This window comes from Pseudomonas sp. SAS7, from assembly GCF_052112345.1.
GTDB lineage: Bacteria > Pseudomonadota > Gammaproteobacteria > Pseudomonadales > Pseudomonadaceae > Aquipseudomonas > Aquipseudomonas putida_Q.
The window spans coordinates 221,801-279,471 of sequence record NZ_JBEGGO010000009.1 but is presented as its reverse complement, the minus strand read 5'-3'; the positions used below and the strand labels follow the sequence as shown (position 1 = coordinate 279,471).

The window sequence follows — 57,671 nt, the reverse complement described above, 5'->3', positions numbered from 1 at the left end:
CTCAAGATTGTTGTATCAACACGTTGACCGGAAACTCCGCCAGCACGGTGCTCAACATCAACTCCTTGGAAGAGCTGACCGCCGCGCAGGGGAAAAGTCCCGTCGAGTTGGCAGGCGACAAGGCAAACGGCAGTACCAGCCGGGTGTCGTCCCAGTTCTGTGCCGGGATCAACGGTGTAGGGTTGCCACCGAGCAGGGTACTGGCCAGGCGTGGCGCAACGATGACGGCCCGCTCGCCGTCGCCCAACCGGGCAAAGGCGATCACCTTGTCAGCGTGTTTGCCCAGCACGGTCAGCGGCAGATAGGCGCCACGGCGGAACAGCTCGGCGTGGGCCTGGCGGCAGTCCAGCACCCGGGCGATCAAGGCCTGCTTGATGCGGCCATCGCGCCAGTGCGCCAGCAGCTCGGCTACCGGTGTGGCGTCGTCCAAGGTGCGACGCCTCAAAGCGTAGTCCACGGGGCGGCGGTTGTCCGGGTCGACCAGGCTGAAGTCCCAGTACTCGTTACCCTGGTACAGGTCGGGCACACCGGGTGTGGTCATGCGCAGCAGGGTCTGGACCAGGCTGTTGAGGGCGCCGGGGCAGGCCAGCAGTTGCGCGGCATCTGCCACGGATTTGCGCAGCTGCTGGTTTTCGCTGTCCAGCAGCAGGCCATCGATGTAGCGGGCACAGGCGCCTTCGTAGGCCTCGTTCGGCGCACTCCAGCTGCTACGCAACTTGGCTTCGCGCAGCGCCTTCTGCTGCCACTGGCGGATACGCTCGGCGTACTGGCGCAGGGCGTTGTCGTCGTGCAGGTCGAGGCCCAGCGGCCAACTGCCAAGCAGGGTTTGCAGCAGCATCAACTCGTCGCCGGGGCTGGGTGCCAGGCCATCGTCCAGCTGTGCGCGCAGCGGCGCTGCCAGTTCACGCCAATGTTCCACTCGGCTGGCCAGCCACGGTCCGCGTTCACTGAGCACGGCCAGGCGTGCACGGGTGTCTTCGCCGCGCTTGTGATCATGGGTGGCGGTGGCTAGCAGGTTGTCGGGGAAGTCGCGCAGGCGCCGCTGGGCTTCGTTATGGAAGTGCATGGGCGGGGCGCTGAAGTGCTCGGCCTCGAAGCCCACGTCGTTGCGCGACAGCAGCCGGGCGCTGCGGTAGAAGGCGGTGTCTTCCACGGCTTTGGCGGCGCTGGGCGCGGTCAGTTGCTGGAAGCGCACACAGGCGTGGCGCAGTTGCTTGCGGGCGCGGCCCGGTGGCAACTGCCGCCAGGCTTGCCCGCCCAGCCATTGTTCAAGGTGGTCCAGTAACGGCCAATCGGCTTCGCCGAGGTCGTGCCGGGCATTGGCCAGCGCCTGCTGGAAAAACCCTTCGTCTTCAGCGGGGCGCCCGCAGGCGTTGAAGTAGGTGCGGTACACCGGGTAATGCGCCACCAGCGCCTGCAACGCCCGGCGGATCGCGCCCAAGGTAAGGTCGCGGGTCATCAGGTCGTTGCGCGCAACCTGCAGCAGCGCCTGGGCCACCGATTCGCAGTCACCGGCGAGGCTGGCATTGAGCACAAGGTGACGCGCCTGACGCACTTCTTCAGGGAAGCCCGGCCGTTCGGTGACGTTCGCCCAAAGCTCGGTCAGCGGCGTTTCGCCGGCTGGGTCATGCTGCAGCAGCGAGACCTGGTTCATGAATTCGTAGCCGGTGGTGCCGTCGGTAAGCCAGTCGCGGTGCAGGTGCTCGCCGGCGCCGAGGATTTTTTCCACGTAGATCGGGAAGTGCTCCAGGGCCGCCTGCAAAGGCCGCTGCGCCAACAGGCCATCGACCCGACGGCGCAGCTTGCGGCAGTAACCACGCGGGTCGGCCAGGCCGTCGATATGGTCGATGCGCAGGCCGTCCACCAGGCCGCGTTCGATCAGCTCGAACAGCTTGGCGTGGGTGGCCTCGAACACCACGGCGCGCTCCACCCTCAGGCCACCCAGCTCGTTGATGTCGAAGAAGCGCCGCCAGTTGATGTCGTCGGCAGCGGTGCGCCAACTGGCCAGGCGGTAGGTCTGGCGCTCCAGCAGCAGGTGCAGGCGCTTGAGGCCATTTTCGGCGCGGCTGTCGAATGCCACCAGCGCCGATTCCAGGTCGGCACCTTCGCGCACCAGGCGTGCCAGTTCGGTGTGCAGCGGCAGGGCATCGACCAGCGGGGTGGTCGATTCGGCCAATGCCGTGAAGTGCTCGGCCAGCGTCTTGAGCGCCGGCTCCGGGCTGAGGGCGAGAATCCAGCCATAGTCCACCGGGCAAACCGGGAAGCGGTGATCGTAATGGGCGATTTGCAGCGTGCCGTGCTGCTTGTCGAATTCAAGCGGTATCTCGCCATTCTTCAGCGCTACGCCATAGTCGCTGCCAAGAAACGGCAGCAGCAGTTGCCCGGCCAGCAGCGGGTCGCTGGAGTGCCACTGGATGTCGAAGAACTCCGCATACGGGCTACGCCGGCCCCAAGCCAGCAGGCTTTGCCACCAGGGGTTGTCGGCACCGCCCACGGCCATGTGGTTGGACACGGTGTCGAGGATCAGCCCCATGCCATGCTGGCGCAGCGCGGCGACCAGCCGCTCCAGTGCTGCCTCGCCGCCCAGTTCGGGGTTGACGCAGGTTGGGTCGACCACATCGTAGCCGTGGCGCGAGCCAGCCCGGGCCTTGAGGATGGGCGAGGCATACAGGTGGCTGATGCCCAATTGGGCGAAGTACGGCACCAGCGGTACGGCGTGATCGAGGGTGAAGTCGCTGTGAAACTGCAGGCGCAGGGTCGCGGTCAGCGGCTTCATCGGTCACGCTCCCAAGCCTGTTCGCGGGCCTGGGCCAGCAACTCCAGGCGCCGCGCGGCATCCTCGTCATCGAGCAGTTCTGCCACCGGCCGGGTGAAGCGCCGCCGCCAGTTGGGGTGCCCGCTGGTGGTGCCCGGCAGGTTGGGCTGCTCGTCGCAGCCCAGCAGGTCTTCGAGCGGTATCAGCACCAAGGGCGCACGGGTATGGCCAACGAAGCGGATGGCCGCATCGATCACTGCGTCGTTGTCCTTAAGTTCTCCGTAGTTGGTCTCCAGGGTACGGCGCAGGCCGTCGTGTTCTATCTGGCGGCCCTGGCGCCAGTGCAGTTCGGTGGCAGTGTCGATCAGTTGCAAGCGGTGGCTCCAGTCGATGTCGCGGTTTTCCAGCCAGCCGGCCAGCGGCGCCAGGTCGTGGGTGCCGGTGGTGGCCAGGGCGTTGTCTGGCCAGTCCAGAATCGGCTTGAACTGGCCTGGCTGGGTTTGCTCGAACGGCAGCACGCGCATGCCCAGCACGGCCTTCTCGGCCAGTGTTTCGCGCAGGCCGTCGGGCACCGTGCCCAGGTCTTCTCCAAGGATGACCGCCTGGTGGCGCACCGACTCCAGCGCCAGCAGGCGCAACAGGTCGTCCACCGGGTAATTGAGGTAAGCGCCTTCGCTGGGCTTGGCCCCCTGCGGGATCAACCACAGCCGGCGCAGGCCCATCACATGGTCGATGCGCAGGCCGCCGGCATGGGCCAGGTTGGCTCGCAGCATCTCGATGAATGCGCGGTAGCCATTACGCCTGAGGCCCTCGGGCGAGAAGGCGCAAATGCCCCAATCCTGCCCGGCGCGGTTGAGGATGTCGGGCGGCGCGCCCACGTTCAGGCCGGCCAGCAGTTCATCCTGGCGGCTCCACGCTTGGCTGCCGGCACCGTCGGCACCCACCGCCAGGTCGGCGATCAGGCCCACTGCCATGCCGTTGCCGCGGGCCGCTTCCTGGGCACGTTGCAGGCCGCGTTCGGTCAGCCATTGGCAAAAGGCATGGAACTCGACCTTGGCCGGGTAGGCATTGGCGAACGCCTCCACCTCCGGGTGGTAGGGGTCGTGCCAGGCCTTGGGCCAGTTGCGCCAGTCGGCGCCCAAACCGCGATCCACAGCCTGTGCTTGCAACACCTCGAAGCGGCAGTGGTGCTCCAGCGCCTGGCCGCCGGCTGCGCGGAAGCTGTCGAAATCCGTGCGCAGCGGATGGTCGCCATGGCTGAACCCCTGGTACAGCGCCTCAAGCAGGCGCAGGCGGGCGCTGGCGGCGCGTGGCCAGTCGACCAAAGGGCGTTGCTCAAGTTCTTCCAGTTGTTGCTCCAGCCCGCAGGCTTCGATGGCCATGCGTACCTCCCGTTCGCCCAGCAGGGCGGCGGGGCTGGCGTACAGGGTGTTGAGCAGCAGGCGGCTGGAAGGTGAGTAGGGGCTGTAATGCTCCTGGTCGATGGCCGACAGTGCGTGGATCGGGCTGATGGCCAAGGCATCGGCACCGCGCTCGGCGGCCGAGCGGGCCAACTGCTCCAGCGCCAGGCAGTCGCCGTAGCCGCCGTCGCCTGGGCGGCGCAGGCTGTACAGTTGCACTGCCAGGCCCCAGCAGCGTGGTGGAGGCTGCACGTTGTCTGCAAGGCTGTGGCAGCGTGGCGGGGCCACGGCCACGGTGAAGCGGCGGCTGTCTATTTCCACCTGGTGATAACCAATGGGCAAGTCACCGGGTAGGCGTGCCTGCTCGTCCAGGGTGAGGGCAAGCGAAGTTTGGTCTTCCAGTAGGCAGTGGGCCACGCTGGCGGCACTGAAGTAGCGTGCCAGAGCCAGTGGCTGGCCTTGGTCGGCGGTCAGCAATGGTGGCAGGTGTTCGCTGTCTCCGGCGGCTTCCACCGCGCGCAGGCTGGCGGCAATGGCCGTGTCATCGCTGGCCGGGTGGCCAAGGCCTGCGAGCAGGTTGCGCAGCACCTCGTCGCTGACGCGCTGTGGCCGGGCATTGGCGTCGATCCAGTCGCGGCTCAACCCGACGCGGTTTGCCAAGCGGTGCAGGGCGGTTTCGCTCATGGGCGCTCCTGGTCAGGGGGAAGCAGGCTGACCACGCAGCTGTACGCGGCCAGTTGGCTATCAGGGTGTTGGGTGTCGCTGGTGTCGAACAGCCGGGTGGCGGCAGCGGGCAGCTCGACCGCCTGCGCAGTGGGCGCCAGGTTCAGGTCGATGCGCAGGGTATTGCCATTGCCCAGCCGCCAGCGAGCGGTCAGCGCTTTGTCGCCGTGCACCTCGGCGCCCAGTGAACGGCTGCCGGGCAGGTGCGGGATGACGTGGCGGCGGCGCAGGGCCAGCAGTTGCTGATAAAGGCCGTGCCAGCCGGCGATCACCTCCTTGTTTTGCGGGCGTGAAGACTCGAAGGTCTGCTGGGCGTTGGGGTCGGGAATGTGCTCGCGCTGTTCGGGGTCGGCGAACGCGGTGAAGTGGGCGAACTCACCACGGCGGCCTTCGCGCACCGCGTCGGCCAATTCGTCATGGAAGTCGGTAAAGAACAGGAACGGCCGACAACTGCCGTCGTCGTCGCCCATGAACAGCAGCGGAATCATGGGGGCCAACAGCAGCAGGCCGGTGGCCGCACGCAGGGCTGGCGGCGGGCACAGGCGGGTCAGGCGTTCGCCAAGCGCGCGGTTGCCGACCTGGTCGTGGTTCTGCAAGAACAACACAAAGGCGCTGGGCGCCAGGTGCCCGCTGGGTTCACCCCGGGGCGTGCCGTGGCGGTTTGCCTGGCCCTGGAACACGAAGCCTTCGCTAAGGCAGCGTGCCAGCTGGTCGATGGGGCGTTTTTGGTAGTCGGCGTAGTAGCCTTCGGTTTCGCCGGTCAGCAGCACATGCAGGGCATTGTGGCCGTCGTCGTTCCATTGGGCGTCGAAGCCTTGTTCCAGCAGGCCAGCCTGGTTGTGCTCGTTCTCCAGCACCAGCCACACATGCCGGCCCGGCTCTACGGCGGCACGCACCCGCTGGGCCAGTTCGATCAGGAAATCGGGCTGGTCGATGGCATGTACGGCATCCAGGCGCAGGCCGTCGCAGCGGTAGTCGCATAGCCACATCAACGCGTTCTGGATGAAGTATTCGCGCACCTGCGGGCGGCGGAAATCGATGGCCGCGCCCCATGGCGTCTGCCTGTCTTCGCGGAAGAACGGGCTGGCGTACTGGTGCAGGTAATTGCCGTCGGGGCCGAAGTGGTTGTACACCACATCCACCAGCACCATCAGCCCTTGGCCGTGGGCCTGGTCGACCAGTGCGCACAACTGCTCGGGGCTGCCATAGGTGTTTTGTGGCGCATAGGGCAGCACGCCGTCGTAGCCCCAGTTGCGCTCGCCGGGGAACTGCCCCAGCGGCATCAGCTCGACGGCACTGATGCCCAGCTCGGCCAGGCGCGGCAGCTGCCGGGCAACCCCGGGGTAGCCGTCGAGCACACCCACATGCAACTCCTGGATCACCGCTTCGTGCCAGGGCCGGCCTTGCCACGGATGTTGCCAGGGGTAACTGGCTACATCCACCACCTGGCTTGGCCCCTTTACGCCTTGGGGCTGGTAGCGCGAAGCCGGGTCCGCCACCTGGAGTTCGTCATCGATCCGGTAATGATAAAGGTCGCCAGCCTTGCACGGGGCAACGCCAGTGAACCAGCCATCCTCGTCGGGCAGCAGCGCAACGGGCGGCTGCTGCTCCAGTTCCACGCTCACGCTGCGCGCATCCGGCGCCCAGAGGGCGAAGCGCGCCGACGTGGCGTCCATCAAGTGTGCGCCATGCCTGTGCATCTTCTGACCCTCGCTCAGTAGTGGCTCAGTTGTGCCTGCTTGACCAGGTCCTCGTACAGGCGGGCGTAGGGTTCCACCGCCTGGCACCAGTTGAACGGCTGGGTCATCGACAGGCAGCGCATGGCGTTCAGTAGGTCTTTCTTGCCGTACACATAGAAGGCGCGGCTGAGCGCCTCGCGGTAGCTCTCCACCGTCGACTCGTTGAACAGGAAACCCGTGACGCCGCACTCGATGGTGTCGGCCAGGCCACCGGTATTCCGCGCTACCGGCAACGAGCCGAAGCGCTGTGCGTACATCTGGCTGAGGCCGCACGGCTCGTAGCGCGACGGCATCAGCAAGAAGTCGCTGCCGGCGAACATGCGCCGGGCGTCGGTTTCGTTGAAGCCGATGCGCACGCCGATGCGGCCCGGGTGGCGCAGCGCCAGCTCGCGCATGGCCTGTTCTTCTTCCGGCTCGCCACGGCCGATGATCGCAATCTGCCCGCCTTGTTCGACGATGTAGTCGGCCACGCCCAAGGTCAGGTCCAGGCCCTTCTGGTAGACCAGCCGTGATACCACGGCGAACAGCGGGCCGTCAGAATCCTCCAGACCGAACAGAGCGCGTACCTCCTGAGTGTTGCGCGCCTTGCCTTCCCAGTCGTTGATGCTGAAGTTGTGCTGCAGGTGCTTGTCGGTGGCCGAGTCCCAGCTTTCATCGATGCCGTTGGGGATGCCACCGAGCAGGCCTTGCTGGGCTTTGCTGGCGAGGAAACCGTCCAGGCCGCAGCCGAATTCCGGGGTGGTGATTTCCCGGGCATAGGTGGCGCTGACCGTGGTGATGTGGCTGGAATACGCCAAGCCCGCCTTGAGGAACGACAGCTTGCCGTAGAACTCCATGCCTTCCTGCTGCATGGCGTGGTCGGGAATCGCCAACTCCGGGCTGCAACCACGGCTGTACACACCCTGGTAGGCCAGGTTGTGGATGGTGAACAGGGTGGGCGTATTCAGCCCGCGCCAGTGCATGTAGGCCGGGGCCAGGCCGGCGGGCCAGTCATGTGCGTGCACAACTTCCGGTGTCCAGTGGATCTTGCCTTCGCCCGCAGCGATCTCGGCGGCAGCCAGGCCCAGGCGGGCAAAGCGGATGTGGTTGTCGGGCCAGTCTCGGCCGTTGTTGGCACCATAGGGAGTGCCGTCGCGCTGGTACAGCTCGGGGCAAATCAGCACATAGATGACCAGGCCGTCGGCCATGTCCATGCGCCCGATCTTGCACGGCGGCAGGGCCGCGTGGCCGCCCAGTTCACCGACGATGTGGATCGGGTTGTCGCTCTCCATCACCTGGGGGTACCCCGGGATCAACACCCGTACATCGTGCAGGTGCGCCAGGGCACGGGGCAGGGCGGCGGACACGTCACCCAGGCCTCCTGTCTTGACCAGGTCTGCGATTTCCGAGGTGACGAACAGAATCTTGCGCATGTTCGGGTTTTGCTGGCGCTGGGCGCCGGGTGCCTTGCCTGTCGTGGCGAAATCCGGGGTGAGCGGCTCGCGGTTGTCCGGTTTGAATGAATCTACGTGAGGCTCGACAGCGGCACTGATCATACTTCTCTCCGTCCCTATGCTTGGCCGGGTGCTGGCACCCGTGAAGATATTTCGTGTTGGTTCTCTCTAATTCGAAACTGCTTAGTGCGTTCCATGCCCCAGGGTCGTGCGCGCAGGCACAGCGCAATCGGCATTCCGGCCGAAGGCGATTGGACTGGTTGGGGTGTGCGGGCTCAGGATCGGGAATAGCCCGATGCGTCTGGCCTGCTTATGTTGATGACCTGCCGGGTTTCCTGAAAGTTCGACTTTTTTGGGTCACTCTTCCACTGAGCAATTGGCGGGCCGAAAACCGAGTGTAGGAGAGAAAGTGATAAAAAGGTGACCCACTGGTCACTATTGTTATGTGCGCAATAGACGCAAACGTTGGCGTTTGTGGCCGGATGTGAAATGGTTTGGATGAAGGTGGTGCGAGGTGTTTTGAAGGTGGGCCAAAATGTGGCTTGCCACCCGTAACGCACCTTTATGGTGCGCAACAAAATTGAATGGGTGGCTTTAAAGGCGGCGAGTGGGAGCAAGGCAGCCCCCACAAGAGGAAGAAAAACTAGAGGCTTGTAGCCGTGTCGCCAGCGCGCTGTTGCGCCAGCAGCAGGTTCAACTGGGCGACCTGTTGGCGCAGTTGGTCACGTTCGTCTTTCAGTTTACGCAGCTCATCACGGCGCACGGAGACATAGAGGGTCTGGGTTGGGGTTGCAGGCATCAAGGTACCCATGAGCACACCTCGCGGTTTTGGCTGGTGACAAGTCAAAGCGTAGACGCTTCACGCGGGGCGCATTTTGAATTCTTTCGCAGGCCTTGGGAACTTTTTTGTTTATCGTGGTCTTGCCGTTCGTCGCTGAACCCTCGGGCGGCATGCTGGACTAATCTGAAAACCTGGACTGTGTTGTCATCCATTTCGAAAGGGGAGCATCGGCTCATGCAATTGGGAATCGTCGGGCTGGGCCGCATGGGCGGCAATATCGCAAGGCGCCTGATGCGCGCCGGCCACCGCACCGTGGTGCACGACCGCAACCGTGAGGCCATTACCGGGCTGGAGGGCGAGGGCGCCCAAGGCGCGCACGACCTTGGTGCGCTGGTACAAAAGCTCAAAGCGCCGCGCGCAGTGTGGGTAATGCTGCCGGCCGGTGAGCCCACCGAGCAGACCATCGCGCAGCTAGCCGAGCTGCTGGAGCCGGGCGATGCGATCATCGACGGCGGCAACACCTTCTACAAGGACGACATGCGCCGCGCCGCGGAGCTGGCAAAACGCGGCCTGCATTACCTGGACGTCGGCACCTCTGGCGGCGTGTGGGGCCTGGAGCGTGGCTACTGCATGATGATCGGCGGCGAAAAGGACGTGTTCGAGCGCCTGGAACCTCTGTTCAAGGCGCTGGCGCCGGGCGTGGGGGACATCCCGCGTACCCATGGCCGCGGCGGCGAGCACCAGCGCGCCGAGCATGGCTACATTCACGCCGGCCCACCCGGGGCCGGGCACTACGTGAAAATGGTGCACAACGGCATCGAGTACGGCCTGATGCAGGCCTATGCCGAAGGCTTCGACCTGCTGCGCAGCAAAGGCGGCAACGAGCTACCCGAAGACCAGCGTTTTGACTTGAACGTGGCCGAGATCGCCGAAGTGTGGCGGCGTGGCAGCGTGGTGACCTCATGGCTGCTCGACCTCACCGCCGATGCGCTGGTGGCCGACCCACAGCTGTCGCAGTTCAGTGGCTCGGTATCCGACAGTGGCGAAGGCCGCTGGACCATCGACGCCGCCGTCGAGCAGGCGGTGCCGGTGCCGGTGCTGTCCAGCGCACTGTTCGCGCGCTTCCGCTCGCGCCAGCAGCAAGGTACGTATGGTGACAAGATCCTCTCGGCCATGCGCCTGGGCTTCGGTGGCCACGTCGAGAAGAAAGGCGAATGACTAAACAGACCATTCCAGCCGCTCCCCCTTGTACCCTGTTCCTGTTTGGCGCCAACGGCGACCTGGTCAAGCGCCTGCTGATGCCGGCGCTGTACAACCTCAGCCGCGACGGTTTGCTGGACCGCAACCTGCGCATCGTTGGCGTCGACCACAACCCGGCCAGCGCCGAGGAATTTGCAGAGCGGCTGCATGCGTTCATGCTCGAGCGGGACAAAGGCGGCGAGGGCAGCACCAAGTGCCTGGACGAAGAGCTCTGGGCACGCTTGGCCAAGCGCCTGGATTACCAGACGGGCGATTTCCTCGACCCGGCCACTTACCAGGCCCTCGCCAGGCGTATCGAGAAAACCAGCCATGGCAACGCCATTTTCTACTTGGCCACCTCGCCGCGCTTCTTCCCCGAAGTGGCGCAGCGCCTGGGCCAGGCCGGCTTGCTCGACGAGTCTGCCGGCGGCTTTCGCCGTGTAGTGGTCGAGAAGCCATTCGGTACTGATCTTGCCAGCGCCGAGGCGCTCAACGCCTGCCTGCTGAAGGTGATGGGCGAACGGCAGATCTACCGCATCGACCATTACCTAGGCAAAGAGACGGTGCAGAATATTCTGGTCAGCCGCTTCTCCAACGGCCTGTTCGAATCGTTCTGGAACAATCACTACATCGACCACGTGCAGATCACCGCTGCGGAAACGGTCGGCGTTGAAACCCGTGGTGCGTTCTACGACAGCACCGGGGCCCTGCGCGACATGGTCCCCAACCACCTGTTCCAGTTGCTGGCGATGGTGGCGATGGAGCCGCCGGCCGCGTTCGGCGCCGACGCGGTGCGCGGTGAAAAGGCCAAGGTGGTCGGTGCTATTCGCCCATGGTCGGCGAAAATGGCCCTGAAGAACTCGGTGCGTGGCCAGTACAGTGCCGGCAAGCAGGGGCGCAAGCAGCTGCCCGGTTACCGGCAGGAGCCCAACGTCGCGCCTGACAGCCAGACCGAAACCTACGTGGCGCTGAAGGTGATGATCGACAACTGGCGCTGGGCCGGCGTGCCGTTTTACTTGCGCACCGGCAAGCGCATGAGCGTGCGCGACACCGAAATTGCCATCTGCTTCAAGCCCGCGCCGTATGCGCAGTTTCGCGAGTCGGAGCTGGAGCGGCCCAAGCCCAACTACCTGAAAATCCAGATTCAGCCCAACGAAGGCATGTGGTTCGACCTGCAGGCCAAACGGCCAGGGCCGGAGCTGGTGATGGAGAACGTCGAGATGGGCTTTGCCTACAAGGACTTCTTCAAGATGACCCCGGCCACTGGCTACGAGACGCTGATCTACGACTGCCTGACCGGTGACCAGACCCTGTTCCAGCGGGCTGACAACATCGAGAACGGCTGGCGGGCGGTGCAGCCGTTTCTCGATGCCTGGGCCCAGGATGGCGAGGTGCATCAGTACCCGGCCGGTGAAGACGGGCCTGACGCTGGCAATGAATTGCTGACCCGCGACAAGCGCGAGTGGCACCGCTTGGGCTGATGCTTTTGTAAAGCCTGTGCCGGCCCTTTCGCGGCTAAAGCCGCTCCCACAGGGTTATCACTTCCCTCAGGCCCGATGTGATACCTGTGGGAGCGGGTTCACCCGCGAAGAGGCCGGCACTGGCGATCACATCAAGGAGACTTAATGCCCGCCCATATCGAAGATTACGCCCTGCTGGGCAACTGCCGCAGCGCCGCTCTGGTCAGCCGCGATGGCTCGCTTGACTGGCTGTGCCTGCCCCGTTTCGACGCCCCCGCCGTATTCGCCGCACTGCTGGGCAACGAAGAAAACGGTCGCTGGCGCGTGGCCCCCTGCGACCCGGTCGAGCACAGCTGCCGCCAATACCTGGACGACACCCTCGTGCTGGAAACCACCTGGGTCACTGCCACCGGCCGTGCCCGGGTGCTCGACTTCATGCCACTGGGCGACGTCAATTCGGTGGTACGGATCGTCGAGGGTCTCAGTGGCGAAACCAATTTTGAAATGGACCTGGTCATGCGCTTCGACTACGGTCGCAGTGTGCCATGGGTGGAACGGCTCGCCCCACTGACCCTCAGCGCCGTTGCCGGCCCTGACCGGCTGATCCTGTGCAGCACCGTCCCCCCGCATGCACTCGACCACCATACCGTCGCGCGCTTTCGTGTTGGCACGGGCGAGCGTCAAATCTTCAGCCTGCGTCACCAACCCTCGCACCTGCCAGTGCAGCCCGACTGCGATATCGACCAGGCTTTTGCTCAAACCGTCGAGCAGTGGCAGGCCTTCGCCGCCCGCTGCCCGCAGGTAGGGCCATACACCGCCCTGGTGCGCCGCTCGTTGCTCACCCTGAAGGCCATGACCTATGCCCCCACGGGTGGCATCGTCGCCGCCGTCACCACCTCGCTGCCCGAGCGTGTGGGTGGGGAGCGCAACTGGGACTACCGCTTCTGCTGGCTGCGCGACGCCACCATGACCCTGCTGGCGTTCATGAACCTCGGCTACTTCGACGAGGCCCAGGCCTGGCGTGAATGGCTACTGCGCTCAGTGGCCGGCAATCCCGAGCAGATGCAGATCATGTATGGCCTGGCCGGGGAGCGCGACCTGCAGGAATACACCTTGCCATGGCTGGCCGGTTACGAGCATTCGCAACCCGTGCGGGTAGGCAATGCCGCGTCGCAGCAGATGCAGCTGGATATCTATGGCGAACTGGCCGATGCCATGTCGCAGGCGATCAAGGGCGGCTTGCCGCGCCACCCACGCAGCGCCGCCATCTCCCGCCTGATAATGCCTTACGTCGAAGGCATCTGGCGCGAGCCGGACGAAGGCATCTGGGAAGTGCGCGGCGGCCGGCAGCAGTTCGTGCACTCCAAGGTCATGGCCTGGGTCGCCTTTGACCGTGCTGCGGGGTTGGCCGACACCACTGAAGAAGGCCGCGAGCGCGGGGACCATTACCGCCAGGTGGCTGACGAGATTCACCGCGAAGTGTGCGAGCACGGCCTGGACGCCAGCGGCCGCTTTTTCGTCCAGGCCTATGGCTCGACCGAAATGGACGCCAGCCTGCTGCAAGTCGCCCTGACCGGCTTCCTGCCGGCGGATGACCCACGCTTCTTGCGCACGCTGGAGCAGATCGAACAGCGCCTGCTGAAGAACGGCCTGCTGATGCGCTACGACAGCGACAGCTGCAGCGACGGCCTGACGCCGGGGGAGGGCACCTTCCTGGTGTGTTCGTTCTGGCTGGCAGACGTTTATGTTTTGCTGGGCCGCCAGGCTGAAGCCGAAGCGCTGTACCAGCACCTGACCGGCCTGAGCAACGACCTCGGCCTGCTGGCCGAGCAATACGACCCGGCCGGCCAGCGCATGCTCGGCAACTTCCCCCAGGCCTTCAGCCATATCGGCATCATCAACACCGCACTCAATCTTCATCGCGCACAGTGCCCGGTGCGTGATCGGGCGAGGTGCGGGTAGTAAATGAGTGGAGCAACTGCCAACCGCCTTACTCAAATCTCCAACACAAGAGATCCTGTGGGAGCGGCAAGCCTTTGGTTACCCGGTTGTTTCAGGCCGGCTGATATAAAAGTGTGGAGCGACCGGAGTAGACTAGGCCAAACCCCTTCGGCACGGAGCACACATGGGCATTCGCTGTACTGACCGGCAGATCGACAACATCGAGTTCAGTGACGGCCGGCTGACCGGTGGCTTGGCGGTGTGGGCGGCCCAAGCCTGATGGCCAACCACAAGATCGAAATCCGCCGCCGCAATATCGAGAAAATCTTGCAGGCGGCGGAAAAGGTGTTCGCCGAGAAAGGCTACGGCGCCACGTCCATGGGTGATATCGCCGAGCAGGCTGAATTGCCGCGCTCCAACCTGCATTACTACTTCAGCACCAAGGACGAGCTGTTCCGTGCGGTGCTGCAGGACCTGCTGGATGTGTGGAAGCAGGACGCACTGTGCTTCGAGAACTTCGACGACCCGCGCGTGGTACTGACCAGCTACATCAGGGCCAAGATGGGCCACTCGCGCTCGCGGCCGCTGGGCTCGAAGATCTGGGCCGAAGAGATGCTGCACGGGGCGCCGGTGCTGGGGGTGAACCTGGATGACAGCCTGGTGCCCTGGGCGAAATTGAAGGAAGCCAAGATCCGCCGTTGGGTGGAGGAGGGGCGTATTCTGCCGGTAGAGCCGTCGGCGTTGCTGTACATGATCTGGGCGTCTACCCAGCACTATGCCGACTTTGGTTACCAGGTGCAGTTGCTCAATGGCGGCGAGATGCTGTCGGACATGGCGTTCGAGAGTGCGGTGCAAACGGTGACCAGCGTGATCTTGCGGGGGATCGGGCTGGAGCCTTGAACCGAGGTTCCAGCCTGACGCGGTCCATTGTAGGAGCGGCCTTGTGCCGCGATGGGGCGCGAAGCGGCCCCGGCAATTTCGGCGGCGAAGCTGAAACCCCGGGGCCGCTTCGCGCCCCATCGCGGCACAAGGCCGCTCCTACACCGATCGCGTTGCTGGTTCAGGCAGTGGTCTACCTCAACTGGCCTCGCGGTAGGGGTTACGCGGGTCCTGCGTCCAGTTCAGGTACGGCTTGCCGGTATCCTGCGCCTGCATCTCGATGCAGTCTTCGACCGGGCAGGTGATCTGGCACAGGTTGCAGCCCACGCATTCCTCTTCGATCACACTATAGGCGTGCGTGCCGTCTGCCTTCAGCGTGCTGGCAATGGCCTGGTGCGAGGTGTCCTCACAGGCGATGTGGCAGCGCCCGCAGCCAATGCAGGCCTCCTGGTCGATGTGCGCCACCGATTTGTAGTTGATGTCCAGGTACTTCCAGTCGGTGGTATGCCCCACCGCCTGCCCACGGAACGCCTCGATAGTGCGATGCCCATGCTGGTCCATCCAGCGCGCCAGGCCGTCCTTCATGTCCTCGACAATACGGAACCCGTGCAGCATCGCCGCCGTGCACACCTGCACAGCGCCACTGCCCAGGGCCATGAACTCTGCCGCATCACGCCAGTTGCCGATGCCGCCAATGCCGCAGATCGGCAAGCCGTGCGTTTCCGGGTCGCGGGCAATTTCTGCCACCATGTTCAGGGCAATCGGCTTCACTGCCGAGCCGCAATAACCGCCATGGGTGCTCTGGTCACCGACGATGGGGTGGGCGACCATGCGGTCCAGGTCGACGCTGGTGATGGAGTTGATGGTGTTGATCAACGACACCGCATCGGCCCCGCCGCGGTGCGCAGCGCGAGCCGACTGGCGGATGTCGGTGATGTTCGGCGTGAGCTTGACGATCACCGGCAGCGAGCAGTACGTCTTGCACCAGCGGGTGACCAGCTCCACGTATTCCGGCACCTGGCCGACTGCCGCACCCATGCCACGCTCCGGCATGCCGTGCGGGCAGCCGAAGTTCAGCTCGATGCCATCGGCACCGGTGGCCTCCACCAGCGGCAGGATGAACTTCCACGAGTCCTCCACGCACGGCACCATCAGCGACACAATCAAGGCTCGGTCGGGCCAGTCTTTCTTCACCTGGGTGATTTCGCGCAGGTTGATTTCCAGCGAACGGTCGGTTATCAGCTCGATGTTGTTGATGCCCTGCACCAGGCGGTTGGCGCCGTAGTGCGCTGAATAGCGCGACGACACGTTGACCGCCGCCGGATCCTCGCCCAGGGTTTTCCAGACCACGCCGCCCCAACCGGCCTCGAAGGCGCGGACCACGTTGTAGGCCTTGTCGGTTGGCGGTGCGGACGCCAGCCAGAACGGGTTGGGTGCCTTGATGCCGGCAAATACGATAGACAAGTCGGCCATTTACGCTGCCTCCACGTTGAGCATGAGTTGGGCATGGATGGCTTCGGCGGCCAGCTTGCCGTGCTGCACGGCCTGGACGGTAAGGTCCTGGCCCAGGGCGGTGCAGTCGCCGCCGGCATACACGCCCGGCAGGCTGGTCTGCAGGGTTTGGTCAACGCGAATGCGCTCACCCTCGCGGGCCAGTTGCGCGGCCACCGGGTCGATGAGGCAGGCATCGTCGAAGCGCTGGCCGATGGCCTTGAAGATTGCATCGGCGGCCAGCTCGAAGGTTTCGCCGGTGTCGCGCAGGCGGCCGTCCGCCAGTTCGGTGCGGGCAAAGCGCATGCCGCGCACCTTGCCGGCGTCGTTCAGCAGCACGGCGTCGGGGCGGGCCCAGGTGTGCAGGCGCACCTGGTTGGCCTTGGCGATGTCCTGCTCGTGGCCGGTGGCGCCCATGTCGGCGTGGCCACGGCGGTACACCAGGTTGACGTCGCGGGCCCCCAGGCGGCTCATCTGCACGGCCATGTCGATAGCGGTATTGCCAGCACCGATCACCAGGCAGCGGTCGGCCAAGGGTAGCTGGCTCAGGTCATCGGCCTGGCGCAACTCGCGGATGTATTCGGTAGCGGCGAGCACGCCAGGGGCTTCTTCATCGGGCAGGCCCAGTTGGCGTACGGCGTTCAGACCCAGGCCGAGGAACACCGCGTCGTACTGATCGCGCAGTTCGCCCAGGCTGAGGTTGCCGCCCAGGCGCTGGCCATGGCGTACTTCGATGCCGCCAATGCCCAGCAGGAACTCCACTTCACGCTGGGCGTAGTCGTCGACCAGCTTGTAGCGGGCGATGCCGTACTCGTTAAGGCCGCCGGCCTTGCCGCAGGCCTCGAACACCACCACGTCATGCCCGTGCATGGCCAGCCGGTGCGCGCAGGACAGCCCGGCAGGGCCGGCACCCACCACGGCGATACGCTTGCCGGTAGCCGGTGAGCGCTTGAACGGGTGCTCGGTGAAGTGGGCGTTGTCCAGGGCGTAGCGCTGCAACTGGCCGATCAGTACCGGTGCACATTCCTGCGCGTTGTTGCGCACGCAGGCTTGCTGGCAGAGGATTTCGGTGGGGCAGACGCGGGCGCAGCTGCCTCCCAGGATGTTGGCCGAGAGGATGCGCTCGGCGGCGCCTTGCAGGTTTTCGTCGCTGATGCGGTGGATGAATGACGGGATGTCGATGTCGCTGGGGCACGCGTTGACGCAGGGGGCGTCGTAGCAGTACAGGCAGCGCGCGCTTTCGACGGCGGCCTGGCGGGCGGTGAGGGGTGGGGCCAGGTCGCTGAAGCGCTCGGCCAACTGGTCGGCACCGGCCCGGGGGCGCGGCAAGTGGTTCAGGGCGTCGATCACGGTTGTAGCCTCTCTCTTTATTATATTTGGCTTGAAACGGGGGGCGCTGTGCGCCCCAATCGCCGGCAAGCCAGCTCCCACAGGAATCCCACAGGCCTTGAGAGCTGAGCGGTCGAGGTGGGAGCTGGCTTGTCGGCGATGGGCTGCGCAGCAGCCCCAATGGCCTTAGCGCTGAACGGGCGTCGGGCGCTGCTGATCGGCGCGTCGCCCCAGCACCTCGTACACCGACGGATACGCCGGCCGTTCCACATACCGCCCCGCACCGGCCTCGGCGCGCAGGTCGCCATCGGCCCAGAGCACCTTGCCCTGGCTGATGGTGTGGCTGGGGATGCCGCGCACCGTGCGGCCTTCGAAGATATTGAAGTCCACCCGCTGGTGGTGGGTCTGGGCCGAGATGGTGCGGGTGCCTTGCGGGTCCCACAGCACCAGGTCGGCGTCGGCACCCACGCGGATGGCGCCCTTGCGCGGGAACAAATTGAAGATTTTTGCCGTGTTGGTTGAGGTCAGCGCCACGAACTCATGCATCGACAGGCGCCCGCTGTTGACCCCGGCATCCCACAGCACCGCCATGCGGTCTTCGATGCCGGCAGTGCCGTTGGGGATGCGGCTGAAGTCGTCGCGGCCCATGGCTTTCTGCTCGGCGCAGAAGCAGCAGTGGTCGGTGGCCGTGGTGTGCAGGTTGCCCGATTGCAGGCCGCGCCACAGCGCTTCCTGGTGCTCACGCGGGCGGAAGGGCGGGCTCATCACGTAGCCGGCGGCAGTGGCCCACTCCGGGTCACGGTAGACGCTGTCGTCCAGCAGCAGGTGGCCGGGCAGGACTTCGCCGTACACCGGCTGGCCCTTGGCGCGCGCATAGGTGATTTCATCCAGCGCTTCACGGCTGGAAATGTGCACAACATACAGCGGCGTACCAATGGTTTCGGCAATGCGGATGGCGCGGCTGGCGGCTTCACCTTCCACTTGCGAAGGGCGCGAAAGCGGGTGTGCCTCTGGCCCGGTCAGGCCCTGGGCCAGCAGTTTTTTCTGCAGGTGGTAAACCAGCTCGCCGTTCTCGGCATGCACGGTGGGCACCGCGCCCAGTTGCAGGCAGCGCTCGAAGCTGGCCACCAAGGTGTCGTCGGCGGCCATGATCGCGTTCTTGTAGGCCATGAAGTGCTTGAAGCTGTTCACCCCATGCCTGGTAACCAGTTCGCCCATCTCCTCAGCTACCTGCTCGCTCCACCAGGTGATGGCCACATGGAAGCCGTAGTCGCTGGCGCTCTTTTGCGCCCAGCCGCGCCAGGTGTGGAAGGCCTCCAGCAGCGACTGCTGCGGGTTGGGGATGACGAAGTCGATGATCGACGTGGTGCCGCCGGCCAGGCCCGCAGCGGTGCCGCTGAAGAAATCCTCGCTGGCCACCGTGCCCATGAATGGCAACTGCATGTGGGTATGTGGGTCGATGCCGCCGGGCATCAGGTACTGGCCGCTGCCGTCGAGGATCTCGCAGTCGGTGGGCGGTTCAAGGTTTTGCCCGATGGCCCGAATCAGGCCATCGGCACACAGGACATCGGCGGGGTAACTCTCTTCGTGGGTAACCACGGTGGCGCCACGGATCAACAGGGACATGCCGTTTTCCTCGCAGGCTGACCGGTCTTGGCCGGTTCTTGGAATTGTCTCGGGTGCAGGACGGGCAGGGCGGTTAATCCTGTCAGGCCTGACAAGATTCGAGGCTAGATGCTGATCCGTGAATCTTCAAGAAAATTTTCCTATAAATTTTATGGTTTTTAACTATCTGATATTTAAGGATTAATTTTTAAAGACCCGCTGACTTCGGGCCTTTCATGGGTTGTTGACTGACTTGACAAGATGGAATTCTGGTCAAGATTTCTAAGCACAAATACGCGTGTGTACTCCGGCCATCGAATTAGCCCGATGAGCAAACAACTACAAGAAAATCTGGAGAAGGGCCCATGCAACAGAGCAGATCGGAAGTGGTCGAGCAGGATGGCCTGTTTGAGCTGTCCGAGGGCAGTGATGTCCTCGACAGCCCGCGCTACAACCACGACATCGCACCGACCAAGGTGCACCAGCGCACCTGGAACAAATGGCACATCACCGCCTTGTGGGTGGGCATGTCCATCTGCGTACCCACCTACACCCTGGGCGGCGTGCTCACCGCCTACTTCGGCCTCAGTGTCGGCGAAGCGCTGCTGGCGATCCTGCTGGCCAACGTGATCGTGCTGATCCCGCTTACCCTCAACGCTTTCCCCGGCACCAAGTACGGCATCCCGTTCCCGGTGCTGCTGCGCTCGTCGTTCGGCATCCTCGGCTCCAACGTACCGTGCCTGATCCGCGCCGTGGTTGCCTGTGGCTGGTTTGGCATCCAGACCATGTTCGGCGGGCTGGCCATTCACCTGTTCCTTGGCTCGGTGTTCGATGGCTGGAAGGCCTTGGCCGGCACGGGCGAGGTGATTGGTTTCATGATTTTCTGGTGCCTGAACCTTTGGGTGGTGCTGCGCGGCGCCGAGTCGATCAAGTGGCTGGAAACGCTGTCGGCACCGCTGCTGGTGGCGGTGGGCGTCGGCCTGCTGTTCTGGGCCTTGCCACACATGTCGATGACCGAACTGCTGGCGCAACCACCCAAGCGCCCGGAAGGGGCGAGTGTGGTCGGTTACTTCTGCGCAGGGCTTACGGCCATGGTCGGCTTCTGGGCCACCTTGTCGCTGAACATTCCCGACTTCAGCCGCTACGCCCGCAGCCAGAAGGACCAGATTCTCGGGCAGATCTTCGGCCTGCCGCTGACCATGTTCCTGTTCGCTTCGCTGGGTGTGGTGCTGACCGCCGCCTCGGCGTCGCTGGTGGGCGAGACGGTGTCCGACCCGGTCAGCCTGATCGGCAGGATCCACAGCCCGTTCTGGGTAGCCTTGGCCATGGCGTTGATCGTGATTGCCACACTGTCGACCAACACAGCGGCGAACATCGTGTCGCCGACCAACGACTTCCAGAACATCGCCCCACGCCTGATCGGGCGCAGCCGCGCGGTATGGCTGACCGGCTTTATCGGCCTGGTGCTGATGGGCCATGAGCTGCTGAAGAAGCTGGGCCTGATCGTTTCCGACCTGAGCCTGGAGAGCGTGTATTCCAACTGGCTGCTGGGCTATTCCAGCCTGCTCGGGCCGATTGCCGGGATCATGGTGGTGGACTACTTCCTGATCCGTCGGCAGCAGTTGGACCTGGCCGGGTTGTACCGCGACGACGTGTACCCGGCGTGGAACTGGCCCGGGTTTGCGGCCTTTGCCTTGCCGGTGGCGCTGACGGTAATGGCGATTGGCAACAGCAGTTTCAGCTGGTTCTACGACTACGGCTGGTTTACCGGCTCGCTGCTGGGCGGCGCGCTGTACTACGTCTTCGCCAGTTTGGCTGTGGGCGCGGGTTCGCCCGCGAAGCGGCCCGCAGCGACAACAAAAAAAGCCTGAAGGAGAAACCCGTGACCCCAGTCAAAGAGATCCTCAAGACCACCGCTCGGCATGTCGACAGCAACCGCCTGTGGCAATCGCTGATGGACCTGGCCCGGCTCGGTGCCACCGCCAAGGGCGGCGTCTGCCGCCTGGCCCTGACCGACCTAGACCGCCAGGCCCGCGACCTGTTCGTGCAGTGGTGCGAGGCTGCCGGTTGTACGGTCAGCATCGACGCTGTCGGCAACATTTTCGCCCGCCGCCCTGGGCGTAACCCCAAGCTGCCCCCGGTAATGACGGGCAGCCATATCGACACCCAGCCCACGGGCGGCAAGTTCGATGGCTGCTTCGGGGTGATGGCAGGGCTGGAGGTGATCCGTACGCTGAACGATTTGGGTGTGGAAACCGAAGCGCCGCTGGAAGTGGTGGTGTGGACCAACGAAGAAGGCTCGCGCTTTGCACCGTGCATGATGGGTTCAGGGGTGTTCGCCGGCAAGTTCACCCTGGAGGAAACCCTGGCCAAGCGTGATGCCCAGGGCGTCAGCGTGGGCGAAGCCTTGAACGCTATCGGCTATGCCGGCACCCGCGCGGTGCTGGGCCATCCGGTTGGGGCCTATTTCGAAGCCCATATCGAACAGGGCCCGATCCTTGAGGACCAGGCCAAGACCATCGGCGTGGTGCTCGGGGCGCTGGGGCAGAAGTGGTTCGACCTGACCCTGCGCGGCGTTGAAGCCCACGCGGGGCCGACACCCATGCACCTGCGCAAGGACGCCCTGGTCGGCGCTACCGCCGTGGTGGAGGCGGTCAACCGTACCGCCCTCGGCCACCAGCCCCATGCCTGTGGCACTGTGGGTTGCCTGCAGGCGTATCCAGGCTCGCGTAACGTGATCCCGGGTGAGGTGCGCATGACCTTGGACTTCCGCCACTTGGAGGGCGAGCAACTGAATGCGATGATCGCCGAGGTGCGCGGGGTGATCGAGGCAACCTGTGCCAAGCATGGCTTGAGCCACGAACTGGTGCCTACGGCCGACTTCCCGGCGTTGTACTTCGACAAAGGCTGTGTCGATGCCGTGCGCGCCTCGGCGCAGGCGCTGGGGTTGCCGCACATGGACATTGTCAGTGGCGCGGGGCATGACGCGATCTTCCTGGCCGAACTAGGGCCAGCGGGGATGATTTTCGTGCCCTGCGAAAACGGCATCAGCCACAACGAAATCGAGAACGCCACGCCCGATGACCTGGCGGCGGGCTGCGCAGTGTTGCTGCGGGCGATGCTGGCGGCGTCGGAGGCGATTGCCAGCGGGCGCTTGGCGGCCTAGCACCTCGGGCATCAGGCGACCGCGCTTTTTGTGGGAGCGGCCTTGTGTCGCGATCGGGCTGCGCAGCAGCCCCAGAGTTTGGAAGTAAACGCTGATATCGCTGGGGCTGCTGTGCAGCCCGATCGCGACACAAGGCCGCTCCTACAGGGACCGCGCTGCTGGTGCTGGTTGTGTGAGGCCTTCCACAAACGCCGCAATCTGCCGGTCACCACGCAGATGCACAACCGGCACCTGCGGGCCGATTGCCTGGCGGTTGGCTTCGATACCTGGCCGATAACCCCGGTCGAACGTCCACACAAACTTCAGGAAGGTCAGAAACGCCCGGTCCAGCCGCTCGGTACACCCAGCCGGCAGGTCTGGCCGTGGCTTGTTCAGCACACTGCGCAGGATGACCCGCTTCAGGCATGTCAACCGTGGTGTATCCAGCCAGATAACCAGGTCGGCCCGTGGCAAGCGCAGGTCGAAGGTGCGGCGGCTGTAGTTGCCCTCGCATACCCACGCTTGCCCGCTAACCGCATCGCGTACTCGGTTGCGAAAGGTCTCGGCATCCGGCTCTACCCAACCGGCCTCCCAGAACAACGTGTCGAGGTGTACCACCGACGCCCCCAGGCGGGCGCCGATCTGCCGGGCCAGGGTCGATTTGCCACTGCCGGCGTTGCCCAGAATCACGATGCGTTGCATGGCCAAGTCCTTATGGAAAAACCGGCCATGTTAATTCATCCGGTCAGCTCAAGACAGCCATCCCGGCCAAGGTGATAGCGCTGCAGGTCCTGCGCCAGGGTCAAGTGCCCGTTATAGTGGGCGAGGGCTTCGTCACGCACATTGTCGATATTCGGGCTGCGCCTTGGGTCGCTCTGGTAGCGGGCGCTGAAATGCGTCAGCACCAGGTTGCGCACGCCCGCCGCTTCGGCAAAGCGCGCCACCGCCGCTGCAGTACTATGGCCGAAGGTGACCCCGGTGCGTTCGACCACGGCCTGGGTGAACGTGGCTTCGTGCACCAGCACATCCGCGCCTTGGGCAGCGTCGGCCAGCAGCTCGGGGGTATCGTTGTCGCCGCACACGATCACCCGCCGCGGTGGCCGGGAAGGGCGCAGGTAGTCGTTGCCGTTCAGCAACTGCTCGCCATGCTGCACCGTCAAACCCCTGGCCAGCTCGCCCCACAGCGGGCCACGCGGTATGCCTTCGGCTTCCAGGCGGGGGATGTCCAGGCGCGGTTCGGGGTTGAGTTCGGTGAATATGAACCCGACGCTCGGAACGCGGTGTGACAGCTGAACGGTGGTTACCTGCAGAGTATCGTTGCGCCATTCGACCAGATCTTCCACGGCCAGCAGGCGCAGTTCGAACGGCAGGAAGGTATCGCTGGCGGCCAGGCCCTGGCGTACCCAGTCATGCAGCGCGGCGGGCAGGATCAGTTCCAGCGGCTGCGTACGCCCGCTCATGCCGGCACTGGCCAGCAGGCCGGGCAGGCCGAAGCAATGATCGCCGTGCACGTGGGTGATGAAAATGGCGCGCAGGTCGCGGATCGACAGCGGGGTGCGCAGCAGCTGGTGCTGGGTGCCTTCGCCGCAGTCGACCAGGTACCAGCCGCTGCCACTGGCTTCGATCACCGCCGTGGCGCTGACATTGCGTGCCTTGGTGGGCACCCCGGCGCAGGTGCCGAGGAACAGCAGGTCCATGTGCAACCTCCTTGATTCAGCCCAGCAGCGGTTTCAGGAAGCTGCGCTCGTAGCTGAGGATGAAGCGTTGCTCTGTAGCTGTGGCTACTGCAGCGATGCATTCCGGGTCGGTTTCAGCCTGTCTGCGGTACTGCTCGTAGGCCGCCAGGCTGGGGAAGCTGAACAGGCAGTACGCGATGTTGTTAGCGCCCTCAGCAGGCAGGAAGTAGCCGTGATGCTGGCCGCCCATGCGCGTGACGAGGCCTATCCACTGGCGTGAATAGGCCTCGAACGCAGGCAGCTGGTAAGGGTCGACGATGTATTTGACGTGGCAGGTGATCAATGTGCTCGCTCCTTCGAGGTATGACGGGCGCACACCTTAGCCGCATTGCTGCCTGCCGTCGACGGCCTGCTAGTCTCCCTGCCGCCAGATGAGCTTGCTGGTGTCATAACCTTGCTCCCGGGCGATGGTCAGCAGTTGCTCGCGCTGCTGGTCGGTGACCGCAGGCGTGCGTGAAAGCAGCCACAGATACTCGCGGTTGGGGTGGCCCACCAGCGCCACCCGGTAATCCTTGTCGTGATACAGCACCCAGTACTCGCCCTTGGTCAGGCCCGGTGCCAGGCGGCTGAACCAGTTGTCGAAGCGCACCCACAGCTTGTCGGTGCTGCCCGGCTGCTGGGCCTCGGCGATGCCCTTGGCTTCGTTCCACTGGCCGTCCTTTTCCTTGCAGCGGTTGGTCACGTCGATCCGGCCATCCGGGCGCAGGCCATAGTGCGCCTCGGACTCCACGCAGTTGCGCTGGAAGAACATCGGCAGCCGGCCCAGTTCATACCAGGTGCCCTGGTAGCGTTGCAGGTCGACCTGCTGGGTGCGCGGCGGTGTCGGTTGATCGTTGCCGGCGCAGCCGAGCAGCGCCAGGGTCATGCAGGAAAGCAGCAGTGTAGTGCGCAGCGCCATGGTTGACCTCCTTGGAGCGGATAGGGGCTTCCTGTGTTTCGATGCCTGCACGGGGCAAAAGTTGTATGGGATTACACCGTGTCGAATGAACCGGTCTGCACCTGGCCTGCGCGCACGTAGCGGCTGATGATCACGCCCTTGGGCGAGACTTGCGACTGCTGCAAGGTAAAGGCCGCTGCTGCTGCGTCATGACCGAACAGGCGTTTGCCTTGGCCGAGCAGCAGCGGGTGGATCAGCAGTTGCAGTTCATCTACCAGGTCTGCCGCCAGCAGTTGCTGCACCAGTTCGGCGCTGCCCTGGGTCAGCAGGTTGGCGCCGTCCCGTTGCTTGAGCGAGCGTACTGCAGCGGCGATGTCCGCGCCGAGGGCGTGGCTGTTGTGCCAGTCGAGGGTGGCAGGGGTGTGGGTGGCCACATGTTTGGGCACGCTGTTGAACAGGTTGGCGATGGAGAAGTCTTCGGCGTTGTCTTTGATGTTTGGCCAATAGCCGGCAAAAATGTCGTAGGTGCGCCGGCCCAGCAGCAGCTCAAAGGGCTGGCTGAACAATGCCTGCATGGCCTGGCCAAACACTTCCTCGGCGTAGGGCACGATCCAGCCGCCGTAGGCGAAACCGCCGCTGGTGTCTTCCTGCGGGCCGCCGGGAGCTTGCATCACGCCGTCGAGGCTGATGAAGGCGGCTACGATGAGTTTGCGCATGGGGACTCTCCTGTTGGCAGCCCGGTGGCTGCTTTCATGGGTAGTCGAATGGCACCAGGCAGAATCGACACAGGCCTCGAAAGTGATGCAGTTCCTGTGTAGGAGCGGCCTTGTGCCGCGAACGGGCTGCGAAGCAGCCCCGGCAATTTGTGCATTTGCGCTGAAATCCCGGGGCTGCTTCGCAGCCCGTTCGCGACACAAGGCCGCTCCTACAAGAGACTGCATTAGCCGATCAGGTGGGCCAGTGCAGGTTTACGTCACAGCCAGTAGGTCACCGCCCACCATCCCAGCCCGCCCATCACCACGGTATAGGGCAAGGCCATCCACACCATCCGCCCATACGACAGCCGGATCAGCGGCGCAATCGCCGAGGTCAGCAGGAACAGGAACGCTGCCTGCCCATTCGGCGTTGCCACGCTGGGCAGGTTGGTGCCGGTGTTGATCGCCACCGCCAGCGTTTCGAAATGCTCGCGGCTCATGCCGCCATTGAGAAACGCCTGCTTCACTTCGGTTATGTAGATGGTGGCGACAAACACGTTGTCGCTGATTGCCGACAGCAAACCGTTGGCCAGGTAGAGCATGCCCGGTTGCTGCTCGGCCGGCAGCGTCAGCACCCAGCTGATCAATGGGCTGAACAGCTGCTGCTGGTGAATCACCGCGACCACGGCAAAGAACACCACCAGCAACGAGGTGAATGGCATGGCGTCCTGGAAGGCGCGGCCCAGCCGGTGTTCATCGGTGATACCGGTAAACGCCGTGATCAGCACGATCACCATCAGGCCGATCAGGCCGACTTCAGCCACATGCAGCCCCAGGCAGACGATCAATATCAGCGCCGCAAACCCTTGCACCCACAGCGCGATGCGCTGGGCCTGGGTACGTGCGGCGTCGTCTTCGGCCGCATAGGCGGCCAGCACCTGGCGCACCGGCTCGGGCATCAAGGTGCCGTAGCCGAACAGGCGCAGTTTTTCCAGCAGCACACAGGTCAGCAGGCCGGCACCCAGCACTGGCAGCGACACAGGTGCCACCTTGAAGAAGAAGTCGGCGAAGTGCCAACCCATCTCGTGGCCGATCAGCAGGTTCTGTGGCTCGCCCACCAGCGTGCACACGCCACCCAGGGCTGTACCCACTGCGCCGTGCATCAGCAGGCTACGCAGGAAGTCGCGGAACTGGTCGAGGTCTTCGCGGTGCAGGTGGGCGATCTGCTGGTCGTTGTCCAGGGCGCTTTCCTCGCGCGGGTTGGCGCCGGACGCGACGCGGTGGTACACGGCGTAGAAGCCGACCGCAGCGCTGATGATCACCGCCGTCACGGTCAGCGCATCGAGAAACGCCGACAGAAACGCCGACAGCACGCAGAACAGCAACGCCAGCACTGCCTTCGAGCGCACCCCGAGCAAAATGCGCGAAAACAGGAACAGCAGCAGCTCCTTCATGAAATGGATGCCGGCGACCATGAACATCAGCAGCAGGATCACCGGGAAGTTGTGTTGCAGTTCCTCGTACAGCGCCTGTGGCGTGGTCATCTGCAACAGCAAGGCTTCGATCAGCAGCAGGCCGCCAGGCATCAGTGGGTAGCACTTCAGCGCCATGCCCAGGGTGAAAATGAATTCGAGCACCAGCGCCCAGCCGGCTGCAACCGGGCCAACGGTAACCAGAAGCAGCGGGTTGAGCACCAGGAACAGGCAGATGACCGCCTTGTACCAAAGCGGCGACTGGCCCAGAAAACCGTGGGCGAGGGCGCCGGTCAGGGAGCGTGACATGAATATGTATCCTTATGATTCGGCGATGGCGCACGGTGCCGGATTGGCGCTTCTTAGGCAAGGCGTGCAGTCCCGTTTTTGGCACAAGTACGGCCATCGGGCTGGGTTACCATCCACGCCATGAATCCTTCACCCGCAGGAGTGCCGCCCGTGACCGAGTACAGTGCGTTCAAGGTTGAACTGACCGACAACATCGCCCACGTTCAGATCAACCGCCCGGAAAAGGTCAACGCGATGAACGCGGCCTTCTGGGAAGAAATCATCACTATCTTCCAGTGGATCGACGACACCGATGCCGTGCGGGCGGTGGTGATCACTGGTGCCGGCAAGCATTTTTCCGCCGGTATCGACCTGATGATGCTGGCTTCGCTGGCCGGGCAAATGGGCAAGGACGTGGGGCGCAATGCGCGCTTTCTGCGTAGCACCATCCACCGGCTGCAGGCCTCGTTCACCGCCGTGGACAAATGCCGCAAACCCGTGTTGGCGGCCGTGCAGGGCTACTGCATCGGCGGCGCCATCGACCTCATCTCGGCGTGCGACATGCGTTACTGCAGCAGCGACGCGCAGTTCTCGATCAAGGAAATCGACATGGGCATGGCCGCCGACGTCGGCACACTGCAACGTTTGCCACGTATCATTGGCGACGGCATCATGCGTGAGCTGGCCTTCACCGGGCGCAACGTTGCGGCCGACGAGGCCCTGCGCATCGGCCTGGTCAACCGGGTCTATGATGATCAGGCCGCACTGTTGGACGGTGTCTTTGCCATCGCCCGCGAGATTGCTGCAAAATCACCGATCGCCGTGGCCGGCACCAAGGAAATGCTCAGCTACATGCGTGACCATCGCATCGACGATGGCCTGGACTACATCGCCACCTGGAACGCCGCGATGCTGCAGTCCGAAGACCTGCGCGTGGCCGTGGCGGCGCACATGAGCAAACAGAAACCGACGTTCGCCGACTGATCGGGCCGGGGGACGCGCAGTCAAGGAACCCCCGACATGTCAGCACGCTGGACTACTGCAGTACTCGACCCGCAGATCACCGGGGGCGTGGCCGTGGCCCGCAGCCCGGAAGGGTTTCTGGTGGACGACAACGGCGCGCTGTTCCCCCGCGACTGGCTCAAACGCCAGGACCTCGACGTGTTATGCGAGCACGGCATCGGCCACTTTGATGGCCAGCCGGTATTCTTGCTGGAACTGCGCAGCGCCACCGATGTGCCCGGTTGCCACTGGCGTGGCCTGCGGGCATTCATGCTCGAAGGTGACTTCGACACCTACAAAGTGCTGGGTTATGCCGCGCAGATCGGCACATGGGCCCGCGAGCACCGTTTCTGCGGTAGCTGTGGCCAGGCGATGACACAAATCCGCTGGGAGCGGGCGATGTACTGCCAGCCGTGCGACCTGCGCAGCTACCCGCGTATTTCGCCGAGCATGATCGTGCTGGTGACCCGTGGTGATGAAATCTTGCTGGCGCGTTCGCCGCGCTTTGTCAGCGGGGTGTACAGCACCCTGGCGGGTTTTGCCGAACCGGGTGAGTCGGCCGAGGACTGCCTGGTGCGCGAAGTGCATGAAGAAGTGGCGGTAGAGGTGCAGAACATACAATACGTCGGCAGCCAGTGCTGGCCGTTCCCGCATTCGATGATGCTGGGCTTCCATGCCGAGTATGCCGGCGGCGAGATAGTCATGCAGCCGGACGAGATCGAGGATGCCCAGTGGTTCAGCGTGCACGACCTGCCGCCGCTGCCAGCCGGGCGGTCCATTGCCCGGTATCTGATCGACCTGTACGTTGCGCGCCGTTTAGGCCTGCCCGAACCAGTGCTGCCACGCTAGGCGCACGGTCAACGCCAGCACCACGGTGATGAACACCGGGCGGATGAATTTGCTACCGCCACTGATCGCCGTGCGTGCGCCAAAAAAGGCACCGACCATGACCGACAGGCCCATGCACAGGCCGACGACGTAATCCACCTGTCCGGAAATGATGAACACCGTCAGCGCCGCGATGTTGCTGACGAAGTTCATGCTGCGCGCCACGCCGCTGGCGCGGACCAGGTCGATGGGGTAGAGCAGCAGGGTGCTGACCGTCCAGAACGCCCCGGTACCCGGGCCGGCCACGCCGTCGTAGAAGCCCAGGGTGAAGCCTTGCGGCACTTGCCATTTCTTCTTGATCGGCGCATCGGCATCCAGCGGCGCCTTGGGTGTGCCGCCGAACAGCAGGTAGATACCACAGGCGAAGACGATCACCGGCAGCATCTTATTCAGCCATTCGGCTGGCATGTAGTGGGCGATGACCGCACCTAGCAACGCCCCGGTCAGGGTAGCGAACAACGCCGGGCGCCACTGCGCCGGGTGGAACAGCTTGCGCTTGTAGTAGGTGAAACCTGCGGTGGCCGAACCGAAGGTGGAACTGAGCTTGTTGGTGCCCAGGACCAGGTGCGGTGGCATGCCGGCGGTGAGCAGGGCCGGAGTGGTGAGCAGGCCCCCGCCACCGGCGATGGCATCGATGAAACCGGCGACGAAGGCGACCAGGGCCAGGATCAGCAGGGTTAAGGGTTCTACGGTAAGTTCGAAGGGCATGGGGGTCTTGGCAGGCAGGGAGGCAGGTGCGGCAAAGGGCCGCGCTAGAAGGGAGACATGGTAATCCTGGGAGGGGTGTGTTGCCAGTGCCGGCCTCTTCGCGGGTAAACCCGCTCCCACAGGTTCAGCGTAGAACCTGAGGGCAGCGCTGTACCTGTGGGAGCGGGTTTACCCGCGAAAGGGCCGTTACAGGTGTTCACATCAGCTACGGATAAACGCCAGCAAATCCGCATTGATCACATCGGCATGGGTAGTCGGCATGCCATGCGGGTAGCCTTTGTAGGTTTTCAGCGTGCCATTGGGCAGCAGCTTGGCCGACAGCACCCCGGAGTTTTCATACGGCACGATCTGGTCATCGTCGCCATGCATCACCAGTACCGGCTGGTTTATGCCCTTGAGGTCGTCGGTGAAATCGGTTTGGGAAAACGCCACGATGCCATCGTAATGGGCCTTGGCGCTGCCGATCATGCCCTGGCGCCACCAGTTGGCGATGATACCTTCGCGGGCTTCGGCACCGGGGCGGTTGTAGCCGTAGAACGGCCCGGCCGGTACATCCCGGTAAAACTGCGCACGGTTGCTGGCGACCTGGGCCTGGAAGTCGTCGAACACAGACTTGGGCAGGCCGCCAGGGTTGTCGGGCGTTTGCACCATCAATGGCGGCACGGCGGCGATCAGCACGGCTTTGGCCACCTTGTCTTGAGGGTAACGGGCCATGTAGCGCACCACCTCGCCACCACCGGTGGAGTGGCCGACATGCACGGCACCCTGGATACCCAGGTGGGCTACCACGGCTGCCACATCATCGGCGTAGTGGTCCATGTCGTGGCCATCCCATACCTGACTGGAGCGGCCATGACCTCGGCGGTCGTGGGCCACCACGCGGTAGCCCTCGGCGAGAAAGAACAGCATCTGGGCATCCCAGTCATCTGCGCTCAGCGGCCAGCCATGGTGGAAGTGAATGACTGGGGCGTCGCGTGGGCCCCAGTCCTTATAGAAAATCTGCACGCCGTCCTTCGTGGTTACATGGCTCATGATCGTGTCTCCTGTCTGCAGGAACCGAAGGGAGCTATTGAGAATAGGAGAGATTCAGGCGCTGCAAGCGCCGGTCGTCTTCAGACAGTGTCGCGCAGTCTGTACCAGGCCTTGGCGGCGGCTTCCAGCGGTGCTGCGAGCAGATCCCCGCCGGGGAAGCGTCCATTGTCGATGCCTTGGTACAGCGCCAACAGGTCGTCATCGCCAAGAATGGCATCGCTGACGGCTCGCGCTGCTGCCAGGGTCGGCAGTACGCCGTGGCCGGAGAACCCCTGCAGCCAATAGCGCTGGCCTTCGCGGCCGACGTCCGGGGTACGCCGCAGGCTGCAATCGATATGGCCGCCCCAGGCATAGTCGATCGCCACCCCGGCCAGTTGCGGGAACACCCGCTCCAGGTAAGGGCGCGTGGCGCTGGCGACGTCCTTGGGAATGCCGCCCAGGTAGGTACAGCCGCCACCGAACAGCAGGCGGTGGTCCGGGGTGAGGCGCAAGTAGTCGGGTACGAACTGGTTGTCGATCACGCAGCTGTTGCGCGGCAGCAGCGAACGGGCGAAGTCGGCGTCCAGTGGCGCGGTGGCTACCTGATAGGAACCGACCGGCAACAGGCGCCGCGACAGGCCGCGGTCGAGGCGGTCGATGTAGGCGTTGCAGGCCAGCACCAACACCTGGCAGCGCACTTCGCCGTTGTCCGTACGGGCGATGTAGCCGTTGCCGGCTTGTTGATAGCTCAGTACCCGGCTCTGTTCGTAGATGTGCCCACCACCCGTTTCTATGGTGCTGGCCAGGCCTTGGGCCAGCTTCAGCGGGTTGAGGTGAGCGCCTTTGGCGTCGTAGAGCGCAGCCTGGTAACGCGGGCTGTCGATCCATTGTGGTAGCTCGTCGCGGCCGATCAGGCGCAGGGCGTCGTAGCCCCATTTGTGTTCGGCGTCTTGCAGGGCTTCTTCAAGCATTTTCACCCGGCGCGGCAGCACGGCGGTCCATAGGCTGCCCAACCGGTAGTCGATATCGAAGCCGTGGCGCTGGGGTAGCTCGCGCAGTTCGTCGGCGGCCCAGCACATGCTGGCCCACAGGCGCTGGGTACGTTCCACGCCCAGGGCCTTTTCCAGTGGCGGCATGTCGCAGGACCAGCCCAGCAGTGCCTGGCCGCCATTGCGCCCGGAGGCGGCCCAGGCCACACGGCTGGCCTCCAGCAGAGTTACGCGTTTGCCTGCCTGGGTCAGGCGCAGGGCGGTATGCAGGCCGCTGAAACCGGCGCCGATGATCAGCACATCAGTGTCGTGTGAGCCTTGCAGGGTAGGGCGCAGCGGGATGTTGGCGGGGTAAGTCTGGGCGTAGTAGCTGGCGACGTGCTGGGCGGATTGTTTAAACATGCAGAAGCCTCGTGAAAATTATTGTGATTATTTTCATGAAAACTTAGCAGGTTAATTTCATGGCGCCAATGCGTCAGGCAGGGTTTAGTAGTTTACCTGTTATCAATGTGCTGCCTGAGCTGGCCCTATCGCCGGCAAGCCAGCTCCCACAAGTACCCCACCGGCTTCAACAGCTGTGCAAGACTTGGGCTCCCACTAGTCTCCAGCTGGCATCAGCACCTCTGCAGGACTTGGGCTCCTACAAGTACCCAGCTGGTATCAGCACCTGTGCAACACTTGGGCTCTCAAGTCCTGCACTGGCTTCAGTCCTTATACAAGACTTGTGGGAGCTGGCTTGCCGGCGATAGGGCCTGTAATGCCAGTGCAGAAGCTTCAGGTTGCCGCTTTTTTCCGGGGCTGACGCGGCTTGCCTGCTGCCGACTTGCTTCCGGCCGCTTTGCTTTTCCCACCGCCACCGCCACCGCGACGCTTCTTCTTCCAGGGCGGCGCTGCACCGGCTGCCGGCCCGCTGATGGTCATGCGCATGCCGCTGCAACGCTCGACCAGCTTGCCCATCCACGCCGACTGCCGGGCGACGAACTCCTCCAGGCTCATCTCGCCGCTCTGCACCATGTCCAGCGCCTGCTCCCAGATCGCCGTGGTGCCAGGGTCGGCGATGGCGCGGGGTACGGCATCGATAAGGCTGAAGGCCGCAGGCGTGGCCGCGAGCGCCTTGCCGTTCTTCACCAAGTAGCCGCGGTCGAGCAGGCCCTGGATGATGCTGGCGCGGGTGGCTTCGGTGCCGATGCCGGTGGTTTCTTTCAGCTTCTGCTTCAGGCGCGGGTCGTCCACCAGCTTGGCCACGTTTTTCATGGCCTTGATCAGGTCGCCTTCAGTGAACGGCTTGGGCGGCTGCGTCCACAGGTCTTTCAGTTGCAGGCCTTGCACGTTGCAGTCCTGGCCTTCGCGCAGCGCTGGCAGCACCTGGGCCGGTGGTGCTTCGCGGCCTTTGGCCGGGGTCAGCGCTTCGGGCAGGGCGCGGCGCCAGCCCGGCTCGACGATTTGCTTGCCCACCGCACGCAGGGCATGGCCGGCGCAGTCGAAGTCGGCCTGGGTGCGATCATATTCGTGGTTGGGCAGGAACTGCGCCAGGTAGCGGGCGCGGATCAGGGTGTACACCGCCTTGTGCTTGGCCGGCAGGCGCGACGGGTCGCTGGCGGCGGCAGTAGGGATGATGCCGTGGTGGGCGCTGACCTTGGCGTCGTTCCACGCCCGCGAGCGGCGCTGTGGCTCCAGGTGGGGCTGCAGCGGTGCGAGGCTGGCATCGGCCCGTTGCAGGGCGGCGAGAATGGCCGGTGCTTCGGCGTGCTGGCTCAGCGGCAGGTAGCCGCAGTCGCTGCGCGGGTAGGTGATGAGCTTGTGGGTTTCGTACAGGGCCTGGGCAATGTCGAGGGTTTCCTGGGCGCCGAGGCCGAACTTTTTCGAGCACAGCTCTTGCAGGGTGCCGAGGTCGAAGAGCAGGGGCGCGGCTTCACGCATGCGCTCGGTAGTCACCTTTACGGCCCGTGCAGTGCCAGCGTGACCGATGGCGGCGGCGGCCTGTTGCGCCAAGCTCTGGTTCAGGCAGCGGCCCTGGTCGTCGCAGGCATCTTCGGGCGCACGCCACTGGGCGTTGAAAACTTGGCCTGCATGTTCAAGCTGTACGTCGATGGCCCAGAACGGCACCGGCACGAAGTCGGCGATGCTGCGGTCGCGGTCGACCACCAGGCGCAAAGTCGGGGTTTGCACCCGGCCCACCGGCAGCACGCCCTGGTAGCCGGATTGGCGGCCAAGCAGGGTGAACAGCCGGCTCATGTTCATGCCGATGAGCCAGTCGGCGCGGGAGCGGCCCAGCGCCGAGTGGTACAGGTTGAAGGTTTCATGGCCTGGCAGCAGGCGTGCCAGGGCCTTGCGGATGGAGGTGTCGTCCAGCGCCGACAGCCAAAGCCGCTGCACCGGGCCGCGGTAGCGGCAATGCTCGACCAGCTCGCGGGCAATCATTTCGCCTTCGCGGTCGGCGTCGGTGGCAATCACCAGCTCCCGCGCTTCGCCCAGCAGGCGCTTCACCGCCTTGAACTGGCTGGCGGTCTTGGGCTTTACCAGCATCTTCCACTTCTCGGGGATGATTGGCAGGTCGGCCAGGTTCCAGCGCTTGTAGCGTTCGTCGTAGCTGTCGGGCGGGGCGGTTTCCAGCAGATGGCCGATGCACCAGGTTACGCAGACGTCAGTGCCTTGCCAGCAGCCCTCGCCCTTGCGGGTGGCGCCGAGCACTTTGGCGATGTCTTTTGCCTGTGAGGGTTTTTCGCAGAGGAACAGGCGCATGGCCGGGAACGCTTCATCGGGGGTGGTGGGCACTAGGATGCGCAAGCGGGGGCGCGGAGGCAAGTTTTATCTGGATGGATGTACAGGTTTTTGTCAGGGGAAGTGTGTTGAGCCTGTACTGGCCCTTTCGCGGGTAAACCCGCTCCCACAGGGGCCGCACATTTTCAGAATGTGTGGGGCGCCTGTGGGGAGGTGATGGATCAGACGCGCGAGTCGCGCACCATGTCCACGTGCGGGATGCCGGCTTCGAGGAATTCCTCGCTGACTATGCGAAAGCCGAGTCGCTCGTAGAACGGCGTGGCGTGCACCTGGGCGCTGAGCATCTGCTGCTTCAGGTCGCGGTTTTGCGCTTCGACGATCACTGCGTTCATCAGCGCGTCACCCACCTTCAGGCCGCGCCAGTCCTTGAGCACCGAGATGCGCCCGATGGTGCCGTCTGCCAGCAGGCGCGCGGTACCAATCGGGTAGTCACCTTCCATGGCCAGGAAGTGCAGGGCGTCCTGGTCTTCCGAATCAAACTCCAGCTCTGGCGGAATGTGCTGCTCGGCGACGAACACCGCTTCACGGATACGGCGGATGTCGGCGTTGTCTTTCTGCCAGTCGGCGAGGCGAACGCTGATCTTATTCATTGGCGAATCCCAGGCTCCCTTGTTTGACCAGCTGCTGTAGAAGCATAAGGCCATCTTCGTCCTGCAGCCAGTCTGCGAGGTTGTCGATGTGCAGGGCGTCTGCCGCGCACACCAGCTTCAGCAGCTCGCGCAGTTTGCCTGGCAGCGGGCAGCTGCGGCCGCTGGCGAACAGCAGCAGGTCGTCTTCGAACTCCGACCAGGCCATGCGTGCGCTTGGGTTGCGGATCAGGATGGCGCCTTGCTCGAGGGCGTCCACCAGCTCTTCCTCGCTCAGCTCTTCGCCAACGATCTGCTCGGGGTAGCGCGGCTCGGTCATGAACTGGCCGAACCAGGTCAGCAGCAGGTCCTTGTCGCCCATGTGCTTCTCGAGCAGGGCCTTGAGGCGGTCGAGGGCGTCGTGCTGGATCTGGTGCGGGTCGCTGACCGGCTGGGCGTCGGCGTCACTGTAGCGCTCTTCGTCCGGCAGGAACTGGCCGAGGAAGTCGGTGAAGTGGGTCAGCACTTCGGCGGCGCTTGGCGCGCGGAAGCCCACCGAGTAGGTGAGGCAGTCGTCCACGGCTACACCGTAGTGGGCCATGCGTGGCGGCAGGTAGAGCATGTCACCTGGCTCCAGGGTCCACTCTTCGCTCTGCTCGAATTCGGCAAGGATGCGCAGGTCGGCGTGCTCCAGCAGCGGGCTGTCGCTGCTGCACATCTGGCCGATCTTCCAGTTGCGCTCGCCGTGGCCTTGCAGCAGGAACACGTCGTAGTTGTCGAAGTGCGGACCAACGCTGCCACCGGGGGCGGCGAAGCTGATCATCACATCGTCGATACGCCAGCTGGGCAGGAAACGGAAGTTTTCCAGCAGTTCGGCCACTTCCGGGACGAACTGGTCCACCGCTTGTACCAGCAGGGTCCAGTCTTTTTCCGGCAGCTCGGCGAAGGTGTCTTCGTTGAACGGGCCGCGGCGCAGCTCCCACGGGTGGGCGCCGTGCTCGAGCACGATACGCGATTCGACTTCCTCTTCCAGGGCCAGGCCAGCCAGTTCGTCGGGGTCGATCGGGCTGATGAAGTCCGGGAAGGCCTGGCGCACCAGCAGGGGCTTCTTCTGCCAGTAGTCGCGCATGAATTCGCGGGCCGAGATGCCGCCGAGCAGCTGCAGTGGAGTATCAGGATTCATGTTCAACCTATTGAAAAAACGTAATTTTCGTCCGGGAATAAAAACGCCCGGCCAGGCCGGGCGTTGCACGCGACGGTCAGCTTAGATGCGTTTGGCCTGGGCTGCCGCGTTACCGATGTAGGTAGCGGGGGTCAGCTGCTTGAGCTCGGCCTTGGCTTCGGCTGGCATGTCGAGGCCGTCGATGAAGGTGAGCAGCGCGTCCGGGGTGATGCCCTTGCCACGGGTCAGCTCTTTGAGCTTCTCGTAGGGGTTTTCGATGTTGAAGCGGCGCATCACGGTCTGGATCGGCTCGGCCAGTACTTCCCAGCAGGCGTCCAGGTCGGCGGCGATGCGGGCTTCGTTGACTTCCAGCTTGCCGATGCCTTTCAGGCTGGCTTCGTAGGCAATGACGCTGTGGGCAAAGCCCACGCCCAGGTTGCGCAGCACGGTGGAATCGGTGAGGTCGCGCTGCCAGCGCGAGATCGGCAGCTTGCTGGCCAGGTGCTGGAACAGCGCATTGGCGATACCCAGGTTGCCTTCGGAGTTTTCGAAGTCGATCGGGTTGACCTTGTGCGGCATGGTCGACGAGCCGATTTCGCCGGCGACGGTCTTCTGCTTGAAGTAGCCCAGCGAGATGTAGCCCCACACATCACGGTCGAAGTCGATCAGGATGGTGTTGAAGCGGGCGATGGCGTCGAACAGCTCGGCGATGTAGTCGTGCGGCTCGATCTGGGTGGTGTACGGGTTGAATTGCAGGCCCAACTCGTCTTCGATGAAGGCGCGGGCGTTCTCTTCCCAGTCGATCTGCGAGTAGGCCGACAGGTGGGCGTTGTAGTTGCCCACGGCGCCGTTGATCTTGCCCAGCAGTGGTACGCCAGCAACCTGGGCGATCTGGCGCTCCAGGCGGTACACGACGTTGGCCAGCTCTTTACCCAGGGTGGTCGGCGAAGCCGGCTGGCCGTGGGTGCGCGACAGCATTGGCACGTCGGCGTGGGCGTGGGCCAGGGCGCGGATGGCGTCGGCGATCTGGCGCATCAGCGGCAGCAGCACGTCGTCACGGCCGGCGCGCAGCATCAGGGCGTGGGACAGGTTGTTGATGTCCTCGCTGGTGCAGGCGAAGTGGATGAACTCGCTGACCTTGGCCAGCTCAGGCAGCGTGGCAGCCTGCTCCTTGAGGAGGTATTCGATCGCCTTGACGTCGTGGTTGGTGGTGCGCTCGATTTCCTTGACGCGCTCGGCGTGCTCAAGTTTGAAATCGGTGGCCAGGTTGTCCAGCAGGGCGTTGGCTTCGGCGGTGAACGCCGGCACTTCGCCGATCTGCGGGTGGGCGGCCAGGCGCTGCAGCCAGCGCACTTCGACCAGGGCGCGGAAACGGATCAGGCCGAATTCGCTGAAAATGGGGCGCAAGGCCTGGGTTTTGCCGGCATAACGGCCGTCTACAGGGGAAACCGCAGTGAGCGAAGAAAGCTGCATGGGGTGTTCTCGGACAGTCAGGCTTTTGGAGGGCGCATATCATACATGAAAAATACGCCTAGGTCGGGTGGCTGACCAAAGGTCGGGCCTATAAAACAGGTCGCGGTCCTTGTGTAGGAGCAGCCTTGTGCTGCGAATGGGCTGCGCAGCAGCCCCGGCAATCTGTGCCGTGGCCAGAATCCTGGGGCTGCTGCGCAGCCCATTCGCAGCACAAGGCTGCTCCTACAAGGGCACGGCGTCGCTTTTCAGGAAGGCGAACGCATCATGTCGTACAGTTCGTTCAGCAGCTTGCGCCGGCTGAACACCAGCTGCCAGCGGTGACCGCCCAGCTGGCGCCACAAGCGTGCGGCGCGGATGCCGGCCAGCAGCAGGGCGCGGATTTTCGAGGCGTTGCTGGGCTGCTGCAGGAAGCGCATGTCGCCATGCACCTGAATGCGCTGACGCAAGGTACTCAGGGTGTCCTGGTACAAGGCTCCACTGGAAGCAATGACGTTTTCATGAACCAGGCCAAAATGGTCAGCCTGGGACTGGATTTGCGGCAGGCGGTTGCCGATGGTATCGAGCAGGTCGCCACGCTTGTTCAGCTGGCGCTCCAGCCCCAGCATCGACAGGGCGTAGCGCAGTGGCTCGCGCTGCAGGCTGTTGGGGTCGCGCTCCAGGGCGCCGATCAGCGCGCGGTAGCCGTCGCGCAGGTTCAGGTCGTCACCGCCGAACACCTCGAGGGTGTCCTTGGGGTCACGTACCAGCAGGCTGCCAAGCATGCAGCCGATGTTGGCCTCACTGGCCTGGCCGGTGCGGGCGATACGGTCCACCAGCACAGCGGCCTGAAACACACCACCTAACGCAATCAGCTGGTCCTGCAGGTTGCTCATGCGCGCGGGCTCCACGGCTCGGCGGCTTCGATCACGCCGCCGCCCAGGCACACTTCACCGTCGTAGAACACCACCGACTGGCCTGGGGTAACGGCGCGCTGCGGTTCGTCGAACACCGCGCGGTAGCCGCTGGCCGTGAGTTCCAGGGTGCACTGCTGGTCGCTCTGGCGGTAGCGTACCTTGGCGGTGAGCTGACGCGGGCTGCTGAGGTCGATGGGGTTGACCCAGAAGATTTCCGAGGCGAGCAGGGCGCGGGAGAACAGCCAAGGGTGTTCGTTACCCTGGCCGACCACCAGCACGTTGCGGGTCAGGTCTTTGTGCAGCACGTACCACGGCTCGTCGCCGGCATCCTTCAGGCCGCCGATGCCCAGGCCCTGGCGCTGGCCGATGGTGTGGTACATCAGGCCATGGTGGCGGCCGATCACTTCACCGTCGGTGGTTTCGATATTGCCCGGCTGGGCTGGCAGGTACTGTTTGAGGAAGTCGCTGAAGCGGCGCTCGCCAATGAAGCAGATGCCGGTGGAGTCTTTTTTCTTGGCGGTAGCCAGGCCGTGCTTTTCGGCGATGGCGCGCACTGCCGGTTTTTCCAGCTCGCCGACCGGGAACAGGGTACGGGCGATTTCCTTGCCGCCGACGGCGTGCAGGAAGTAGCTCTGGTCCTTGTTCGGGTCCAGGCCCTTGAGCAGTTCGGTGAGCGCGCCCGTGTCGCGGCGGCGCACGTAGTGGCCGGTGGCAATCAGGTCGGCACCCAGCGACAGGGCGTAGTCGAGGAAGGCCTTGAACTTGATTTCGCGGTTGCAGAGGATGTCCGGGTTGGGCGTGCGGCCGGCCTTGTATTCTTCAAGGAAGTGCTCGAACACGTTGTCCCAGTATTCGGCGGCGAAGTTGGCGGTGTGCAGCTTGATGCCGATGCGGTCGCACACGGCCTGGGCGTCGGCCAGGTCTTCACGGGCGGTGCAGTATTCGGTGCCGTCGTCTTCTTCCCAGTTCTTCATGAACAGCCCTTCCACCTGGTAACCCTGCTCGATAAGCAGAAGGGCGGAGACGGAAGAGTCCACGCCGCCGGACATGCCGACGATGACGCGGGTCTTGGCGGGGTCTTTGAGTGCTGGGCTGGTCATGGGTACCGGTGTGTATCAAGGGAAAAACGTCGATTCTATCAAACCCGGGGCGACGCGTCAGTCGCGGAGCAGGGTAAGGCTGTGCAGGGGGCCGTTGAGGTAGTCGTCGAGGCAACGTGGCACCAGCTCGCTGCGCCACCGGGCGGGGTCGGCCAGCAGCTCGTCGCGGGTGAGCCACACGGCGCGGACGATGTCGCTGTCCAGTGCCAGGTCGGCATGGTGGCGTACCGGGCGGGCGGCAAAGCAGATGCGCTGGTAAGTCACGCCGTTGCTGGGAGCGGTGTACAGGTAGATGCCGACCACGCCGGTGAGCTCGACTTCCCAGGCGGTTTCTTCCAGGGTTTCGCGCAGTGCGGCCTGGGGCAGGGTCTCAAAGGGCTCGAGGTGGCCGGCGGGTTGGTTGAAGACGTGCTGGTTGGCTTTGAACTCTTCGACGAAGAGGAACTTGCCTTCGTGCTCGACGATGGTGGCGACGGTCATGTGGGGTTGCCAGGTCATGAGCATTTCCTATGGTTGGCACGGGCCTTGTAGGAGCGGCCTTGTGCCGCGAAAGGGCTGCGAAGCGGCCCGAGGTAATCAGCTTCGCAGCAAAAAACGCCGGGGCCGCTTTGCGGCCCTTTCGCGGCACAAGGCCGCTCCTACAGGGGGCCGTGCAAGCTCTTTCAGAAAGCAAAAACCCCGGTGCGTGGCCGGGGTTTTTGCTGTTACTTCAAGCGAACCTTACAGGGCAGCAATGGCGCTGTTCAGGGTCTGGCTTGGGCGCATCACCTTGGCGGTCAGCTCGGCATCCGGGGCGTAGTAACCACCGATGTCGGCCGGCTTGCCCTGAACGGCGTTGAGCTCGGCGACGATGGTCTCCTCGTTCTCGGTCAGGGTTTTTGCCAGTGGGGCGAAGCGCGCCTGCAGGGCAGCGTCGTCAGCCTGGGCAGCCAGGGCCTGGGCCCAGTACAGGGTCAGGTAGAAGTGGCTGCCGCGGTTGTCGATACCGCCAACTTTGCGCGAAGGCGACTTGTTGGTGTCGAGGAACTTGCCAGTGGCCTGGTCCAGGGTGTTGGCCAGCACTTTGGCGCGCGGGTTGTCGTAGGTGTTGCCCAGGTGCTCCAGGGAAGCGGCCAGGGCCAGGAATTCACCCAGCGAGTCCCAACGCAGGAAGTTCTCTTCCACCAGCTGCTGCACGTGCTTGGGCGCCGAACCGCCGGCGCCGGTCTCGAACAGGCCACCGCCGTTCATCAGCGGCACGATCGACAGCATCTTGGCGCTGGTGCCCAGCTCCATGATCGGGAACAGGTCGGTCAGGTAGTCGCGCAGTACGTTGCCGGTCACCGAGATGGTGTCCTTGCCTTCGCGGATGCGGGCCAGGGAGAACTTGATGGCGTCGACCGGGGGCAGAACACGGATGTCCAGGCCAGTGGTGTCGTGATCCTTCAGGTATTGCTGCACCTTCTCGATCATCACGCCGTCGTGGGCGCGGGCCGGGTCCAGCCAGAACACCGCAGGGGTGTTGCTCAGGCGGGCACGGTTGACGGCCAGCTTGACCCAGTCCTGGATCGGCGCGTCTTTGGTCTGGCACATGCGGAAGATGTCACCGGCTTCGACGTTCTGCTCCAGCACAACGTTGCCCTTGCCATCGACCACGCGCACGACGCCGTCGGCCTTGATCTGGAAGGTCTTGTCGTGAGAGCCGTACTCTTCGGCTTTCTGCGCCATCAGGCCAACGTTCGGCACGCTGCCCATGGTGGTCGGGTCGAAGGCGCCGTGCTGCTTGCAGTCTTCGATGGTGGCCTGGTAGATACCGGCGTAGCAACGGTCCGGGATCACGGCCTTGGCGTCTTGCAGTTCACCGGCGGTGTTCCACATCTTGCCCGAGTCACGGATCATGGCCGGCATCGAGGCGTCGACGATGACGTCGCTCGGCACATGCAGGTTGGTGATGCCTTTGTCGGAGTTGACCATGGCCAGCGCCGGGCGCTGTGCGTACAGGGCCTGGATGTCGGCTTCGATCTCGGCCTGCTTGTCGGCTGGCAGGTCCTTGATACGGGCGTACAGGTCGCCGATACCGTTGTTGGCGTTGAAGCCTACTTCGGCCAGGGCTGCGGCGTGCTTGGCCAGCACGTCGTTGTAGAACTCTTCGACGATGACGCCGAACATGATTGGGTCGGAAACCTTCATCATGGTGGCTTTCAGGTGCACCGACAGCAGCACGCCGGCGGCCTTGGCATCGGCGATCTGCTCGGCGATGAAGGCTTTCAGGGCCTTGCGGCTCATGGTGGCGCAATCGATGATTTCGGCGGCCTTGACGGCGGTTTTTTCTTTCAGGACGGTGGTGGTGCCGTCTTTGCCGACCAGCTCGATGCGCAGGCTGTCGTCAGCTTCGATCAGTGCGGCTTTTTCGCTGCCGTAGAAGTCGCCCTGGGTCATGTGGGCAACGTGCGACTTGGAGTCGGCGGCCCAGGCGCCCATCTTGTGCGGGTGCTTGCGGGCGTAGTTCTTCACCGACAGCGGCGCGCGGCGGTCGGAGTTGCCTTCGCGCAGCACCGGGTTCACGGCGGAGCCCTTGATGCGGTCGTAGCGGGCACGGGACTCTTTCTCGTCCGCGGTGGCCGGCTCGTCGGCGTAGTCAGGGATGTTGAAGCCCTTGCCTTGCAGTTCCTTGATCGCGGCCTTGAGCTGCGGTACCGAGGCGCTGATGTTAGGCAGCTTGATGATGTTGGCTTCAGGGGTGGTAGCCAGCTGGCCCAGTTCCGCCAGGTGATCGCCTACTTGCTTCTCTGCGCCCAGTTGCTCCGGGAAGGCGGCAAGGATACGGCCGGCCAGGGAGATGTCGCGAGTTTCGACGGCGATGTCAGCCGAAGCGGTGAAGGCTTCCACGATCGGCAGCAGCGAGTAGGTGGCGAGGGCGGGGGCTTCGTCGGTGAAGGTATAGATGATCTTGGAACGGGTGGGCATGCGGGTTAACTCTCTGTGTGCTGAGCGTGCTCGAGTCTCGTGGTGCGCAGGGTAGGCGCATCGCCCTGGCAGCGCCATGAGCGGAAAGTCGAGAGGCTGCGAGCGGTGATGGTGGATGCATCAGTCGAGCGTCAATGCTGAGCTGCGGTAACAACCCAGGCTTTTCGGCCATTCATGGCCAAGGGCGGTCCGCATTTTCCTGGGATTCGCCCCGATGACCCTACGGTCGCGGCGGAGTATACCAAACCATTCGGGCTAATCAGCAAGGCCAAGTGATATTGGCCCATTTATAAGACCAAAGACGTAGCGGCAATGTGGCGGGTTGTCGCATGCCTTGCAGGTCGGCAGATGTGGTTTAGGCTCAGTGGATCGCACGATGTCCAATCACACCCGACAGCGGAGTAGTGCAAGCATGGGATACCAGAAAATCAAGGTTCCGACCGACGGCACCAAGATCACCGTCAATGCAGACCATTCGCTCAACGTTCCTGACAACCCCATCATTCCTTATATCGAAGGCGACGGGATTGGCGTCGATGTCTCGCCGGTAATGATCAAAGTGGTGGATGCGGCGGTGCAGAAGGCCTACGGCGGCAAGCGCAAGATCGCCTGGATGGAGGTGTATGCTGGCGAAAAAGCCACCCAGGTTTACGACCAGGACACCTGGTTGCCGCAGGAAACCCTCGACGCCGTACGTGATTACGTGGTGTCGATCAAGGGCCCGCTGACCACCCCGGTAGGGGGTGGCATCCGCTCGCTCAACGTGGCGCTGCGCCAGCAACTGGACCTTTATGTGTGCCTGCGCCCGGTGCTGTGGTTCCAGAGCGTGCCGAGCCCGGTGAAAAAGCCCGGTGATGTCGACATGGTGATCTTCCGCGAGAACTCCGAGGACATTTATGCCGGTATCGAGTGGAAGGCCGGCTCGCCTGAGGCGAACAAGGTGATCAAGTTCCTGAAGGAGGAAATGGGCGTCACCAAGATCCGCTTCGACCAGGACTGCGGCATCGGCGTCAAGCCGGTATCGCGCGAGGGCACCAAGCGCCTGGTACGCAAGGCCCTGCAATACGTGGTGGACAACGACCGCGAGTCGCTGACCCTGGTGCACAAGGGCAACATCATGAAGTTCACCGAGGGTGCCTTCAAGGACTGGGGTTACGAAGTGGCCCGGGACGAGTTTGGTGCCGAACTGCTTGATGGCGGCCCGTGGATGAAGTTCAAGAACCCGAAAAGCGGCCGCGAAGTCATCGTCAAGGACGCCATTGCCGACGCCATGCTGCAGCAGATTTTGCTGCGTCCGGCCGAGTATGACGTGATCGCCACCCTCAACCTTAACGGTGACTACCTGTCCGATGCGCTGGCGGCGGAAGTGGGGGGTATCGGCATTGCGCCGGGCGCCAACCTGTCCGACACCGTGGCCATGTTCGAAGCTACCCACGGCACCGCGCCCAAGTATGCCGGGCAGGACAAGGTAAACCCGGGCTCGGTGATCCTCTCGGCAGAGATGATGCTGCGGCACATGGGCTGGGCCGAGGCGGCCGACCTGATCATCAAGGGCACCAACGGTGCAATCGGCGCCAAGACCGTGACCTACGACTTCGAGCGCCTGATGGATGGCGCCACGCTGGTGAGCAGTTCAGGCTTTGGCGACGAAATGATTAAGCATATGTAAGGCAGTACAAAACCGGCCGCTTCCCGTAAAGAAGCGGCCGGTTATTTCGTAATACCGGCACAGCGCAGGCAGTCAGGCTTTGGCAGTTTCGCCCTGCGGCTCGCCCAGGGTTCTGTCGGCCTCTGCTGCGGCCACCGCAGCGTCCTTGATCTCGACGGCGTGCAAACCTTTGGGGCCCTGTACGATGTCGAATACTACCGACTGGCCTGCCTTGAGGGTTTTGTATCCGTCCATCCGGATGGCCGAATAATGGGCGAACAGGTCATCGGATTTACCTTCCTCATTGATGAATCCATAGCCCTTGGCATTGTTGAACCACTTGACTTTACCGCTTGCCATCCCTATGTCCCTCTGCAAAGGACTCCATCACTGGAGTATCATCCACTTCATCCGCATACGAACCTTGCGAAAAATCTGGTTGACTGCGCGGATCTTTATCGCCCACGGTGGGTTCTTATTGGTTGTAACACCGTTTTGCCGATAGTCAAGGTCGCCCGGCGCCTGCGCCGGCCGTGGCCTGTGCCGTCAACCCTCAACCTTAACCTGACGCTCATGATGAAATTCTTTCCATGCATGCACCTAGTGAGATTCGACTAACATTCAATCAGGATCGCCCGCAATCGAATGAGGACGACGGCTCGGGTCTTGCAGTCCAGGAAGCCAAGCCGATCCTGCAGGCGCCACCGATGTACAAGGTGGTTTTGTTCAACGATGACTACACGCCAATGGATTTCGTCGTCGAAGTGCTCGAGACGTTCTTCAGTCTGAACCGCGAGCTGGCGACCAAGATCATGCTGACCGTCCATACAGAAGGGCGGGCAGTGTGCGGATTGTTTACCCGTGACATCGCCGAAACAAAGGCTATGCAGGTCAACCAATACGCCAGGGAAAGCCAGCATCCGCTACTCTGTGAAATCGAGAAGGACGGTTAATCGCCGACCACTTGGGTATGAGGTGAAGCTATGTTAAACCGCGAGCTCGAAGTCACCCTCAATCTGGCCTTCAAGGAGGCCCGTTCGAAACGTCATGAGTTCATGACCGTCGAACATCTGCTGCTGGCACTCCTTGACAATGATGCTGCCGCGACCGTTCTGCGCGCCTGTGGCGCCAATCTCGACAAGCTCAAGCACGAGCTGCAAGAGTTCATCGATTCCACCACCCCGTTGATTCCTGTCAACGATGAAGACCGTGAAACCCAGCCGACCCTGGGCTTCCAGCGCGTGCTGCAGCGTGCCGTGTTCCACGTGCAAAGCTCTGGCAAGCGCGAAGTGACCGGCGCCAACGTGCTGGTGGCGATCTTCAGCGAACAGGAAAGCCAGGCCGTGTTCCTGCTCAAGCAGCAGAGCGTGGCCCGTATCGACGTGGTCAACTACATCGCCCATGGCATCTCCAAGGTGCCGGGGCATGGCTCGCAGTCTGACAGCGACCAGGAAATGCAGGACGATGAGGGCGGTGAAACCTCCTCTTCGAGCAACCCGCTGGACGCCTATGCCAGCAACTTGAACGAGCTGGCCCGTGCCGGCCGTATCGACCCGTTGGTAGGCCGCGAGCAGGAAGTTGAGCGCGTGGCGCAAATCCTTGCCCGTCGGCGCAAGAACAACCCGCTGCTGGTGGGTGAGGCTGGCGTGGGCAAGACGGCCATCGCCGAAGGCCTGGCCAAGCGCATTGTTGATGGCCAGGTGCCCGACCTGCTGGCGCAGAGTGTCGTGTACTCACTCGACCTTGGCGCACTGCTGGCCGGTACCAAGTACCGCGGCGACTTCGAGAAGCGTTTCAAGGCGCTGCTCGGTGAGCTGCGCAAACGCCCGCAGGCGATCCTGTTCATCGACGAAATCCACACCATCATTGGTGCCGGTGCGGCGTCAGGCGGGGTGATGGACGCCTCCAACCTGCTCAAGCCGTTGCTGTCGTCGGGTGAGATCCGTTGCATTGGCTCGACCACCTTCCAGGAGTTCCGCGGCATCTTCGAGAAGGATCGTGCCCTGGCACGGCGTTTCCAGAAGGTGGATGTCAGCGAGCCGTCGGTCGAAGACACCGTGGGCATTCTGCGCGGCCTGAAGGGGCGCTTCGAAAGCCACCACAATATCGAGTACAGCGACGAAGCCCTGCGCGCCGCCGCTGAACTGGCCTCGCGCTACATCAATGACCGGCACATGCCGGACAAGGCCATCGACGTGATCGACGAAGCCGGTGCCTACCAGCGCCTGCAACCGGAGGCTAATCGCGTCAAGCGCATCGATGTGCCGCAGGTCGAAGACATCGTCGCCAAGATCGCGCGAATTCCGCCGAAACATGTCAGTAGTTCTGACAAGGAGTTGCTGCGTAACCTCGAGCGTGACCTGAAGCTGACCGTATTCGGCCAGGACCAGGCCATCGATTCGCTGTCTACCGCCATCAAGCTGTCCCGCGCGGGCCTCAAGGCGCCAGACAAGCCTGTCGGTTCGTTCCTGTTCGCTGGCCCTACCGGCGTCGGCAAGACCGAAGCGGCGCGGCAGCTGGCCAAGGCGCTGGGCGTGGAGCTGGTGCGTTTCGATATGTCCGAGTACATGGAGCGCCACACCGTGTCGCGCCTGATTGGTGCGCCTCCCGGTTATGTTGGCTTTGACCAGGGTGGCTTGCTGACCGAGGCGATCACCAAGCAACCGCATTGCGTATTGCTGCTCGATGAAATCGAGAAGGCCCACCCGGAAGTCTTCAACCTGCTGCTGCAGGTGATGGACCACGGTACCCTGACCGACAACAACGGGCGCAAGGCCGACTTCCGTAACGTGATCCTGATCATGACCACCAACGCTGGCGCGGAAACCGCGGCACGGGCCTCGATCGGCTTCACCCATCAGGACCATGCGTCCGATGCCATGGAAGTCATCCGCAAGAGCTTCACGCCGGAGTTCCGCAACCGCCTGGATACCATCATCCAGTTCGGCCGCCTGAGCCACGAAACGATCAAAAGCATCGTCGACAAGTTCCTTATCGAACTGCAGGCGCAGCTGGAAGACAAGCGTGTGCTGCTGGAAGTCAGCGATGAAGCACGCGGCTGGCTGGCGGCGTCGGGCTACGACGTGCAGATGGGTGCGCGGCCGATGGCGCGGTTGATCCAGGACAAGATCAAACGGCCACTGGCCGAGGAGATCCTGTTTGGCGAGCTGGCCGAGCATGGCGGTGTGGTGCACATCGACCTGCGCGATGGCGAACTGGTGTTCGACTTCGAGACCACGGCTGAGGTTGCGTGATATTAGGGCCGCTTTGCGGCCCATTCGCAGCACAAGGCTGCTCCTATATGGGTTACGCGATTCCCTGTAGGAGCGGCCTTGCGTCGCGATGGGCTGCCAAGCAGCCCCCTGCAATTTCACAGGCACAAAAAAGCCCGGCACATGGCCGGGCTTTTTCATGGCTGGAGCTTAGCGCGCACGGTAAGTGATGCGGCCCTTGCTCAGGTCGTACGGCGTCAGCTCGACGCGGACCTTGTCGCCAGTGAGAATACGGATGTAGTTTTTGCGCATCTTTCCGGAGATGTGCGCGGTTACGACGTGCCCGTTTTCCAACTCCACGCGGAACATGGTGTTGGGCAGGGTGTCGACGACAGTACCTTCCATTTCGAAGCTGTCTTCTTTCGACATGCAGTTGAGCCCTCGGATCCAGTGTTAGCCCGACGCATATCCGCACCGGGCAAAAAAGTGGCGCCGATTATGCCGGAAATCTGCGTGTCAAGCCAATGCTTTCAGTTGAGGGTGACCCAGCGCTGGTTTATCAGCAACTCGATGGGCCGATACTGCGTCTTGTAGTTCATTTTCTTGCAGTTCTTGATCCAGTAGCCCAGGTAAACCGCTTCCAGGTCCTGGCGCACGGCCTCGGTGATCTGCCAGAGGATGGCGAAGCGGCCAAGGCTGCGTCGCTCCTCGTCCGGCTCGTAGAAGGTGTACACCGCCGACAGGCCGTTGGGCAGCAGGTCGCACACTGCCACCGCCAGCAACCGGCCCTCCAGGCGAAACTCGTAAAACCAGCAGAACGGCAGGTCGCGCACCAGAAAGGTGGAAAACTGGTCGCGGCTGGGCGGGTACATGTCACCGTCGGCGTGGCGCGTTTCGATGTAGCGCCGGTACAGCTCGAAGTACTCCTCCTTGAACGTCGGGCGCGCGGCGCTCACGGTCAGGTCGGCGTTGCGCTTGAGAATGCGCCGTTGCTGGCGGTTGGGAATGAAGCGCGCCGCCGGGATGCGCGCCGGCACGCAGGCGTTGCAGTTCTGGCAGTGGGGGCGGTACAGGTGGTCGCCGCTGCGCCGAAAGCCCATTTCCGACAGGTCGGCGTACACGTTCACGTCCATCGGCTGGCTGGGGTCGAGGAACAGCGTGGTCGCCTGCTCGTCAGGCAGGTAGCTGCAGGAGTGGGGCTGAGTGGCATAAAACTTCAACCGCGCCAACTCTGTCATGATCAACCCCTTCGGTGAGACTTTGTTTTAAGTGTAAGCCAGCTATGGCAACTCGCCTAGGCAACCCACGTTGCGCTGTTGGGCTGGTCGAGGTGGCGTGCCAGGTAGCCGGCGAACTCGGCGCGGCTGATGGCATGGGCGCCCAGGCTGTGCAGGTGGTTGGTGGGCATCTGGCAGTCGATCAGCACGAACCCGGCTTCACGCAGGTGGTTGACCAAGGTCACGAAGCCGACCTTGGAGGCGTTGTCGGCGCGGCTGAACATCGATTCGCCGAAGAACAGCTGGCCCATGGCCAGGCCGTACAGGCCGCCGACCAGCTCGCCGTCCTGGCGTACCTCCACCGAATGCGCGATGCCGCGGCGGTGCAGTTCGCAGTAGGCGTTACGCATGGTGTCGGTGATCCAGGTGCCGTCGGCGTAGTCGCGTGGTGCGGCGCAGGCAGCGATGACGGCGGCAAAGTCGGTGTCGAAGCTGACCTGGTAGCGGCCCTGGCGCATCAGCTTGGCCAGCGAGCGGGAAACGTGCAGTTGGTCGGGCAGCAGCACCGTGCGCGGATCGGGTGACCACCACAGGATCGGCTGGCCGTCCTGATACCACGGGAAGCAGCCATGGCGGTAGGCCTGCACCAGGCGCTCGGGGCTCAGGTCGCCGCCAGCGGCCAACAGGCCGTTGGGGTCGTGCAGGGCCTTTTCCAGGGGCGGGAAGGTCAGCGAGTCGCGGGTCAGCCAGGTGAGCATGGTCTATCGTGCGGTGGGGGAGGGGAGCGGGCAGCATGGCGCGGGTGAAAAGCAGGGTCAATCTCTTTGCGGGCCGCAAGGCCAGCGTTGCAATCTGTAGGAGCAGCCTTGTGCTGCGAAGAGGCCGGTGCTGCCACAGCAGATTCATGGCCTTACCGGCCTCTTCGCAGCACAAGGCTGCTCCTACAAAGAGGCAGTGCAGTTTCGGCAATTCTGGGCAATTTCCTGCACATTCATGAAAACGCAGGCACCATCCGCTACATTTGCGGTCATACCTGTGCAAAAACACAGCATAAGCCTTTGTCACAAAAGAAAATGCATGCTCAAATTGCAGCCATGTGAAAGTCGCCCCCGAGCAAACCCCCATGCGGCGTGCCGCCATGGCGGCTGGCGGGCAGTAATGTTAAAAGTAGTGGTTCATTGGCCGCACAGCCGGCCGATCACTATTGGACGCGCACCACGCGCAGGAATAGACGCGTTTTGAAGAAATCCACCGCAACCCCAGCTCCTTTGCCTGTGCCCCTGTGGCGGCAGCAGCTGCATTACCGCCTCAAGGAAGGTGCGTTGATCGCGATCGGCGCCCTGTGCCTGTATCTGTGGATGGCGCTGCTGACCTACGACACCTCCGACCCGGGCTTCAGCCATACCAGCAACGTCGACCAGGTGCAGAACGCCGCCGGGCGGGCCGGGGCCTACTTCGCCGACATCTTGTTCATGGTGCTGGGTTACTTCGCCTACATCTTCCCGCTGTTGCTGGCGGTCAAGACCTGGCAGATCTTCCGTGAGCGCCATCAGCCCTGGGACTGGAGCGGCTGGCTGTTCTCCTGGCGTCTGATCGGCCTGGTGTTCCTGGTGCTGTCCGGTGCAGCGCTGGCGCATATTCACTTCCATCCGCCGGCGAGCATGCCGTTTTCTGCGGGCGGCGCGCTGGGCGAAAGCCTTGGCGAGCTGGCGCGCAACCTGCTGAACGTGCAGGGCAGTACGTTGATGTTCATCGCCCTGTTCCTGTTCGGCCTGACCGTGTTCACCGATTTGTCGTGGTTCAAGGTGATGGACCTGACCGGCAAGATCACCCTCGACCTGTTCGAATTGGTGCAGGGCGCCGCCAACCGCTGGTGGGAGGCGCGCAACGAGCGCAAACGCCTGGAGGCGCAGCTGCGTGAGGACGAGCCGGTGTTCAAGGCGCCGCCGACGGCCGCCGACAAGCGCGAGCCGGCCAAGCCGGCGTTGCGCGAGCGTATCTTCAAGCGTGAAGAAGCGCCCGCCCAGCCGGTTGTGCAACGCGAACCGACCCTTGCCCGTGAGCCCGTGGTGCCGCGCGAGCCGGTAGTGGCGCGTGAAGCCGTGGTGCCCCGCGAGCAGCCTGCGGGCCCGACCATCGTGCCACCGGCAGCGGCCAAGGCGCCTGAGCCGAGCAAGCGCGTGATGAAAGAGAAGCAGGCGCCGCTGTTCGTCGACAGCGCCATCGAAGGCACCCTGCCGTCGATCTCGATTCTCGACCCGGCCGAGCAGAAAAAGATCGAGTACTCGCCAGAATCCCTGGCCAGTGTCGGCCAGTTGCTGGAAATCAAGCTCAAGGAATTCGGCGTGGAAGTGGCGGTGGACTCGATCCACCCGGGCCCGGTGATTACCCGCTATGAAATTCAGCCGGCCGCTGGCGTTAAAGTCAGCCGCATCGCCAACCTGGCCAAGGACCTGGCGCGTTCGCTGGCCGTGACCAGCGTGCGAGTGGTTGAGGTCATCCCGGGCAAGACCACCGTGGGTATCGAGATCCCCAACGAAAACCGGCAGATGGTGCGCTTCTCCGAAGTGCTGGCCACGCCGCAGTTCGACGAGCAGAAATCGCCGGTCACACTGGCCCTGGGCCACGACATCGGCGGCAAGCCGGTCATCACCGACCTGGCCAAGATGCCGCACCTGCTGGTGGCTGGTACCACAGGCTCCGGTAAGTCGGTGGGTGTGAACGCGATGATCCTGTCGATCCTGTTCAAATCAGGCCCGGAAGACGCGCGGTTGATCATGATCGACCCGAAAATGCTCGAACTGTCGATCTACGAAGGCATCCCGCATTTGCTGTGCCCGGTGGTCACCGACATGAAGGACGCTGCCAACGCCCTGCGCTGGAGCGTGGCCGAGATGGAGCGGCGCTACAAGCTGATGGCGGCGATGGGCGTGCGTAACCTTGGCGGCTTCAACCGCAAGATCAAGGATGCCCAGGAAGCCGGCGAGATCATCCATGACCCGCTGTACCGCCGCGAGAGCATGGACGACGAGCCGCCTGCGCTGAAAACCCTGCCCACCATCGTGGTGGTGGTCGACGAATTCGCCGACATGATGATGATCGTCGGCAAGAAGGTCGAAGAGCTGATCGCCCGTATCGCCCAGAAAGCGCGGGCCGCCGGTATCCACCTGATTCTTGCCACCCAGCGCCCGTCGGTGGACGTGATCACCGGCCTGATCAAGGCCAACATCCCGACCCGCATGGCGTTCCAGGTGTCGAGCAAGATCGACTCGCGCACCATCATCGACCAAGGTGGCGCCGAGCAGCTGCTGGGCCACGGTGACATGCTGTACATGCCGCCGGGTACCAGCCTGCCGATCCGTGTGCACGGTGCGTTCGTCTCCGACGACGAAGTGCACCGGGTGGTGGAAGCGTGGAAGCTGCGCGGCGCGCCGGACTACAACGACGACATCCTCAATGGCGTGGAAGAGGCCGGCAGCGGCTTTGAAGGCGGCGGCGGTGGTGGTGGCGATGGCGATGATTCGGAAAGCGACGCCCTGTATGATGAGGCCGTGCAATTCGTGCTGGAAAGCCGCCGTGCGTCGATCTCGGCCGTGCAACGCAAGCTGAAGATTGGCTACAACCGCGCCGCCCGCATGATCGAAGCCATGGAAATGGCTGGCGTGGTCACCCCGATGAACAGCAACGGCTCGCGGGAAGTGATTGCCCCGGGCGGCCCGCGCGACTGATGAACACCTTGCCGGGCGCCAACGTTGGCGCCCGGCCTTTTCAATGCTCAATGAGGATTACCATGCGCGCGATTCGCATGCTGTTGGTTTCTGCCCTTGCTCTGGGCAGCGTTTCGGCTTTTGCCGGTGAGCAAGATGTACAACGCCTGACCCAGCTGCTGGAAAAGTCGCAGACCATCGAGGCCAACTTTTCCCAGCTGACCTTGGGGGCCGACGGCACCAGCCTGCAGGAGACTGCTGGCCAGATGATCGTCAAGCGCCCGGGCCTGTTCTACTGGCACACCAATGCGCCACAGGAGCAGGTGGTGGTGTCTGATGGCAAGATGGTTACCCTGTGGGACCCGGACCTGGAACAGGCCACCGTCAAAAAGCTCGACGTGCGCCTGAACCAGACCCCGGCACTGCTACTGTCCGGTGACGTGTCGAAGATCAGCCAGAGTTTCGACATCGCCTCGAAAGAGCAGGGTGAAGTCATGGACTTCACCCTCAAGCCGAAGACCAAGGACACCCTGTTCGACTCGCTGCGCGTGTCGTTCCGCAAAGGCCTAATCAATGACATGCAGCTGATCGACAGTGTCGGCCAGCGCACCAATATCCTGTTCAATGGCGTCAAGGCCAACCAGGCGGTGCCGGACAGCAAGTTCAAGTTCGACATCCCCAAAGGTGCTGACGTGATCAAGGAGTAACCGGAGCTCGTCATGGACCTGTTTCGAAGCGAACCCGTTGCCCAGCCCCTGGCCGCCCGCCTGCGCCCGTCCAACCTGGACGAGTACGTCGGCCAGGAGCACCTGCTGGCACGCGGCAAACCGCTGCGTGAGGCGCTGGAGCAGGGTGCGCTGCACTCGATGATCTTCTGGGGGCCGCCTGGTGTGGGCAAAACCACCCTGGCGCGGCTGCTGGCGCAGTTCTGCGATGCGCACTTCGAAACCGTGTCTGCGGTGCTGGCCGGCGTGAAGGAGATTCGCCAGGCGGTCGAGGTGGCCAAGCAGCAGGCCGGCCAGTATGGCCGGCGCACCATCCTGTTCGTCGACGAAGTGCACCGCTTCAACAAGTCGCAGCAGGACGCCTTTTTGCCCTATGTGGAAGACGGCACCCTGCTGTTCATCGGCGCTACTACCGAGAACCCGTCGTTCGAGCTGAACAACGCGCTGCTGTCGCGGGCGCGGGTGTATGTGCTCAAGAGCCTGGACGAGGCGGCCCTGCGCAAGCTGGTCAACCGTGCGCTGACCGAAGAGCGTGGCCTGGGCAAGCGCAACCTGCGGGTGGGCGACGACGCCTTCAAAATGCTGATGGCCGCCGCCGACGGTGATGGCCGGCGCATGCTCAACTTCCTTGAGAACGCCTCGGACCTGGCGGAAGACGGCAGCGAAATCGACGTCGAGATGCTGCAGAGCCTGCTGGGTGACAGCCGTCGCCGCTTCGACAAGGGCGGCGAGGCGTTCTACGACCAGATTTCCGCGCTGCACAAGTCGGTGCGCGGCTCCAACCCCGATGGCGCCCTGTACTGGTTTGCCCGCATGCTCGACGGCGGCTGCGACCCGCTGTACATCGCCCGCCGCGTGGTGCGCATGGCCAGCGAGGACATCGGCAACGCCGACCCGCGCGCGCTCAGCCTGTGCCTGGCGGCCTGGGACGTGCAGGAGCGCCTTGGCAGCCCCGAGGGCGAACTGGCGGTGGCCCAGGCCATTACCTACCTGGCCTGTGCGCCGAAGAGCAACGCGGTGTACATGGGCTTCAAGACCGCCCTGCGCGAAGCGGCCGAGCATGGCTCGCTGGAAGTGCCGTTGCACCTGCGCAACGCCCCGACCAAGCTGATGAAACAACTGGGCTATGGTGACGAGTACCGCTATGCCCACGATGAACCCGATGCCTACGCCGCCGGTGAAGATTACTTCCCCGATGAGCTGGAGCCACGCCAGTACTACCAGCCGGTGCCCCGTGGCCTGGAACTGAAGATTGGCGAGAAGCTGCGCCACCTGGCCGACCTCGATCGCAACAGCCCCCGCCAGCGGAGAAAACCGTGATTGCACTCATTGCCGCCGTCAGCGCGGGCGGTATCGTCGGCACCTTGTTGCGCTTTGCTACCGCCAACTGGGTAGCGGCCCACTGGCCACGGCACTTCTATGCCGGTACGCTGGCGGTCAACCTGGTTGGCTGCCTGCTGATCGGCCTGCTCTATGGCTTGTTCTTGCACAAGCCGCTGGCGCCGGTCGAGCTGCGGGCTGGCCTGATTGTCGGCTTCCTCGGAGGCCTTACAACCTTTTCCTCTTTCTCGCTCGATACCGTGCGCCTGATGGAAAGCGGGCAAGTGCCCCTTGCCTTGGGCTATACCACTATCAGCGTGGTGGGCGGGCTGCTCGCGACCTGGGCCGGCCTGTCCCTGACCCGATTCTGAACCAACACCTACCTATAACGAGAGAACGATATGCTCGATTCCAAACTGTTACGCGGCCAACTTCAGGAAGTGGCGCAACGCCTGGCCTCCCGTGGCTTTAGCCTGGATGTCGCGCGCATCGAATCACTGGAAGAGCGCCGCAAGGCGGTGCAGACCCGCACCGAGCAGCTGCAGGCTGAGCGTAATGCCCGTTCCAAGTCCATCGGCCAGGCAAAAGCCAAGGGCGAAGACATCGCGCCACTGATGGCCGACGTCGAGCGCATGGCCAACGAGCTGGCTGCCGGCAAGACCGAACTGGACGGCATTCAGGCCGAACTGGACGGTATCCTGCTGACCATCCCCAACCTGCCGGACGCCAGCGTACCGGTCGGTGCCAGCGAAGACGACAACGTCGAAGTGCGCCGTTGGGGTACGCCCACCGCCTTTGACTTCGTGATCAAGGACCACGTCGCCCTCGGCGAAGTCAGCGGTGGCCTGGACTTCGAGGCCGCAGCCAAACTGTCTGGCGCCCGCTTTGCCGTGCTGCGTGGCCCGATTGCCCGCCTGCACCGCGCCCTGGCGCAGTTCATGATCAACCTGCACACCGGCGAGCACGGTTACGAGGAGCATTACACCCCGTACCTGGTGCAGGCGCCTGCCTTGCAGGGTACTGGCCAGCTGCCGAAGTTCGAGGAAGACCTGTTCAAGATCACCCGCGAAGGTGAAGCTGACTTCTACCTGATCCCGACTGCCGAAGTGTCGCTGACCAACCTGGTAGCGGGTGAAATCCTCGACGCCAAGCAGCTGCCGCTGAAACTGGTTGCCCACACCCCTTGCTTCCGCAGTGAAGCCGGTGCTTCTGGCCGTGACACCCGCGGCATGATCCGTCAGCACCAGTTCGACAAAGTCGAGATGGTGCAGGTGGTAGAGCCGGCCAAGTCGATGGAAGCCCTGGAAGGCCTGACCGCCAACGCCGAGCGCGTGCTGCAGCTGCTGGAGCTGCCGTACCGCGTGCTGGCCCTGTGCACCGGCGACATGGGCTTTGGCGCCGTGAAAACCTACGACCTGGAAGTGTGGGTACCGAGCCAGGACAAGTACCGCGAAATCAGCTCGTGCTCCAACTGCGGCGACTTCCAGGCGCGCCGCATGCAGGCCCGCTGGCGCAACCCGGAAACCGGCAAGCCAGAGCTGGTGCACACCCTCAACGGCTCCGGCCTGGCCGTAGGCCGTACCCTGGTTGCCGTGCTGGAAAACTACCAGCAGGCTGACGGTTCTATCCGAGTACCAGACGTGCTGAAGCCGTACATGGGCGGCGTCGAGGTCATCCGCTAAATGGATTACCTGCCGCTGTTCCACAAGCTGCAGGGCGGCCGCGTGCTGGTCGTCGGTGGCGGTGAGATCGCCTTGCGCAAGGCGCGCCTGCTGGCGGATGCCGGTAGCGAGCTGCGCGTGGTGGCGCCGGACGTCGACGGCCAGTTGGCTGCGTTGGCCCGGGAAGGTGGCGGCGAGGTGCTGGTGCGTGGCTATCAGGCAGCCGACCTGGTCGGTTGCCGGCTGGTGATCGCGGCTACCGACGACCCTGGGCTGAACGCCCAGGTGTCGGCCGATGCGCAGGCCCTCAGCCTGCCGGTCAACGTGGTGGATGCGCCGGCCCTGTGCACGGTGATCTTCCCGGCGATCGTCGACCGTTCACCGCTGGTGATTGCGGTATCCAGTGGCGGTGACGCCCCGGTGCTGGCGCGTTTGATCCGCGCCAAGCTGGAGGCCTGGATTCCGTCGGCCTATGGTGAACTGGCCGGGCTGGCGGCGCGTTTCCGGCACAAGGTCAAAACCTTGTACCCGGACGTCAACCAGCGTCGCGGCTTCTGGGAAACCGTGTTCCAGGGGCCGATTGCCGAGCGCCAGCTGGCCGGGCAGGGTGCTGAAGCTGAACGCCTGTTGCAGGCGATGGTAGATGGCGCGCCGGTGCAGCAGGGTGGTGAGGTGTACCTGGTAGGTGCTGGCCCGGGCGACCCGGACTTGCTCACCTTCCGCGCCTTGCGCCTGATGCAGCAGGCCGATGTGGTGCTGTACGACCGCCTGGTGGCGCCTGCCATTATCGAGATGTGCCGGCGTGATGCCGAGCGCATCTACGTGGGCAAGCGCCGCGCCGATCATTCTGTGCCGCAGGACCAGATCAACCGCCTGCTGGTCGACCTGGCCAAGCAGGGCAAACGCGTGTTGCGCCTGAAGGGTGGCGATCCGTTCATTTTCGGCCGGGGTGGCGAAGAGATCGAAGAGCTGGCCGAGCATGGCATCCCGTTCCAGGTAGTGCCGGGCATTACCGCGGCCAGTGGCTGCTCCGCTTATGGCGGCATACCGCTGACTCACCGCGACTACGCCCAGTCGGTGCGCTTTGTCACCGGGCACCTGAAGGATGGCACCAGCAACCTGCCGTGGAATGACCTGGTGGCGCCGGCGCAGACCTTGGTGTTCTACATGGGCTTGGTCGGTTTGCCGACCATCTGTGCCGAGCTGATTCGCCATGGGCGGGCGGCGAATACCCCGGCGGCGTTGGTGCAGCAGGGGACTACGCGTAACCAACGGGTGTTTACCGGTACCCTGGCGGATTTGCCGGAGCTGGTGGCCCAGCATGAAGTGCATGCACCGACCCTGGTGATTGTGGGGGAAGTGGTGCAGTTGCGTGACAAGCTGGCCTGGTTTGAAGGTTCGCAGAACAGCTGAAGTTGTTAGGGCCGCTTTGCGGCCCATTCGCAGCACAAGGCTGCTCCTACAGGGATCGCGTGAAGGCTTGCGTGATTTCTGTAGGAGCAGCCTTGTGCTGCGAATGGGCTGCAAAGCAGCCCCGGCTATCTCAAGCCTGCCAGATCCCTTTCCCCACCAACTTCTCCCGATCATGCGGCAAGCCAAAGTCCTGCAACGGCCCCTTAGGCACGATCCCGGTCGGGTTGATGGTCTTGTGGCTCATGTAATAGTGCTTCTGGA

General features: G+C 63.7%; 47 protein-coding genes (1 of these 47 cut by a window edge). 17 read left to right on the top strand and 30 right to left on the bottom strand.

What is annotated here, in order from left to right; translation table 11 throughout:
• Position 1: 1 nt before the first annotated feature.
• From ABI582_RS16880 to ABI582_RS16860, 5 genes are all read right to left on the bottom strand, one after another.
• On the bottom strand, positions 2 to 2,776 hold the full coding sequence (locus ABI582_RS16880) for a malto-oligosyltrehalose synthase (RefSeq protein WP_442119754.1): 2,775 nt from the start codon (positions 2,774 to 2,776) through the stop codon (positions 2 to 4).
• The gene (gene malQ, locus ABI582_RS16875; protein ID WP_442119753.1) at positions 2,773 to 4,839 is read right to left on the bottom strand and encodes a 4-alpha-glucanotransferase; all 2,067 of its coding nucleotides are present in this window, start codon (positions 4,837 to 4,839) and stop codon (positions 2,773 to 2,775) included. Before malQ ends, ABI582_RS16880 begins: the two co-directional genes overlap by 4 nt.
• Positions 4,836 to 6,578 (bottom strand): malto-oligosyltrehalose trehalohydrolase, encoded by a 1,743-nt coding sequence (gene treZ, locus ABI582_RS16870; RefSeq protein ID WP_258908170.1) that lies wholly within the window; start codon positions 6,576 to 6,578, stop codon positions 4,836 to 4,838. Before treZ ends, malQ begins: the two co-directional genes overlap by 4 nt.
• A 14-nt stretch (positions 6,579 to 6,592) precedes the next feature.
• Positions 6,593 to 8,152 carry a glycogen synthase GlgA gene (gene glgA, locus ABI582_RS16865; RefSeq protein WP_174369996.1) on the bottom strand — a complete coding sequence of 520 codons (1,560 nt, stop codon included), beginning with the start codon at positions 8,150 to 8,152 and terminating at the stop codon, positions 6,593 to 6,595.
• A gap of 541 nt (positions 8,153 to 8,693) precedes the next feature.
• Complete coding sequence (locus ABI582_RS16860; protein WP_197899480.1) at positions 8,694 to 8,861, bottom strand: DUF6026 family protein; 168 nt, start codon at positions 8,859 to 8,861, stop codon at positions 8,694 to 8,696.
• Positions 8,862 to 9,029: 168 nt separating this feature from the next.
• Between ABI582_RS16860 and gnd the strand changes: the two genes are divergently transcribed.
• The 4 genes from gnd (at position 9,030) to ABI582_RS16840 (ending at position 14,371) form a co-directional block, all read left to right on the top strand.
• Positions 9,030 to 10,049 (top strand): phosphogluconate dehydrogenase (NAD(+)-dependent, decarboxylating), encoded by a 1,020-nt coding sequence (gene gnd / locus ABI582_RS16855; RefSeq protein ID WP_442119752.1) that lies wholly within the window; start codon positions 9,030 to 9,032, stop codon positions 10,047 to 10,049.
• A complete protein-coding gene (gene zwf, locus ABI582_RS16850) occupies positions 10,046 to 11,551 on the top strand; it encodes a glucose-6-phosphate dehydrogenase (RefSeq protein ID WP_442119751.1) in 1,506 nt (501 codons plus the stop codon). Before gnd ends, zwf begins: the two co-directional genes overlap by 4 nt.
• A gap of 144 nt (positions 11,552 to 11,695) precedes the next feature.
• On the top strand, positions 11,696 to 13,492 hold the full coding sequence (locus ABI582_RS16845) for a glycoside hydrolase family 15 protein (RefSeq protein ID WP_442119750.1): 1,797 nt from the start codon (positions 11,696 to 11,698) through the stop codon (positions 13,490 to 13,492).
• A gap of 258 nt (positions 13,493 to 13,750) precedes the next feature.
• Entirely contained in the window at positions 13,751 to 14,371 is a 621-nt protein-coding gene (locus ABI582_RS16840) for a TetR/AcrR family transcriptional regulator (protein ID WP_026034333.1), read from the top strand.
• 177 nt (positions 14,372 to 14,548) lie between these two features.
• Here ABI582_RS16840 and preA read toward each other — a convergent pair whose 3' ends face one another.
• The 3 genes from preA to hydA form a co-directional block, all read right to left on the bottom strand.
• Positions 14,549 to 15,823: an NAD-dependent dihydropyrimidine dehydrogenase subunit PreA gene (preA, locus tag ABI582_RS16835; protein WP_442119749.1), complete on the bottom strand. Its 1,275-nt coding sequence runs from the start codon at positions 15,821 to 15,823 to the stop codon at positions 14,549 to 14,551.
• Positions 15,824 to 17,191, bottom strand: a complete 1,368-nt coding sequence (locus tag ABI582_RS16830) for an NAD(P)-dependent oxidoreductase (RefSeq protein ID WP_442119748.1) — start codon at positions 17,189 to 17,191, stop codon at positions 15,824 to 15,826.
• A gap of 165 nt (positions 17,192 to 17,356) precedes the next feature.
• Positions 17,357 to 18,796: a dihydropyrimidinase gene (gene hydA / locus ABI582_RS16825; protein ID WP_442119747.1), complete on the bottom strand. Its 1,440-nt coding sequence runs from the start codon at positions 18,794 to 18,796 to the stop codon at positions 17,357 to 17,359.
• A gap of 344 nt (positions 18,797 to 19,140) precedes the next feature.
• Here hydA and ABI582_RS16820 point away from each other — a divergent pair, with 344 nt between their 5' ends.
• Together ABI582_RS16820 and ABI582_RS16815 are read left to right on the top strand one after the other, a co-directional pair.
• A complete protein-coding gene (locus ABI582_RS16820) occupies positions 19,141 to 20,646 on the top strand; it encodes an NCS1 family nucleobase:cation symporter-1 (RefSeq protein WP_442119746.1) in 1,506 nt (501 codons plus the stop codon).
• Positions 20,647 to 20,657: 11 nt separating this feature from the next.
• Positions 20,658 to 21,941, top strand: coding sequence for a Zn-dependent hydrolase (locus ABI582_RS16815; protein WP_442119745.1), 1,284 nt, complete (start codon positions 20,658 to 20,660; stop codon positions 21,939 to 21,941).
• A gap of 141 nt (positions 21,942 to 22,082) precedes the next feature.
• Here ABI582_RS16815 and ABI582_RS16810 read toward each other — a convergent pair whose 3' ends face one another.
• From ABI582_RS16810 to nhaB, 6 genes are all read right to left on the bottom strand, one after another.
• Complete coding sequence (locus ABI582_RS16810; RefSeq protein WP_197889425.1) at positions 22,083 to 22,622, bottom strand: AAA family ATPase; 540 nt, start codon at positions 22,620 to 22,622, stop codon at positions 22,083 to 22,085.
• 35 nt (positions 22,623 to 22,657) lie between these two features.
• Complete coding sequence (locus ABI582_RS16805) at positions 22,658 to 23,617, bottom strand: MBL fold metallo-hydrolase (protein WP_442119744.1); 960 nt, start codon at positions 23,615 to 23,617, stop codon at positions 22,658 to 22,660.
• A 16-nt stretch (positions 23,618 to 23,633) separates the two neighbouring features.
• A complete protein-coding gene (locus ABI582_RS16800; RefSeq protein WP_016488142.1) occupies positions 23,634 to 23,939 on the bottom strand; it encodes an NIPSNAP family protein in 306 nt (101 codons plus the stop codon).
• Between the two features lie 69 nt (positions 23,940 to 24,008).
• On the bottom strand, positions 24,009 to 24,554 hold the full coding sequence (locus ABI582_RS16795; protein ID WP_442119743.1) for a lipocalin family protein: 546 nt from the start codon (positions 24,552 to 24,554) through the stop codon (positions 24,009 to 24,011).
• 71 nt (positions 24,555 to 24,625) lie between these two features.
• Entirely contained in the window at positions 24,626 to 25,249 is a 624-nt protein-coding gene (locus ABI582_RS16790) for a dihydrofolate reductase family protein (RefSeq protein WP_016488140.1), read from the bottom strand.
• Positions 25,250 to 25,506: 257 nt separating this feature from the next.
• The gene (nhaB, locus tag ABI582_RS16785) at positions 25,507 to 27,009 is read right to left on the bottom strand and encodes a sodium/proton antiporter NhaB (RefSeq protein WP_442119742.1); all 1,503 of its coding nucleotides are present in this window, start codon (positions 27,007 to 27,009) and stop codon (positions 25,507 to 25,509) included.
• A 150-nt stretch (positions 27,010 to 27,159) separates the two neighbouring features.
• On the opposite strand from nhaB, the gene ABI582_RS16780 reads away from it, so the two are divergent.
• On the top strand, positions 27,160 to 27,972 hold the full coding sequence (locus ABI582_RS16780; protein WP_442119741.1) for a crotonase/enoyl-CoA hydratase family protein: 813 nt from the start codon (positions 27,160 to 27,162) through the stop codon (positions 27,970 to 27,972).
• A gap of 36 nt (positions 27,973 to 28,008) precedes the next feature.
• A complete protein-coding gene (gene nudC / locus ABI582_RS16775) occupies positions 28,009 to 28,839 on the top strand; it encodes an NAD(+) diphosphatase (RefSeq protein ID WP_442119740.1) in 831 nt (276 codons plus the stop codon).
• On the opposite strand, the gene ABI582_RS16770 is transcribed toward nudC, so the two are convergent.
• The 11 genes from ABI582_RS16770 to ABI582_RS16720 all read right to left on the bottom strand — a co-directional run bounded on the left by ABI582_RS16770 (position 28,807) and on the right by ABI582_RS16720 (position 42,507).
• On the bottom strand, positions 28,807 to 29,586 hold the full coding sequence (locus tag ABI582_RS16770; protein WP_016498840.1) for a TSUP family transporter: 780 nt from the start codon (positions 29,584 to 29,586) through the stop codon (positions 28,807 to 28,809). The genes nudC and ABI582_RS16770 overlap by 33 nt on opposite strands.
• A 201-nt stretch (positions 29,587 to 29,787) precedes the next feature.
• On the bottom strand, positions 29,788 to 30,618 hold the full coding sequence (locus tag ABI582_RS16765) for an alpha/beta fold hydrolase (protein WP_442119739.1): 831 nt from the start codon (positions 30,616 to 30,618) through the stop codon (positions 29,788 to 29,790).
• Positions 30,619 to 30,698: 80 nt separating this feature from the next.
• Entirely contained in the window at positions 30,699 to 31,988 is a 1,290-nt protein-coding gene (locus ABI582_RS16760; RefSeq protein ID WP_442119738.1) for an NAD(P)/FAD-dependent oxidoreductase, read from the bottom strand.
• A gap of 372 nt (positions 31,989 to 32,360) precedes the next feature.
• Positions 32,361 to 34,328 carry a DNA topoisomerase III gene (locus ABI582_RS16755; RefSeq protein ID WP_442119770.1) on the bottom strand — a complete coding sequence of 656 codons (1,968 nt, stop codon included), beginning with the start codon at positions 34,326 to 34,328 and terminating at the stop codon, positions 32,361 to 32,363.
• A 200-nt stretch (positions 34,329 to 34,528) separates the two neighbouring features.
• Complete coding sequence (locus ABI582_RS16750) at positions 34,529 to 34,957, bottom strand: GNAT family N-acetyltransferase (RefSeq protein WP_016498845.1); 429 nt, start codon at positions 34,955 to 34,957, stop codon at positions 34,529 to 34,531.
• Entirely contained in the window at positions 34,950 to 36,116 is a 1,167-nt protein-coding gene (locus ABI582_RS16745; RefSeq protein ID WP_063422620.1) for a ribosomal protein uL16 3-hydroxylase, read from the bottom strand. Before ABI582_RS16745 ends, ABI582_RS16750 begins: the two co-directional genes overlap by 8 nt.
• A gap of 81 nt (positions 36,117 to 36,197) precedes the next feature.
• On the bottom strand, positions 36,198 to 37,568 hold the full coding sequence (purB, locus tag ABI582_RS16740; protein WP_442119737.1) for an adenylosuccinate lyase: 1,371 nt from the start codon (positions 37,566 to 37,568) through the stop codon (positions 36,198 to 36,200).
• Between the two features lie 245 nt (positions 37,569 to 37,813).
• Positions 37,814 to 38,440: a high frequency lysogenization protein HflD gene (gene hflD, locus ABI582_RS16735; protein WP_442119736.1), complete on the bottom strand. Its 627-nt coding sequence runs from the start codon at positions 38,438 to 38,440 to the stop codon at positions 37,814 to 37,816.
• On the bottom strand, positions 38,437 to 39,561 hold the full coding sequence (gene mnmA, locus ABI582_RS16730) for a tRNA 2-thiouridine(34) synthase MnmA (protein ID WP_403007652.1): 1,125 nt from the start codon (positions 39,559 to 39,561) through the stop codon (positions 38,437 to 38,439). The genes hflD and mnmA overlap by 4 nt, the downstream gene beginning before the upstream one ends.
• Before the next feature lie 57 nt (positions 39,562 to 39,618).
• Complete coding sequence (locus tag ABI582_RS16725) at positions 39,619 to 40,059, bottom strand: NUDIX hydrolase (RefSeq protein WP_442119735.1); 441 nt, start codon at positions 40,057 to 40,059, stop codon at positions 39,619 to 39,621.
• 222 nt (positions 40,060 to 40,281) lie between these two features.
• Complete coding sequence (locus tag ABI582_RS16720) at positions 40,282 to 42,507, bottom strand: NADP-dependent isocitrate dehydrogenase (RefSeq protein WP_243054963.1); 2,226 nt, start codon at positions 42,505 to 42,507, stop codon at positions 40,282 to 40,284.
• A gap of 412 nt (positions 42,508 to 42,919) precedes the next feature.
• On the opposite strand from ABI582_RS16720, the gene icd reads away from it, so the two are divergent.
• On the top strand, positions 42,920 to 44,176 hold the full coding sequence (gene icd, locus ABI582_RS16715; RefSeq protein WP_442119734.1) for an NADP-dependent isocitrate dehydrogenase: 1,257 nt from the start codon (positions 42,920 to 42,922) through the stop codon (positions 44,174 to 44,176).
• Between the two features lie 72 nt (positions 44,177 to 44,248).
• Here icd and cspD read toward each other — a convergent pair whose 3' ends face one another.
• Complete coding sequence (cspD, locus tag ABI582_RS16710) at positions 44,249 to 44,515, bottom strand: cold shock domain-containing protein CspD (RefSeq protein ID WP_310737957.1); 267 nt, start codon at positions 44,513 to 44,515, stop codon at positions 44,249 to 44,251.
• A gap of 230 nt (positions 44,516 to 44,745) precedes the next feature.
• Here cspD and clpS point away from each other — a divergent pair, with 230 nt between their 5' ends.
• Complete coding sequence (clpS, locus tag ABI582_RS16705) at positions 44,746 to 45,108, top strand: ATP-dependent Clp protease adapter ClpS (RefSeq protein WP_003251220.1); 363 nt, start codon at positions 44,746 to 44,748, stop codon at positions 45,106 to 45,108.
• A 30-nt stretch (positions 45,109 to 45,138) separates the two neighbouring features.
• Positions 45,139 to 47,409 (top strand): ATP-dependent Clp protease ATP-binding subunit ClpA, encoded by a 2,271-nt coding sequence (clpA, locus tag ABI582_RS16700; RefSeq protein ID WP_442119733.1) that lies wholly within the window; start codon positions 45,139 to 45,141, stop codon positions 47,407 to 47,409.
• A gap of 168 nt (positions 47,410 to 47,577) precedes the next feature.
• On the opposite strand, the gene infA is transcribed toward clpA, so the two are convergent.
• From infA to aat, 3 genes are all read right to left on the bottom strand, one after another.
• Positions 47,578 to 47,796: a translation initiation factor IF-1 gene (gene infA, locus ABI582_RS16695; RefSeq protein WP_002553999.1), complete on the bottom strand. Its 219-nt coding sequence runs from the start codon at positions 47,794 to 47,796 to the stop codon at positions 47,578 to 47,580.
• A gap of 101 nt (positions 47,797 to 47,897) precedes the next feature.
• Positions 47,898 to 48,605 carry an arginyltransferase gene (locus ABI582_RS16690; protein ID WP_028613329.1) on the bottom strand — a complete coding sequence of 236 codons (708 nt, stop codon included), beginning with the start codon at positions 48,603 to 48,605 and terminating at the stop codon, positions 47,898 to 47,900.
• Between the two features lie 56 nt (positions 48,606 to 48,661).
• Positions 48,662 to 49,342 carry a leucyl/phenylalanyl-tRNA--protein transferase gene (gene aat, locus ABI582_RS16685; RefSeq protein WP_063422625.1) on the bottom strand — a complete coding sequence of 227 codons (681 nt, stop codon included), beginning with the start codon at positions 49,340 to 49,342 and terminating at the stop codon, positions 48,662 to 48,664.
• Positions 49,343 to 49,762: 420 nt separating this feature from the next.
• Between aat and ABI582_RS16680 the strand changes: the two genes are divergently transcribed.
• The 6 genes from ABI582_RS16680 to cysG all read left to right on the top strand — a co-directional run bounded on the left by ABI582_RS16680 (position 49,763) and on the right by cysG (position 57,410).
• Positions 49,763 to 52,312: a DNA translocase FtsK gene (locus tag ABI582_RS16680; RefSeq protein ID WP_422394547.1), complete on the top strand. Its 2,550-nt coding sequence runs from the start codon at positions 49,763 to 49,765 to the stop codon at positions 52,310 to 52,312.
• 62 nt (positions 52,313 to 52,374) lie between these two features.
• Positions 52,375 to 52,998: an outer membrane lipoprotein chaperone LolA gene (lolA, locus tag ABI582_RS16675; protein ID WP_043199480.1), complete on the top strand. Its 624-nt coding sequence runs from the start codon at positions 52,375 to 52,377 to the stop codon at positions 52,996 to 52,998.
• A 12-nt stretch (positions 52,999 to 53,010) separates the two neighbouring features.
• Entirely contained in the window at positions 53,011 to 54,336 is a 1,326-nt protein-coding gene (locus ABI582_RS16670; RefSeq protein ID WP_028613325.1) for a replication-associated recombination protein A, read from the top strand.
• Positions 54,333 to 54,707, top strand: coding sequence for a fluoride efflux transporter CrcB (crcB, locus tag ABI582_RS16665; RefSeq protein ID WP_442119732.1), 375 nt, complete (start codon positions 54,333 to 54,335; stop codon positions 54,705 to 54,707). Before ABI582_RS16670 ends, crcB begins: the two co-directional genes overlap by 4 nt.
• A 30-nt stretch (positions 54,708 to 54,737) precedes the next feature.
• A complete protein-coding gene (gene serS, locus ABI582_RS16660) occupies positions 54,738 to 56,018 on the top strand; it encodes a serine--tRNA ligase (protein WP_102689951.1) in 1,281 nt (426 codons plus the stop codon).
• Positions 56,019 to 57,410 (top strand): siroheme synthase CysG, encoded by a 1,392-nt coding sequence (gene cysG, locus ABI582_RS16655; protein WP_442119731.1) that lies wholly within the window; start codon positions 56,019 to 56,021, stop codon positions 57,408 to 57,410.
• 130 nt (positions 57,411 to 57,540) lie between these two features.
• Here the strand turns inward: cysG and ABI582_RS16650 are convergent, their stop codons facing one another.
• Positions 57,541 to 57,671, bottom strand: the final stretch of a protein-coding gene (locus ABI582_RS16650) for a glutathione S-transferase family protein (protein ID WP_442119730.1). 829 nt of this gene lie beyond the right edge of the window; 131 of the gene's 960 nt are visible here — the last part of the coding sequence; its start codon lies off the right edge, out of view; it ends in the stop codon at positions 57,541 to 57,543.

What these genes read in the sequence shown, in the direction of transcription:
- ABI582_RS16880 (WP_442119754.1), bottom strand. Translation starts at nt 2,776, where the DNA reads ATGAAGCCGCTGACCGCGACCCTGCGCCTGCAGTTTCACAGCGACTTC.
- clpS (WP_003251220.1), top strand. Translation starts at nt 44,746, where the DNA reads ATGCATGCACCTAGTGAGATTCGACTAACATTCAATCAGGATCGCCCG.
- ABI582_RS16765 (WP_442119739.1), bottom strand. Translation starts at nt 30,618, where the DNA reads ATGAGCCATGTAACCACGAAGGACGGCGTGCAGATTTTCTATAAGGAC.
- nhaB (WP_442119742.1), bottom strand. Translation starts at nt 27,009, where the DNA reads ATGTCACGCTCCCTGACCGGCGCCCTCGCCCACGGTTTTCTGGGCCAG.
- ABI582_RS16690 (WP_028613329.1), bottom strand. Translation starts at nt 48,605, where the DNA reads ATGACAGAGTTGGCGCGGTTGAAGTTTTATGCCACTCAGCCCCACTCC.
- zwf (WP_442119751.1), top strand. Translation starts at nt 10,046, where the DNA reads ATGACTAAACAGACCATTCCAGCCGCTCCCCCTTGTACCCTGTTCCTG.
- ABI582_RS16820 (WP_442119746.1), top strand. Translation starts at nt 19,141, where the DNA reads ATGCAACAGAGCAGATCGGAAGTGGTCGAGCAGGATGGCCTGTTTGAG.
- ABI582_RS16760 (WP_442119738.1), bottom strand. Translation starts at nt 31,988, where the DNA reads ATGTTTAAACAATCCGCCCAGCACGTCGCCAGCTACTACGCCCAGACT.
- aat (WP_063422625.1), bottom strand. Translation starts at nt 49,342, where the DNA reads ATGCTCACCTGGCTGACCCGCGACTCGCTGACCTTCCCGCCCCTGGAA.
- hydA (WP_442119747.1), bottom strand. Translation starts at nt 18,796, where the DNA reads ATGTCCCTGTTGATCCGTGGCGCCACCGTGGTTACCCACGAAGAGAGT.
- treZ (WP_258908170.1), bottom strand. Translation starts at nt 6,578, where the DNA reads ATGCACAGGCATGGCGCACACTTGATGGACGCCACGTCGGCGCGCTTC.
- ABI582_RS16805 (WP_442119744.1), bottom strand. Translation starts at nt 23,617, where the DNA reads ATGGACCTGCTGTTCCTCGGCACCTGCGCCGGGGTGCCCACCAAGGCA.
- hflD (WP_442119736.1), bottom strand. Translation starts at nt 38,440, where the DNA reads ATGAGCAACCTGCAGGACCAGCTGATTGCGTTAGGTGGTGTGTTTCAG.
- ABI582_RS16810 (WP_197889425.1), bottom strand. Translation starts at nt 22,622, where the DNA reads ATGCAACGCATCGTGATTCTGGGCAACGCCGGCAGTGGCAAATCGACC.
- infA (WP_002553999.1), bottom strand. Translation starts at nt 47,796, where the DNA reads ATGTCGAAAGAAGACAGCTTCGAAATGGAAGGTACTGTCGTCGACACC.
- ABI582_RS16860 (WP_197899480.1), bottom strand. Translation starts at nt 8,861, where the DNA reads ATGGGTACCTTGATGCCTGCAACCCCAACCCAGACCCTCTATGTCTCC.
- ABI582_RS16795 (WP_442119743.1), bottom strand. Translation starts at nt 24,554, where the DNA reads ATGGCGCTGCGCACTACACTGCTGCTTTCCTGCATGACCCTGGCGCTG.
- ABI582_RS16720 (WP_243054963.1), bottom strand. Translation starts at nt 42,507, where the DNA reads ATGCCCACCCGTTCCAAGATCATCTATACCTTCACCGACGAAGCCCCC.
- nudC (WP_442119740.1), top strand. Translation starts at nt 28,009, where the DNA reads ATGTCAGCACGCTGGACTACTGCAGTACTCGACCCGCAGATCACCGGG.
- mnmA (WP_403007652.1), bottom strand. Translation starts at nt 39,561, where the DNA reads ATGACCAGCCCAGCACTCAAAGACCCCGCCAAGACCCGCGTCATCGTC.
- ABI582_RS16755 (WP_442119770.1), bottom strand. Translation starts at nt 34,328, where the DNA reads ATGCGCCTGTTCCTCTGCGAAAAACCCTCACAGGCAAAAGACATCGCC.
- ABI582_RS16840 (WP_026034333.1), top strand. Translation starts at nt 13,751, where the DNA reads ATGGCCAACCACAAGATCGAAATCCGCCGCCGCAATATCGAGAAAATC.
- ABI582_RS16770 (WP_016498840.1), bottom strand. Translation starts at nt 29,586, where the DNA reads ATGCCCTTCGAACTTACCGTAGAACCCTTAACCCTGCTGATCCTGGCC.
- cspD (WP_310737957.1), bottom strand. Translation starts at nt 44,515, where the DNA reads ATGGCAAGCGGTAAAGTCAAGTGGTTCAACAATGCCAAGGGCTATGGA.
- preA (WP_442119749.1), bottom strand. Translation starts at nt 15,823, where the DNA reads ATGGCCGACTTGTCTATCGTATTTGCCGGCATCAAGGCACCCAACCCG.
- glgA (WP_174369996.1), bottom strand. Translation starts at nt 8,152, where the DNA reads ATGATCAGTGCCGCTGTCGAGCCTCACGTAGATTCATTCAAACCGGAC.
- serS (WP_102689951.1), top strand. Translation starts at nt 54,738, where the DNA reads ATGCTCGATTCCAAACTGTTACGCGGCCAACTTCAGGAAGTGGCGCAA.
- lolA (WP_043199480.1), top strand. Translation starts at nt 52,375, where the DNA reads ATGCGCGCGATTCGCATGCTGTTGGTTTCTGCCCTTGCTCTGGGCAGC.
- ABI582_RS16845 (WP_442119750.1), top strand. Translation starts at nt 11,696, where the DNA reads ATGCCCGCCCATATCGAAGATTACGCCCTGCTGGGCAACTGCCGCAGC.
- ABI582_RS16790 (WP_016488140.1), bottom strand. Translation starts at nt 25,249, where the DNA reads ATGCGCAAACTCATCGTAGCCGCCTTCATCAGCCTCGACGGCGTGATG.
- purB (WP_442119737.1), bottom strand. Translation starts at nt 37,568, where the DNA reads ATGCAGCTTTCTTCGCTCACTGCGGTTTCCCCTGTAGACGGCCGTTAT.
- clpA (WP_442119733.1), top strand. Translation starts at nt 45,139, where the DNA reads ATGTTAAACCGCGAGCTCGAAGTCACCCTCAATCTGGCCTTCAAGGAG.
- ABI582_RS16725 (WP_442119735.1), bottom strand. Translation starts at nt 40,059, where the DNA reads ATGACCTGGCAACCCCACATGACCGTCGCCACCATCGTCGAGCACGAA.
- ABI582_RS16670 (WP_028613325.1), top strand. Translation starts at nt 53,011, where the DNA reads ATGGACCTGTTTCGAAGCGAACCCGTTGCCCAGCCCCTGGCCGCCCGC.
- malQ (WP_442119753.1), bottom strand. Translation starts at nt 4,839, where the DNA reads ATGAGCGAAACCGCCCTGCACCGCTTGGCAAACCGCGTCGGGTTGAGC.
- cysG (WP_442119731.1), top strand. Translation starts at nt 56,019, where the DNA reads ATGGATTACCTGCCGCTGTTCCACAAGCTGCAGGGCGGCCGCGTGCTG.
- ABI582_RS16750 (WP_016498845.1), bottom strand. Translation starts at nt 34,957, where the DNA reads ATGAATAAGATCAGCGTTCGCCTCGCCGACTGGCAGAAAGACAACGCC.
- icd (WP_442119734.1), top strand. Translation starts at nt 42,920, where the DNA reads ATGGGATACCAGAAAATCAAGGTTCCGACCGACGGCACCAAGATCACC.
- ABI582_RS16745 (WP_063422620.1), bottom strand. Translation starts at nt 36,116, where the DNA reads ATGAATCCTGATACTCCACTGCAGCTGCTCGGCGGCATCTCGGCCCGC.